This is a genomic window from Myroides guanonis (assembly GCF_900114085.1).
Taxonomy (GTDB): Bacteria; Bacteroidota; Bacteroidia; order Flavobacteriales; family Flavobacteriaceae; genus Flavobacterium; species Flavobacterium guanonis.
In genome coordinates this window covers 1-57,671 of record NZ_FORU01000015.1, presented here as the reverse complement: position 1 = coordinate 57,671, position 57,671 = coordinate 1, and the positions used below count along the sequence as shown (strand labels likewise).

The 57,671-nt window shown below is 33.4% G+C and carries 55 protein-coding genes, 1 rRNA gene and 1 riboswitch (1 of these 57 running past the window's edge); of the genes, 20 read left to right on the top strand and 36 right to left on the bottom strand.

What is annotated here, in order from left to right; genetic code table 11:
• Positions 1–42, bottom strand: partial view of a dihydropteroate synthase gene (folP, locus tag BM024_RS11765; protein ID WP_090680594.1) — the start only. It extends 789 nt beyond the left edge of the window; only the first 42 of its 831 coding nucleotides appear in the window; it begins with the start codon at positions 40–42; its stop codon lies beyond the left edge, outside the window.
• A gap of 104 nt (positions 43–146) precedes the next feature.
• On the opposite strand from folP, the gene BM024_RS11760 reads away from it, so the two are divergent.
• The 5 genes from BM024_RS11760 to tpiA all read left to right on the top strand — a co-directional run bounded on the left by BM024_RS11760 (position 147) and on the right by tpiA (position 4,271).
• Positions 147–695, top strand: coding sequence for a DUF1599 domain-containing protein (locus BM024_RS11760; RefSeq protein WP_090680589.1), 549 nt, complete (start codon positions 147–149; stop codon positions 693–695).
• A 7-nt stretch (positions 696–702) separates the two neighbouring features.
• Complete coding sequence (locus BM024_RS11755; RefSeq protein WP_090680586.1) at positions 703–1,803, top strand: BT_3928 family protein; 1,101 nt, start codon at positions 703–705, stop codon at positions 1,801–1,803.
• 5 nt (positions 1,804–1,808) lie between these two features.
• A complete protein-coding gene (locus tag BM024_RS11750) occupies positions 1,809–2,885 on the top strand; it encodes an ABC transporter permease (protein ID WP_090680583.1) in 1,077 nt (358 codons plus the stop codon).
• 133 nt (positions 2,886–3,018) lie between these two features.
• A complete protein-coding gene (locus BM024_RS11745; RefSeq protein ID WP_090680580.1) occupies positions 3,019–3,519 on the top strand; it encodes a TlpA family protein disulfide reductase in 501 nt (166 codons plus the stop codon).
• Positions 3,519–4,271 (top strand): triose-phosphate isomerase, encoded by a 753-nt coding sequence (gene tpiA, locus BM024_RS11740; RefSeq protein WP_090680577.1) that lies wholly within the window; start codon positions 3,519–3,521, stop codon positions 4,269–4,271. Before BM024_RS11745 ends, tpiA begins: the two co-directional genes overlap by 1 nt.
• A 75-nt stretch (positions 4,272–4,346) precedes the next feature.
• On the opposite strand, the gene BM024_RS11735 is transcribed toward tpiA, so the two are convergent.
• Together BM024_RS11735 and BM024_RS11730 are read right to left on the bottom strand one after the other, a co-directional pair.
• Positions 4,347–5,150, bottom strand: coding sequence for a lysophospholipid acyltransferase family protein (locus tag BM024_RS11735; protein ID WP_090680574.1), 804 nt, complete (start codon positions 5,148–5,150; stop codon positions 4,347–4,349).
• A 142-nt stretch (positions 5,151–5,292) separates the two neighbouring features.
• Complete coding sequence (locus BM024_RS11730) at positions 5,293–5,937, bottom strand: NUDIX hydrolase (RefSeq protein WP_090680570.1); 645 nt, start codon at positions 5,935–5,937, stop codon at positions 5,293–5,295.
• A gap of 56 nt (positions 5,938–5,993) precedes the next feature.
• Here BM024_RS11730 and BM024_RS11725 point away from each other — a divergent pair, with 56 nt between their 5' ends.
• Positions 5,994–6,437 (top strand): DUF4268 domain-containing protein, encoded by a 444-nt coding sequence (locus BM024_RS11725; protein ID WP_090680566.1) that lies wholly within the window; start codon positions 5,994–5,996, stop codon positions 6,435–6,437.
• Positions 6,438–6,479: 42 nt separating this feature from the next.
• On the top strand, positions 6,480–8,297 hold the full coding sequence (locus BM024_RS11720) for a BamA/TamA family outer membrane protein (RefSeq protein ID WP_090680562.1): 1,818 nt from the start codon (positions 6,480–6,482) through the stop codon (positions 8,295–8,297).
• Positions 8,298–8,389: 92 nt separating this feature from the next.
• Here BM024_RS11720 and BM024_RS11715 read toward each other — a convergent pair whose 3' ends face one another.
• A complete protein-coding gene (locus BM024_RS11715; RefSeq protein WP_090680559.1) occupies positions 8,390–9,556 on the bottom strand; it encodes a GlmU family protein in 1,167 nt (388 codons plus the stop codon).
• A gap of 182 nt (positions 9,557–9,738) precedes the next feature.
• Positions 9,739–9,936, top strand: a riboswitch (cobalamin riboswitch).
• A gap of 135 nt (positions 9,937–10,071) precedes the next feature.
• Here BM024_RS11715 and BM024_RS11710 point away from each other — a divergent pair.
• Entirely contained in the window at positions 10,072–11,067 is a 996-nt protein-coding gene (locus BM024_RS11710; RefSeq protein WP_090680556.1) for a PKD domain-containing protein, read from the top strand.
• Positions 11,068–11,082: 15 nt separating this feature from the next.
• The gene (locus BM024_RS11705; RefSeq protein ID WP_090680553.1) at positions 11,083–12,540 is read left to right on the top strand and encodes a DUF5074 domain-containing protein; all 1,458 of its coding nucleotides are present in this window, start codon (positions 11,083–11,085) and stop codon (positions 12,538–12,540) included.
• A 50-nt stretch (positions 12,541–12,590) separates the two neighbouring features.
• Here BM024_RS11705 and BM024_RS11700 read toward each other — a convergent pair whose 3' ends face one another.
• Positions 12,591–13,142, bottom strand: coding sequence for a GNAT family N-acetyltransferase (locus tag BM024_RS11700; protein ID WP_090680550.1), 552 nt, complete (start codon positions 13,140–13,142; stop codon positions 12,591–12,593).
• Between the two features lie 157 nt (positions 13,143–13,299).
• On the opposite strand from BM024_RS11700, the gene BM024_RS11695 reads away from it, so the two are divergent.
• Entirely contained in the window at positions 13,300–13,755 is a 456-nt protein-coding gene (locus BM024_RS11695) for a GNAT family N-acetyltransferase (protein WP_090680545.1), read from the top strand.
• Between the two features lie 336 nt (positions 13,756–14,091).
• On the opposite strand, the gene BM024_RS11690 is transcribed toward BM024_RS11695, so the two are convergent.
• Both BM024_RS11690 and merTP read right to left on the bottom strand, forming a co-directional pair.
• Positions 14,092–14,307 (bottom strand): GDCCVxC domain-containing (seleno)protein, encoded by a 216-nt coding sequence (locus BM024_RS11690; RefSeq protein ID WP_090680540.1) that lies wholly within the window; start codon positions 14,305–14,307, stop codon positions 14,092–14,094.
• 5 nt (positions 14,308–14,312) lie between these two features.
• The gene (merTP, locus tag BM024_RS11685; RefSeq protein WP_090680536.1) at positions 14,313–14,909 is read right to left on the bottom strand and encodes a mercuric transport protein MerTP; all 597 of its coding nucleotides are present in this window, start codon (positions 14,907–14,909) and stop codon (positions 14,313–14,315) included.
• A 251-nt stretch (positions 14,910–15,160) separates the two neighbouring features.
• Between merTP and BM024_RS11680 the strand changes: the two genes are divergently transcribed.
• Positions 15,161–16,153, top strand: coding sequence for a hypothetical protein (locus tag BM024_RS11680; RefSeq protein WP_143077768.1), 993 nt, complete (start codon positions 15,161–15,163; stop codon positions 16,151–16,153).
• Between the two features lie 62 nt (positions 16,154–16,215).
• Here the strand turns inward: BM024_RS11680 and BM024_RS11675 are convergent, their stop codons facing one another.
• From BM024_RS11675 to cphA, 18 genes are all read right to left on the bottom strand, one after another.
• Positions 16,216–18,651 (bottom strand): TonB-dependent receptor, encoded by a 2,436-nt coding sequence (locus tag BM024_RS11675; RefSeq protein ID WP_090680529.1) that lies wholly within the window; start codon positions 18,649–18,651, stop codon positions 16,216–16,218.
• A 29-nt stretch (positions 18,652–18,680) separates the two neighbouring features.
• The gene (locus BM024_RS11670; protein ID WP_090680723.1) at positions 18,681–19,682 is read right to left on the bottom strand and encodes an ABC transporter substrate-binding protein; all 1,002 of its coding nucleotides are present in this window, start codon (positions 19,680–19,682) and stop codon (positions 18,681–18,683) included.
• Between the two features lie 37 nt (positions 19,683–19,719).
• On the bottom strand, positions 19,720–20,607 hold the full coding sequence (locus tag BM024_RS11665; protein WP_090680525.1) for a helix-turn-helix domain-containing protein: 888 nt from the start codon (positions 20,605–20,607) through the stop codon (positions 19,720–19,722).
• 161 nt (positions 20,608–20,768) lie between these two features.
• Positions 20,769–21,605, bottom strand: coding sequence for an urease accessory protein UreD (locus tag BM024_RS11660; protein WP_090680520.1), 837 nt, complete (start codon positions 21,603–21,605; stop codon positions 20,769–20,771).
• Between the two features lie 3 nt (positions 21,606–21,608).
• Complete coding sequence (gene ureG, locus BM024_RS11655) at positions 21,609–22,247, bottom strand: urease accessory protein UreG (RefSeq protein WP_090680516.1); 639 nt, start codon at positions 22,245–22,247, stop codon at positions 21,609–21,611.
• Positions 22,248–22,258: 11 nt separating this feature from the next.
• The gene (locus BM024_RS11650) at positions 22,259–22,948 is read right to left on the bottom strand and encodes an urease accessory protein UreF (RefSeq protein ID WP_090680512.1); all 690 of its coding nucleotides are present in this window, start codon (positions 22,946–22,948) and stop codon (positions 22,259–22,261) included.
• A 6-nt stretch (positions 22,949–22,954) separates the two neighbouring features.
• Positions 22,955–23,449 (bottom strand): urease accessory protein UreE, encoded by a 495-nt coding sequence (locus tag BM024_RS11645; protein WP_090680509.1) that lies wholly within the window; start codon positions 23,447–23,449, stop codon positions 22,955–22,957.
• 67 nt (positions 23,450–23,516) lie between these two features.
• Positions 23,517–25,238: an urease subunit alpha gene (ureC, locus tag BM024_RS11640; RefSeq protein ID WP_090680505.1), complete on the bottom strand. Its 1,722-nt coding sequence runs from the start codon at positions 25,236–25,238 to the stop codon at positions 23,517–23,519.
• A gap of 2 nt (positions 25,239–25,240) precedes the next feature.
• Positions 25,241–25,609 (bottom strand): urease subunit beta, encoded by a 369-nt coding sequence (ureB, locus tag BM024_RS11635; protein ID WP_090680502.1) that lies wholly within the window; start codon positions 25,607–25,609, stop codon positions 25,241–25,243.
• A 14-nt stretch (positions 25,610–25,623) separates the two neighbouring features.
• Entirely contained in the window at positions 25,624–25,926 is a 303-nt protein-coding gene (gene ureA, locus BM024_RS11630) for an urease subunit gamma (protein ID WP_090680499.1), read from the bottom strand.
• A gap of 231 nt (positions 25,927–26,157) precedes the next feature.
• Positions 26,158–26,370: a hypothetical protein gene (locus tag BM024_RS11625; protein WP_143077767.1), complete on the bottom strand. Its 213-nt coding sequence runs from the start codon at positions 26,368–26,370 to the stop codon at positions 26,158–26,160.
• 119 nt (positions 26,371–26,489) lie between these two features.
• Positions 26,490–26,990: a GNAT family N-acetyltransferase gene (locus BM024_RS11620; protein WP_177190208.1), complete on the bottom strand. Its 501-nt coding sequence runs from the start codon at positions 26,988–26,990 to the stop codon at positions 26,490–26,492.
• Positions 26,983–27,765, bottom strand: coding sequence for an ABC transporter ATP-binding protein (locus BM024_RS11615; protein WP_090680490.1), 783 nt, complete (start codon positions 27,763–27,765; stop codon positions 26,983–26,985). Before BM024_RS11615 ends, BM024_RS11620 begins: the two co-directional genes overlap by 8 nt.
• Positions 27,762–28,763 carry a FecCD family ABC transporter permease gene (locus tag BM024_RS11610; protein ID WP_090680487.1) on the bottom strand — a complete coding sequence of 334 codons (1,002 nt, stop codon included), beginning with the start codon at positions 28,761–28,763 and terminating at the stop codon, positions 27,762–27,764. Before BM024_RS11610 ends, BM024_RS11615 begins: the two co-directional genes overlap by 4 nt.
• A gap of 68 nt (positions 28,764–28,831) precedes the next feature.
• Positions 28,832–29,293, bottom strand: coding sequence for an urease accessory protein UreE (locus BM024_RS11605; RefSeq protein ID WP_090680483.1), 462 nt, complete (start codon positions 29,291–29,293; stop codon positions 28,832–28,834).
• A 4-nt stretch (positions 29,294–29,297) separates the two neighbouring features.
• On the bottom strand, positions 29,298–30,008 hold the full coding sequence (hypB, locus tag BM024_RS11600) for a hydrogenase nickel incorporation protein HypB (protein ID WP_090680479.1): 711 nt from the start codon (positions 30,006–30,008) through the stop codon (positions 29,298–29,300).
• A gap of 12 nt (positions 30,009–30,020) precedes the next feature.
• Complete coding sequence (locus BM024_RS11595) at positions 30,021–30,365, bottom strand: hydrogenase maturation nickel metallochaperone HypA/HybF (RefSeq protein WP_090680476.1); 345 nt, start codon at positions 30,363–30,365, stop codon at positions 30,021–30,023.
• Between the two features lie 554 nt (positions 30,366–30,919).
• Complete coding sequence (gene cphA, locus BM024_RS11590; RefSeq protein WP_090680720.1) at positions 30,920–33,547, bottom strand: cyanophycin synthetase; 2,628 nt, start codon at positions 33,545–33,547, stop codon at positions 30,920–30,922.
• Between the two features lie 141 nt (positions 33,548–33,688).
• Between cphA and BM024_RS11585 the strand changes: the two genes are divergently transcribed.
• Both BM024_RS11585 and BM024_RS11580 read left to right on the top strand, forming a co-directional pair.
• Complete coding sequence (locus tag BM024_RS11585) at positions 33,689–34,579, top strand: cyanophycinase (protein ID WP_090680472.1); 891 nt, start codon at positions 33,689–33,691, stop codon at positions 34,577–34,579.
• A complete protein-coding gene (locus BM024_RS11580) occupies positions 34,576–35,415 on the top strand; it encodes an isoaspartyl peptidase/L-asparaginase (RefSeq protein WP_090680469.1) in 840 nt (279 codons plus the stop codon). Before BM024_RS11585 ends, BM024_RS11580 begins: the two co-directional genes overlap by 4 nt.
• 34 nt (positions 35,416–35,449) lie before the next feature.
• On the opposite strand, the gene BM024_RS11575 is transcribed toward BM024_RS11580, so the two are convergent.
• Positions 35,450–36,055 carry a hypothetical protein gene (locus BM024_RS11575; protein WP_090680466.1) on the bottom strand — a complete coding sequence of 202 codons (606 nt, stop codon included), beginning with the start codon at positions 36,053–36,055 and terminating at the stop codon, positions 35,450–35,452.
• A gap of 386 nt (positions 36,056–36,441) precedes the next feature.
• Between BM024_RS11575 and BM024_RS11570 the strand changes: the two genes are divergently transcribed.
• Positions 36,442–37,920, top strand: coding sequence for a catalase (locus BM024_RS11570; RefSeq protein ID WP_090680463.1), 1,479 nt, complete (start codon positions 36,442–36,444; stop codon positions 37,918–37,920).
• A 174-nt stretch (positions 37,921–38,094) separates the two neighbouring features.
• Here the strand turns inward: BM024_RS11570 and rho are convergent, their stop codons facing one another.
• A complete protein-coding gene (gene rho / locus BM024_RS11565) occupies positions 38,095–39,984 on the bottom strand; it encodes a transcription termination factor Rho (RefSeq protein ID WP_090680461.1) in 1,890 nt (629 codons plus the stop codon).
• Positions 39,985–40,172: 188 nt separating this feature from the next.
• Here rho and BM024_RS11560 point away from each other — a divergent pair, with 188 nt between their 5' ends.
• Positions 40,173–40,589, top strand: coding sequence for a DUF4293 domain-containing protein (locus BM024_RS11560; RefSeq protein ID WP_090680458.1), 417 nt, complete (start codon positions 40,173–40,175; stop codon positions 40,587–40,589).
• Between the two features lie 41 nt (positions 40,590–40,630).
• On the opposite strand, the gene BM024_RS11555 is transcribed toward BM024_RS11560, so the two are convergent.
• Together BM024_RS11555 and BM024_RS11550 are read right to left on the bottom strand one after the other, a co-directional pair.
• On the bottom strand, positions 40,631–41,140 hold the full coding sequence (locus tag BM024_RS11555; RefSeq protein WP_090680455.1) for a metallophosphoesterase family protein: 510 nt from the start codon (positions 41,138–41,140) through the stop codon (positions 40,631–40,633).
• 29 nt (positions 41,141–41,169) lie between these two features.
• Complete coding sequence (locus BM024_RS11550) at positions 41,170–42,438, bottom strand: M64 family metallopeptidase (RefSeq protein ID WP_090680452.1); 1,269 nt, start codon at positions 42,436–42,438, stop codon at positions 41,170–41,172.
• Between the two features lie 159 nt (positions 42,439–42,597).
• Between BM024_RS11550 and truA the strand changes: the two genes are divergently transcribed.
• The 3 genes from truA (at position 42,598) to lpdA (ending at position 46,726) form a co-directional block, all read left to right on the top strand.
• On the top strand, positions 42,598–43,332 hold the full coding sequence (gene truA / locus BM024_RS11545; protein WP_090680717.1) for a tRNA pseudouridine(38-40) synthase TruA: 735 nt from the start codon (positions 42,598–42,600) through the stop codon (positions 43,330–43,332).
• A complete protein-coding gene (locus BM024_RS11540) occupies positions 43,332–45,086 on the top strand; it encodes an ABC transporter ATP-binding protein (RefSeq protein WP_090680449.1) in 1,755 nt (584 codons plus the stop codon). Before truA ends, BM024_RS11540 begins: the two co-directional genes overlap by 1 nt.
• 248 nt (positions 45,087–45,334) lie before the next feature.
• Complete coding sequence (gene lpdA / locus BM024_RS11535) at positions 45,335–46,726, top strand: dihydrolipoyl dehydrogenase (protein ID WP_090680447.1); 1,392 nt, start codon at positions 45,335–45,337, stop codon at positions 46,724–46,726.
• A gap of 131 nt (positions 46,727–46,857) precedes the next feature.
• Here the strand turns inward: lpdA and purB are convergent, their stop codons facing one another.
• Entirely contained in the window at positions 46,858–48,198 is a 1,341-nt protein-coding gene (gene purB / locus BM024_RS11530; protein ID WP_090680443.1) for an adenylosuccinate lyase, read from the bottom strand.
• A gap of 123 nt (positions 48,199–48,321) precedes the next feature.
• Entirely contained in the window at positions 48,322–49,131 is an 810-nt protein-coding gene (locus tag BM024_RS11525; protein ID WP_090680440.1) for an alpha/beta hydrolase family protein, read from the bottom strand.
• Positions 49,132–49,273: 142 nt separating this feature from the next.
• On the opposite strand from BM024_RS11525, the gene pepT reads away from it, so the two are divergent.
• Together pepT and BM024_RS11515 are read left to right on the top strand one after the other, a co-directional pair.
• Positions 49,274–50,512: a peptidase T gene (gene pepT / locus BM024_RS11520; protein WP_090680437.1), complete on the top strand. Its 1,239-nt coding sequence runs from the start codon at positions 49,274–49,276 to the stop codon at positions 50,510–50,512.
• A gap of 114 nt (positions 50,513–50,626) precedes the next feature.
• Positions 50,627–51,088, top strand: a complete 462-nt coding sequence (locus BM024_RS11515; protein WP_090680435.1) for a hypothetical protein — start codon at positions 50,627–50,629, stop codon at positions 51,086–51,088.
• A gap of 100 nt (positions 51,089–51,188) precedes the next feature.
• On the opposite strand, the gene rpsA is transcribed toward BM024_RS11515, so the two are convergent.
• The 5 genes from rpsA to rrf all read right to left on the bottom strand — a co-directional run bounded on the left by rpsA (position 51,189) and on the right by rrf (position 57,549).
• Entirely contained in the window at positions 51,189–52,955 is a 1,767-nt protein-coding gene (gene rpsA / locus BM024_RS11510; RefSeq protein ID WP_090680432.1) for a 30S ribosomal protein S1, read from the bottom strand.
• Between the two features lie 262 nt (positions 52,956–53,217).
• Positions 53,218–54,234, bottom strand: a complete 1,017-nt coding sequence (locus BM024_RS11505) for an EamA family transporter (protein WP_090680429.1) — start codon at positions 54,232–54,234, stop codon at positions 53,218–53,220.
• A 2-nt stretch (positions 54,235–54,236) separates the two neighbouring features.
• Positions 54,237–54,710 (bottom strand): Lrp/AsnC family transcriptional regulator, encoded by a 474-nt coding sequence (locus tag BM024_RS11500; RefSeq protein WP_090680425.1) that lies wholly within the window; start codon positions 54,708–54,710, stop codon positions 54,237–54,239.
• A 213-nt stretch (positions 54,711–54,923) separates the two neighbouring features.
• A complete protein-coding gene (locus BM024_RS11495) occupies positions 54,924–56,564 on the bottom strand; it encodes a hypothetical protein (protein WP_090680423.1) in 1,641 nt (546 codons plus the stop codon).
• Positions 56,565–57,439: 875 nt separating this feature from the next.
• Positions 57,440–57,549 (bottom strand): 5S ribosomal RNA (gene rrf, locus BM024_RS11490).
• Between the last annotated feature and the right edge of the window lie 122 nt (positions 57,550–57,671).

Sequence of the window (57,671 nt, the reverse complement as noted above, 5' to 3'; positions counted from 1 at the left end):
CTCAACTAATTTTCCTTTGCAATTGATTGTAAACTCACTCATATTATTTTATTTAACCTATATTTCCATATTATTAATGGCTATAGTTTTAATAATTTGACTTTATTGTTATTTTTGAAGAAATTATTTCCACAAATATAAAAGAAATGAAGAGGACTTCCACTGAATTCGACCAAGTAATTGCAGTTTGTCGAGCGCTATTTGAAAAAAAAATGAAAGACTACGGTCCAGCATGGCGCATTCTAAGATTGCCTTCTTTGACAGACCAAATCTTTATTAAAGCGCAACGAATTAGAGGATTACAAGAGAACTCAGTTCGAAAAGTGGATGAAGATGAAACTTCTGAATTTATAGGTATCATCAACTATTGTGTTATGGCACTTATTCAGTTAGACAAGGGAGTTGTTAATCAACCTGATCTTAATTTAGAAGAGGCACTACAACTCTATGATGAGAAAGTAGCAATCACTAAATCTTTGATGGAAAATAAAAACCATGATTATGGTGAAGCTTGGCGAGATATGAGAGTAAACTCACTTACCGACCTAATTCTTCAAAAATTATTGAGAGTAAAACAAATCGAAGATAACCAGGGAAAAACTTTGGTTTCAGAAGGAATAGACGCTAATTATCAAGACATGCTAAATTATGCTGTATTCTCACTTATCCTTTTAGATTATCCAAACAACAAATAATATCAATATGAAAATTATTACAAATTTGTCAAGACTCATCGTTGGAGTCCTTTTTATAATTTCTGGTTTAGTTAAACTAAACGACCCAATAGGGTTCTCTTTTAAACTTGAAGAATACTTTTCAGAAGGAGTATTAAATATGCCAATCTTTGAGCCTCATGCACTTTCTATTGCTTTAATAGTAGTAATCGCAGAAGTTCTATTAGGTGTTGCGTTGCTAATAGGTTTCAAGAGAAAACTAACGCTTACCCTACTCTTCTTAATGATCGTTTTCTTTACGTTTCTAACTTTCTACTCCGCTTATTTTAATAAGGTGACAGATTGTGGTTGTTTTGGAGATGCAATTCCATTAACTCCATGGGGTTCTTTTTCAAAAGATGTTATTCTTTTAATTTTTATATCTATTCTGATTTTTAACCGCAAATTTATCAAGCCTCTTTTCAATAATAGTATTTCTGGAATAATATTACTTGTAACATTGGCTCTATGTAGCTTTATGGGATATTGGGTTTTAAATCACTTACCTATTAAAGATTTTAGAGCCTATAAATTAGGAACAAATATTACTAAAGATATGGAAATACCAGAAGGTGCTCCAAAATCTGAATATGAGATTACTTTTATTTACAATGTTGATGGTCAAGACAAACGCTTTTCAGATAAAGAATTAGCGAACTTACCTGCTAACGCAACGTTTGTAGGCAGAGAAGATCGTTTGATTTCTGAAGGTTTTCAACCAGCTATTCACGACTTTACAATTGAAAAAGACGGTGATAGTTATTTAGAAGAAATGATGGAAGAGCCTAAACTAATCATAATAACAACATATGACTTAAACAGATCAGATGCTGAAGGATTAGCTGTTATGAAAGATTTTTCAAACAAAGCTACTCAAAAAGGCTATAAAGTAATCGGACTTACTGCCTCAACACCAGACATCTATGAAGCTGTTGTTAAAAAATACGATCTGCCTTTTGATTACTATAGCTGTGATGGAACCACTATCAAAACCATAGAAAGAGCTAACCCTAGTATTGTTGTACTAGAAAAAGGTACTATAGTAGAAAAACGTCACTGGAAAGACCGTGACTTAGTTACTTTAAAATAACTAACTTGTTTTCGTACTTACTTAAAAAAACAATTTATGCCATAGTTACGCTCTTCGGAGTTGTAACTGTGGTTTTTTTGTTATTCAATATATTGCCTGGCGATCCTACTCGTATGATGTTAGATCAAAATGAAAACTCAGAGCAATTAGCGTTGTTGAAAAAGAAGTTTGGTTTTGACAAACCAATTGAGAAGCAATATTTATATTATTTGAATGATCTATCTCCTATCTCACTACACAGTCTTAAATCTGAAGACTTTACGTATTGCAGTGTTGGAAAATACAATGAATTCCCTATTTGGAAAAACCAAAACATTCAACTGGTTATAAAACCTCCATACCTAAGAGAAAGCTTTCAGAAAAACGGTAAAAAAGTTAGTACTATTATAAATGAAACATTGCCAAACACAGCTTTTCTTGCGGTTTTTGCAATACTAATTGCCTTGTTAGTAGGTGTCTTTTTAGGAATTATTGCAGCTCTTAATGTACACACATGGATTGATAAAACCATTACTGTTGTGAGTACATTCGGGATGAGTTTACCTTCTTTCTTTAGTGCTATACTATTTGCTTGGATATTTGGTTTTCTACTTCACGATTGGACTCAATTACCTATGAGTGGCAGTTTATTTGAAGTAGATGATTATGGAAACGGTAATTACCTAGCTCTTAAAAACAGTATATTACCAGCAATTGTTTTAGGTATTCGTCCGCTGGGGGTTGTGATTCAATTAATGAGAAATTCTTTATTAGAAATTCTAAATCAAGATTATATCCGAACAGCGAAAGCGAAAGGAATTTCTACCGCACAAGTATTGTATAAACACGCTATTAAAAACTCTTTAAATCCTGTTGTAACTGCACTATCAGGTTGGTTTGCTTCTATGTTAGCAGGAGCTGTTTTTGTAGAGTATATATTTGGATGGAATGGCTTAGGAAAAGAAATTGTTGACGCTTTAAATACTTTAGACCTTCCTGTGATTATGGGAGCGGTTTTAGTTATATCTACAATTTTTGTTATCATTACCGTTTTAGTAGACTTTGTTTACGCTTATTTGGACCCAAGAGTCAAACTTCATTAATACCTACTTTTAGTGTTTTTACAATACTAATTAACTATAAACTCCTTTTTAAATTCTTTCATTATTAGTAAATTTGTTAACAAGAATGCAATAGCATCTTCGAATTTTTTAATAATCTTAAAATTAAAGCTTTATGAAAAAAATAATTTTATTATTTGTTGCTCTAATAAGCTTAGCTGCTTGTCAAAAGAAATCTCCGAACAGTTTTAGTCCGGAAGCTTTAGGTGAAGAGTTAGTTGCTTTAGATGGAAGCAAAATAGCACTGAACCAGATACTAGACAAACATCGTGGCAGTGTTGTTTTAATTGATGTTTGGGCCGCATGGTGTCCAGATTGTATTAAAGGATTTCCAGATTTAAAGAAAATTCAAACTGATTTTCCAGAAGTAGATTACGTTTTTCTATCGGCTGATAAAACAGAACAAAGCTGGAAAGAGGCCATTGAAAAATATGATTTAGAAGGTGATCATTATTGGATTACAGACGGTATGAAAGGTAATTTTGGTAAATCTATTAATTTGGATTGGATACCAAGATATATTTTGATAGATAAAGAGAGTAATGTAGCAATGTATAAAGCTATTGACACAAATGATGAGGCTCTAATGAGCCTATTAAAAAAATTAAATAAATAATGAGACATTCTATTGTAGCGGGTAACTGGAAAATGCATAAAACAGTATCAGAAACACACGCTTTTCTTGATGATTTAATTGAAAAACTACCGACAGATAAAGAAGTAGAGGTGATTATTGCCCCTCCATTCACTAGCTTATTTTCGGCTGTTCACCACTTAGAACATACCAATATTGTTGTTGCTGCACAAAATATGCACCAAGCAGAAGGCGGTGCATTCACTGGAGAAATATCTGCACAAATGCTAAAAGGTGTAGGTGTTGAAACTGTAATCATAGGTCACTCTGAACGCAGACACTATTTTCATGAAACAGACGCTATATTAGCCGACAAAGTCAATACAGCTTTAAATCATAATATGCGTGTAATTTATTGCATTGGTGAAGAATTAAAAGACCGCCAAAACAAACAATATTTAAACGTTATATTTAACCAATTAAAAGACGGTTTATTTCACCTAAAGAAAGAAGCATGGACCAATATCGTTATTGCTTATGAACCTGTTTGGGCTATAGGTACAGGAGAAACTGCAAGTCCTGAACAAGTGCAAGAGATGCATGCATTTATTCGTCGTGAAATTGAGCGTGAATATGGCAATGAGACTGCAATTAACACCTCTATCCTTTATGGTGGAAGTGTTAAACCATCAAATGCTGAAGAGTTATTTTCACAAGAAGACGTAGACGGAGGTCTTATCGGAGGCGCAGCATTACAAGCAGAAGACTTTACAGCAATTATAGAAGCTATCTAATTTAAGAGAATATCATTATTTAATAATGATTCATTTTCAATAAATTATCAGGGAATGGTTAAGTGAAATATCTTATTACCATTCCCTTTTTTTATTCAACTTGCTTTCCTCTTCTAGCACTTCTTGCGGAATCACTTTCAAGAATGAAGGATGTTGCTCAATTGCATATTCGATTTTCTCTACAATATCTTCTATAGAATCATTGTCATAATCTATTTCTAAAGGCTCTTTAATCACCATAGATTGCAAAATACCTTTCTTTTTTATGTAGAGTCCCTTTTTATCAAAAGACCTTCTGAATCCATCTATAACAATTGGAACAACAATAGGCCTATGTTCTTTTATAATATATGCTGTCCCCTTTCTAACCGGTTTAAAAGATGTAGTTGTCCCTTGAGGAAACGTTATAACCCATCCGTCATCTAATGCCTTTTTTATATTAGCTGTATCGTTAGGATTAACCGCTTTCTTTTCTGTTATATCCTCACCTTTTGAACGCCAAGTTCTCTCTACATGTATTGCCCCAACATAAGACAATATCCTAGGAAGCAATCCTGCTTTCATAGTTTCAGATGCTGCAACATAATATAGATTAAGCTTGGGATTCCATATATAAAAAATATTCTTTATCGAGTCAATACGCCCTTTTAAACTTGCATTAAAAACATGAAACATGGCAACTACATCCGCAAAATAAGTTTGATGATTGGATATAAAAAGTACATTCGTTTCTGGTAAATTCTTTATTACTTCTGACCCTTCTATCTTCAATTCGTTAAAACCTCTGAATCGTCGATGTGTTAAAAAACCGAAAATTCTAATTAGCCATTTCTTGATTAATAGATTATGTCCAAAAGGCGTCTTTTTAAATAAATCCATAGTGTGTTTATCAGTGGATAAAATTACTGTTTTTTGATACAAGTAGATGTTTTCTTCTTCCTAAAAAACATTTTTCATATGCATCATGTAAGAACAATTCGCATTTAAAATTATTGAATACTTGATTTATTCTTTGATAACACTAACTATTACAAGTTAAAAACAAAGTCTCTTTTAACTCGCTCATCATCATTGCAGTTGCTCCCCATACTTTATAATTCCTGTAAACATATGCAGGAACCTCCAAATCCTTAGCATAACTGGTTGTTTTTAGAATTGTTTTTACCAGATCATCTTCAAACAAAGCCTCTATAGGGAATTCAATTATTTTTGCTACTTCCTTTGCATCTGGTTTAAATATTGGCTCTGTTTCTAAAACCCCCATAAATGGAGCGACCAAAAAATTACTAGGTGGAATATATATTTGAGTGAAAGACTTTATAATCTCAATTTTAGAGGCATCAACCCCTATTTCTTCTTCGGTCTCTCTAAGTGCTGTCTCCTCTAAGTTTTTATCTTGCTGTTCCCATTTTCCTCCAGGAAAAGCAATTTGAGAAGAATGAACACCTTGATATGCTGCACGCTCAATCAATACTAAAAATGTATTATTCCCCTTTGGATAGAACAACATCATAACTGCTGATTTTCTAGATTGTAGCTTTTGATCTTCTGTAATTTTTAAATATTTCAACCTTTCAAGAGGTGCCATTTTCATATGAGCCATCTCAGCTAATAGTGGTGCTTCTTTAATCTCAGGTATTTTGTGTAAAAATGAATCAAAAGTCATAAGTTTGATGTTCTAAAATAGATACCTTAAATTTACGAATATTATTTTATTTCTCTATGTTCTCTAAAGAAGAAGCCCTACAAATTAAAAAAGACTTTTGGATTTCATTTGCAAATGAATATCCTAAAAAATGGTTATTACACAAAACTAAAATCAAAGATGTTTCCTTTAAGTTTTATGCGGACAATAAAATTGCTCAAGTGCTCTTAGATATTGAACCGAAAGATGAAGAAAAGAGAACAATCTATTATGAAAAGATTGAATCGTTAAAAAACATTTTACTTGAAGAATACCTTCCAGAGGCTATTTTTGAACGTCATTTTTTCCTTGAAAACGGAAAAGAAATTAGCAGAATTTGGGTTCATCTCGATGGAGTAAGCATTAACAACAAAAAGTCTTGGCCTACTATTTTTGAATTTTTTGATGCTCAAATGAGTGCCTTTGAATTGTTTTTTTATGAATATGAAGATTATATCAGCGATTTGGAAATAAACACTTAATAATAAAAAAATATTTATATATTTCTACTTTAAAATTGATAGATGATTCGAGTTGTTTTTGTGTTGTTTTTAATCATCCACTGTAATGTTGTAGTATGGTCTCAAAACCAACATACACAGAACGATTCTATAAAAATTTATAACAATATTGAAGGTTTTTCTAAAAAAACTAAAACTGGAAGTTTTCTACATAGATTGGTATTTAGAAAACCATCCTCATCTAAAAGTACGGAACCTGTCGTTCAAGCAAACCGAAATTTTGAACAGGGACAGAACAAGGTAATTCGAAATATAAATATAACTACGCTTGACCCTTTCGGGTATTCAGAATCAGATACAACAAAAGTTCCTAAGAATAAGCTTGAGGATTTTGGAAATAAAATGAATCTAAAGACAAAGGAGTTTACAATTCGGAAATTCTTAATGTTCAAAAAAAATGATGTTTTTGACTCTTTAATCATTAAAGAGTCTGAACGTTTAATTCGTACCCAACGTTATGTAAGACGCGTATTAATTAAACCTATTCCTATTGAAAACAATCCAGATTCGATTGATGTATCTGTACGTGTTTTAGACTCTTGGAGTATATTTCCAACGGGGTCTCTAACTACCTCATCTGGACGATTGCAATTGACAGACAGGAACTTTGGTGGTTTTGGACATCAAGTTAGTGCACAGTACAAAACTAGGTTCAATGAGAACAAGAATGCTTATAATTTCAGTTATAACATTAACAACATTCAAAACACTTTTATTCGTTCAACATTGTTATATGACATTGACTACGAAAATAATTATATAAAAAGTATTGGATTTGATCGCCCCTTTTATTCTCCGTATACCAAATGGGCAGGAGGTGCTAGTATTTATCAACGTTTTTTAAGAGACTCTTTACCTGATAAAGACTACAATTATGAATTACAAAGTTTTAAGTATAATATAAAAGATTTTTGGGCTGGGTATTCTATGCCTCTATATACCAAATACAAAGACCAAACTGAAATTACGAATCTGCGTACATCTATTAGATATATGCAACAAAACTATACAGAAAAACCTCTTCATGACTTTGACACTCTTGGGTTTTATGGTAGTCAAAAACTACTATTAGCTTCTATAGGAATAAGTTCGGTTAACTATGTTCAAGACAAGTTTATTTATAACTATGATATAATCGAAGATATTCAAGTTGGTAAGATTTTTTCAATAACAGGGGGATGGAATCATCGTTTCGGTAAGGACCGAGCCTATTTGGGAGCCAAATTTGCCTTTGGAAAATATACAAAGCATGGTTATTTTTCTACTAATATTGAATGGGGAAGTTATTTTACTAAATCCGGTCCTGAACAAAGTGCTTTTTTAATTGAAGGTGTTTATTTTACAAAACTGTCCCATCTGGGCAATTGGAAGTTTCGTCACTTCTTTAATCCTGAATTGGTTATTGGATATAACCGATATCCACATACGGGTGATGAATTGTACATGGAGGCAAGCATACAAGGATTAAATGCTTCTAAGATAAAAGGTACTAGAAGATTTCATTTTGCTTACCAACTCCAATCTTATGCTCCATATGATTGGAATGGTTTTCGTTTCAATCCTTTTATAAATATTGAGGCTGGATTTATTGGAGACAATAAAAATCGTTTTCTAGATCCTAAGATGTATTCTAAACTTGGAATCGGTGTAGCGATTTATAATGACTATTTAGTATTCAACAGTATTCAACTTTCTATAGCATACTATCCTAGCGTTCCCGATAGAGGACAAAGTGTTATAAAAACAAATTCGCTAAGAAATCATTATTTCACTCTTCAAAGCTTCAGCTATAGCAGACCTGAAACTGTTCATTATAGATAAATACTATAAAATTAATATTTCAAAAAAAACGCTTAAAACTACCACTATTATGGGTGCTTTAAGCGTCTGATTTTATCTAGTAACAAAAAATCTTATACCTGATTTTCGTTCTCGAAAATATACTTAATAATATCTGCATCTTCTTCCGTTAGCTCTATATGTCGGCGAGACATCACTACCTCCATTGTCTCCAATGCTTTGTCTAATTGATAAACCGTATCTTCCGTTACTCCTCCCCATGTAAAACTAGGTAGAAATGTTTTTGGAAATCCACCACCAAATATACTACAACCAACACCTATAACAGTACCTGTATTAAACATAGTATTAATACCACATTTACTATGATCCCCCATCATCAATCCACAAAACTGTAATCCCGTATCTTCATAATCCTGAACTTCATAATTCCAAAGCTTTACGTTTCCATAGTTGTTTTTAAGGTTTGAATTATTTGTATCTGCACCCAAATTACACCACTCTCCTATTACTGCATTTCCCAGAAAACCATCATGTCCTTTATTTGAGTAACCAAACATCACAGCATTGTTTACTTCACCTCCAACTCTACAATGTGGACCAATAGTGGTTGCCCCATATATTTTAGTACCCATTTTAACTTGAGCTTCTTCTCCTAGAGCAAATGGACCTCGTATAACACTTCCTTCCATAATTTCTGCATTCTTTCCAATATAGATAGGTCCAGTAGAAGCATTTAACGTTACAAACTCTAACTTAGCACCTTCTTCAATAAATACATTTTCTGGATTTATGACTTGAACACTAGACGGTATTGGTTCTGAAATTGAATCTTCTGTTAGTAACTGAAAATCTGCTCTTAAAGCTTGATCATTCTTTTGAAACAGATCCCATTTGTGTTGAACTTGGATTATATCCTCTTCTAACTCAATCCATTCAAATTCATCAAAATCAACTTCTTCTTGTCCTCCTACAATATAAAATGCGACTACCTCTTCTTTAAAAAGTATCAGTTGATTTTCTCCAAGAGTCTTAATTTTATCTACAACCTCTTGATTGGGCAAAAAAGAAGCGTTTATCATAACGTTCTCTTCCATTTCTATCATAGGATACTTAGTTGCTAAATACTCTTCGGTAATAGTGGACGTAGTATAACCTAACAACATTTCCCATTTTTCTCGAATGGTCAAAATACCAATTCTCAAATCAGCAACGGGTCTAGTAAATGTAAATGGTAAAAGAGCTTCTCTTACAGCTCCATCAAATAATATATAGTTCATAGAAGTTGATATTTTAAACAACCAAAGTTAGGAATAAGTTGCGAATCAACAACTCATAACCTTACTTCAAGTTTAGAAAAATAATAACTATTTAACCCTTCTACCTACCTTATAAGAAGATTTAATTACGAGTGTCCATCTATAAAAAGAAAATGAAAAAGGGTGCTTTCAAATTAATTGTTATCTTCGCGGTGAATTTTGGTGTAAATATTTCGTTTGGAAATATTACTTAAAAGGGAATCAGGTGTAAATCCTGAACAGACCCGCTGCTGTAAGCTTCATTAAATTCTTTAAAACTACTATATCCACTGTTTATTAAAATGGGAAGGATTCTTAAAGAAGAAGTAAGTCAGAAGACCTGCCAGATTAAAATAATTTTAAAGCTTTCGGGACATAAGGCTGACGAATATTACAGACTAAAAGGAATATATACCTAGTTTATATATTCTTTACATTCTTCTAATTTTCCATTTTTTATCCCGTAAGCGATTGGCAAAAATCAATCTTAATGAACTATGGATAAGAAACTTTTAAAAATTGGATTGCTATCTCTAACCGGCTTATTTCTCTTTAGCTGTTCTGATGACAATGACACCATCCCCCCAAAGGATACAAAACTCAGCCCTTATATCTCAAAAGTATATGATTTTCTACCAGCTGTAGGACAATTTACAAATAGCTTACCTTCTTTCACTGCTAGCGATACTAAAGAAAGTATGTTGGCTAAAGTAGAAAAAGCTTTAATAGGTCCCAAAAACTCTATGGTCAGTTTAGGTGGATATGGTGGTTATATTGTTTTTGGTTTTGACCATACTGTTGAGAACAAAACTGGTTTTATGGATTTTCGTATTAAAGGAAATGCTTTCAAAGCAGCCTCTAATCCAAATAGTGATAATACAGAAGGTGGAAGTAGTGAACCTGGTATTGTATTAGTTTCTTATGACGAAAACAAAAATGGAATACCTGATGACACTTGGTATGAAATTGCGGGTAGCGCTTACAACTCATCTATTAAAGACTATGAAATAACCTACTACAAACCTAATTCTAACAAAGAACCAATATCTGGAAATCAAGAGTGGGAAAAAGATGTGGAATATATAAAATGGACAGATAACCAGGGTAATTCTGGTTTCAAAACAAAGAACATGTTTCACAACCAAAGTTATTTTCCTGAATGGATTAAAGAAGATAAGATTACGTTTAGAGGTACTAAACTTCCGAATAATGCCGTGAACGAAGGAACAGAATCGGAACCTTTTTGGGTGTCGTATGCTTTTGAATGGGGCTATGCGGATAATTTGCCAAATAACGAAAACCAATCGGCTATAGATATTGATTGGGCGGTAGACAAAAACGGAAACAAAGTACATCTTAAAGGAATCGACTTTGTAAAAGTGTATACTGGTGTAAATCAAGAAGCTGGATGGTTAGGTGAAATTTCTACAGAAATTACGGGAGCCGAAGACCTTCATTTATTAAACAATTCTATTCCAACTATTCAAAACTAATTCAAATAAAAACTAATGATACAAAACTTTTTTAAACGTTCACTGCCTATATTGGCTGTTCTAGCTTTAGCATCTTGTTCTTCAGATGACAACTCTTTACTTAGACCAGCAGGTCCTCAAGATCCAACTATCAATGACGACACTGTTATTATTGAGGATTCTAAAGCATCTTTAGCCGTTCCAGCGAAAGGATTCTATGTAATCAATGAAGACTGGTTTGGACACGACCTAGGAACAGTGAACTATTTTAAAAATGATGGTTCTGTTCTATACAGAGCTTATAGAGCCGCTAACCCAGGAGAGACACTTGGATTAACATCTCAATTTGCTACTATCTACGGTGAAAACACTTTCCTTATTTCTAAACAACAGAACAGATTAGTTGTAGCCGACGCAAAAACACTTAAAAAGAAAGCCTTACTTACAGATATTGGAGGAGATGGTCGTTCATTTGTTGGAATAACTTCTAAAAAAGGATATATAGCTACAAGTAATGGTGTTTCTATCTTCAACATTGAAACTATGTCCTTGGAAGGAAGCATTGCTGGAATCTCTGGTGAAACTGGGAACATGGTTCGTGTAGGAGATTATGTATTTACTATTACCAAATCTAAGGGGACCTATGTAATCGACACCAAAACTGATTCGGTTGAAAAATTAATTGATGGAAACGACTTTGCTATGATGGTACAAAGTAAAGACGGTAACATTTGGGTTGGAGCAAACAAAAAGCTTATAAAAATCGACCCTTACACCTTAGAAATCACCTTAGAAGTAGATATTACAGAAGCTCCAATTACTGCTACTTGGTATGCTTGGACTGCTGGAAGCCTTTCTGCTAGTACACAACAAAATGTATTGTATTGGGCAAAAGGGAATGGTGTTGTTAAATTTGATATTGATTCTCAATCCTTAAACACTGCATTTTATAACTTAGGTAAAGATAATCAAGATATGCAACTTGGATTTTACGGAGCTTCTTTAAAAGTTGACCCTTTAACAGATAAATTAGTACTACTAGTAAAACGCGATGGTTGGGGAGATAGCGGTAGTTATAACTGGGTTCATATTGTAAATAACAATGGTGGTTTAGAGAAGAACATTGTAGTAAATGGGGATAATGGATCAGGTGGAGAATGGGGAACGGATGACGACCGCTATTTCTGGTTCCCTGCTATGCCATTCTTCGAAGATGCTAACACACCAGAGATTTTATTGAATCAGGTTATACTTGCACCAGATCAGCGAATAGCAATTGCTTTAAATGACAAAGTAGTAGATGCAGATAATACATCAGTATCAATCATTAAATCACTTAAATCTAATGATTCGAAAGTAGCTACTTATGAAATAAAACAAGACTCATTAATTGTTACTGCTAAAGGAATTACAGGAAAAGAAAAACTGACGATTATTGCTAATTCAAATGGTAAATCAGTTGAAAAAGAAATCAGAATAGACGTTAGAAACTAATTTCTATTGTATTTTTTAATTATCCAAAGCCGCTCTAAATAGCGGCTTTGTTATTTTACACTCATAGACATTGTTAAGTTGTCAAAGTAGCTCCCGTCTTGCTTAAAAAAGTTTTTAAGAACACCATTTTCTTGAAAACCCATTTTGTGATAAAGATTCATTCCTAGAACATTCACAGTATATACTTGTAGCCAAATCAATTCCAAAATTGGATTCTGTTTCGCCCAATCAATGATTGAAGATAGCAACATGGTTCCTAAACCAATATTTTGCCACTCCTCTAGCATTCCCATACCGATTACAGCTGTGTGTGCCATAATCTCTCTGCGACTACCTGTTAAGTCAATATTCCCTATTATTAGATTGTCAAACTCTGCTACTAAAAGCAAAGAATTATCGTTGGTAATAAATGAACTAATCCAATCCTCCTCTTGTTTCATAGTAAGCGTTATCTCATGCTCATATTTAGGAATGTAATCACTTTGAGGTACATATTGTTTTATACAATTTAGAAGGTTTTCTGCGTCTAAAATTGTTGCTTGTCTTATTAAAACAATTTTTCCATTTTTCAATTCAACTTTCTTAGGTTTAAACTTATTCATTGTCTCTCTTATTAGTCATTATTCAAAAATAAATATTTTACAATTATATTGTCATTTACTAACTTAAGAAAAGTTTTATAGAAAAAAGTTTTCAAAACTGACATATAAAGTGAAGAGATTATCTTTGCGGTCTACAATAATTTTATTCAACGCTATAATGACTATAAGACCTTACCAATCTCAAGACATCCAACAGATTACTAAACTTTTTCACGATACTGTTCACCATGTAAATATCTATGATTATTCTCAAGAACAATTGGATGTTTGGGCACCTGAGGATATTGACCTAGATAGTTGGCATCATAGACTTTCTTCTCAATGTTGCTTAATAGCAATGATAGAGAATAATATAGTTGGATTTGGGAGTATTGACCCCTTGGGATGTTTAGATATGCTGTATGTGCACAAAGATTTTCAAAAACAAGGAATCGCTAGTAAACTGTGTGATGAATTAGAATCCTTTTACTCTTTATCATCTGTTTATACACATGCTTCTATAACAGCAAAAGCATTTTTTTTAAATAGAGGTTATAAAGTCATTAAGAAACAAGAGGTGGAAAGAAGAGGTATTACTCTTATAAACTATCAAATGGAAAAGTGTTTTATCTAATAGAAAGCTCATAACTAAAGCTTATATAAAAAAAAGCTCCCTCAGCAGAATTGGAAGCCTGACAGAGGGAGTAAAGCCAGTCAAATAACAGATTTGACTAACAGTGCAATATTAGGGATAAATATTTACTTCATACTATATTACAGCATTTATTATATTTCTTTTTCAAAGACTGATTAACAACACATTTACCGCCTTTAAAAAACACCTTGTCAGCATCTTACGAACAGGCAACACTCTATCAAATCATTAAAAAACTAAGAGAACTTTAAAAAATAAATACACTAAAATAAAAAAGCGACCTAAAAAACGTCGAGCAAAGCTCTTTTTACACTTTTAACAAGTCTTACAAGAGGCACCAGATTCTTGGATTGGTGGACATTTTATAGTTCCATAACTACAAAAAACACAACAATCTCCCTCTTTAGGTTTTAGTAATTTCTTACAACCTTCACATTCATATAAATATTGGCAAGCGTCGGTAGGCATTTGCTCGGTCTTAGAAAATCCACATTGAGGACATACGATGGTAGAGTATAGTTCTAACTTCATAAATACTAAAACTTATCTATTACTTGATAGCCCGTCTTTTCTATAGCTTTCTCAATTTCATTAATAGATGTTAAGGAATCATCGTATTCAACCACGGCATTCTTATTTTCATAAGAGGTTGTAACTTTCACCACACCCTGTAATTTGTTTACCTCGTGGTTCACGTGAGCTTCACAGCTAGAACAAGTCATCCCCAAAACTGTAAACTGACTTTTCTTTAAAGAGCTCACATCCAATACCTCTTTATTTGTATTTGTGTTGGAATAAAACGATGAAGAATAATAAGGAAAACCTAACATTATCAATGCAAACACACTGATAATTCCCAAAAAAGCTTTACTTCTTAAAAAACTTTCTTTTCGTGAATCCTCACAGTTACAATCAATCTCTTCCTTCGATTTAAATAACTTTTGGTACCATGCGAAAGCTAAGGTTCCTATCGTAAGAATTATAAAAAATGGTCTTGCTGGTTCTAGCCAAGTGAATGTACTTGCAAAACCACTTCCTCCTGCAATGAGTGCTAATAGAGGGGTTATACAGCATAGGGAAGCTAATAAAGCGGATAATAAACCTGCTCCTAGTAATTTTTTTTCTGATTTCATTTTTGATGTTGGTTATACTATTTAAGTAATTTAGAACCATATCCTCCAACAATTTAAAGTTACACTAATGTAACAAACTAATTATAAACTTCAAGCATTTTGATTAACATTTTTTATCAAAAAACCATTATTAACGACTTAATTCTATAAATGATGTAGCACAACCAGCTACTCTAAAATATTTCCAAACAAAATCTTAAATGTTTTAAAAAATACACTATATTGTCCCGCTAAAATGAAATACCTTACTCATGAAAAGACACCTCGTATTAGTATTGATTATACTCACGACACTGTTGACATCTTGTTCCACTGTACTGAATCATAAAACATATAAAGTCAATATTAGTTCAAATGCTCCAAACTCAAAAGTTAGAGTGTATGACAGTATCTATGACCTACCCTCAAAAGTAGAAGTAGAAAGGTCTAAAAAAGAATTAGAATTAGAACTGATTACAGAAACGGAAAATCTAAACTATAAGGTAAAACCTGTTTGGGATCCGAAGTTTGTGTTTGTGAATTTAAGCGGATTTATTTTAGCTCCTGTTAATTATGCAGTGGATTTAACTAATCCAAAAAGGTTCTACTACAGGAAGTCTATTTTTTTGGATACCAATGATACTATAAGAACCATAACCCCTGAAAGAATTACTAAGGGAATAGAAAATGGATTCAAAAGATACTTTAGCACTGAACTTTCACGACAAAAAGGAGATCTATATGTACACCTAGGTTTACCCTTCGTAAATGGTTTCAAATTTAAACCAGAACTTGAAGGTTCTGTAAACATTGTTGGAATGATGGGATTTACAGCCGGTTTAGACTATTATCATACCAATAAACAATTCCTAAGTCTAAGACTATCGGCTGTTGAAGATTATAACAATCCAGTTCCCATAACTGAAGATCCAAGTGAAACTCTCAATATGCCTTTAAGTTCCGTATTTGTAAGTCTTTCAAACAACCATCAATTCAACCGATTTTCTGTTGGCTATGGAGTTGCCTTTGCAAGAAATATGTGGGAATTTGTTTTTAAAGAAGAATATCAATTTATTATAATGGAAACTAAGAAAAGAGCCCATAGCGCTATTGGTCTTGTCATTCCCGTACACTTTACAGTGTTCGACAACTTTAATATTGGCGCTATTTATAGACCGACTTTTTACACTTTTGGTCACAGTACTAAATTTCAATATGAACATTTACTTAGTCTAGAATTTTCTTATAAATTTAAAATTCGATAACTAGTTAAATAACTTACACTTCCCTCTTTTAGCATAAGATCTAAAAGAAGGAAGTGTAACAATTAAAAACTATACCCTAAAGACACTTTTAAATTTCTAGGTGCCCCGGGAAATGCTCTGGTATAGTCAAAACCTCCGTAGTAATAGTATTTATCAAACACATTATCTAGATTTACTGCCACTTTTAATGCACCTATATGATAAAAAAGTGCTGCATTTAATTTGGTGTATTCTGGCCAATAATCCCAAAGTGCCACACCATTAGAGTCAACTCCAACACTAGCATCCATACGCCTTTCTCCGACATAATACACTCCTAATCCCGCACCCAATCCTTTTAGAACAGATTTAGAAAACACATATTTCAACCACAAATTAGCTAGATTTTTCGGTGCACCTGGTAACCCCAAACCGACCTCAGAGTTTATCAAAGAAGCTTTTACTTCCGTTTTATTAAAAGTATAACCTCCTAATATTTGTAGTTCCTGAGTAATCTGACCTCGTAAATCTAATTCCAATCCACTAGAAATAACTTTTCCAGACTGGCGATATATAGGTAAACCTTCATCTGTTAAAGCACCCGTTGTCAACAACATATCTCGACGCTCTATATGGAACAGAGCCACATCCATTTGCAACTGCTTTTTAAAAAAAGTAGTCTTAACCCCTGTTTCTATTTGATAACTCTTTTCTGACTTGAATTCAAAATCTGAACCGTAATCTCTATAATTCAAAATCATATTGGCACCTACGGGCACAAAACCTTGAGAGTAACTCGCAAAGTAATTCACATCATCATTAATCTCATATGTTACTCCTAAACGCGGTAAAAACACGTTTTGATTTGCTGTTTTTCTTTCCTTACTATCAGTTGTTTCAGATGTATAAAACTCTTGGCGAATTCCCGCTATCAACTTTAATCGATAGCCAATACTCATCTGATCTTGTACATAGATACCAGTTGTTTTATATGGACTCAAAAAAGGATATTGTCCTTGCGGTCTCCACACATAATTAGAAATATCTTGAATTTCATAAATGGGGTTATACAAATCAAATGTAAGTGGCACTATTTCTCCATCTACCTTTTTACTTCTCGCTTCTCTTAATTGATTGTCTTTACCGCCTCTGTATTGTGCATAATCTACTCCACCCACAATGTGATGGTCTATCTTATCTCCAAACAAATCCCATTTTAAATAAGCCACTGCGTTGTCCGTATAATCCCTACCATGACGGTCGAAAAAGCGCAAATTCATTATGGTGTTATTCGGAGCATCTGCAAAGGTATTAAGTGTTCTATGTTCGTTAACATCTTCCTTATAAATACTCTTCATATAACTAAGGTTGATACTCAATCCTGAATTAATTCTATGTTGAAAACGTGCTGAAAAAGAAGTAGTGCTCGATTTATAAAAATCTGAAGGTTGACTAAGCGTAAATGAACGAGGCAATGCAAAAAGATCATTACTTCGTATCCCCATTCCCCTATCTAGATAACCATCAAACTTATCAAAAACCAAATCAACATCCACTTGTGTTTTATCAGAAGGTCTAAAAGTAAAAGATGGCATGAAAGCATAACTCGTTTGTTCATTGATATCTCGAAACGTTTTAGAGTTTTCATAACCCGCATTCAATCGATATAATATTTTTTTGTCCTTATCTAAAGGTCCGCCCAAATCAATAGTCGTTCTATACGTATCAAAACTTCCTACAGAAAAATCAACATATCCTTTATGCTCTTCCAAGGGTCTTTTTGTTATCATGTTTACAGTTCCCCCTGGAACTACATCTCCAAACAAAGAAGCTCCTGGTCCTTTTAAAATCTGAATACTCTCAAGATTAATAGTCATTGGTGAACGGTAATAAGCATTTCCATAACCATAACCTGAACGCAAACCATTTACTAAACGCACTCCTGATTCATAACCACTTTTAAATCCTCGGATTATAAAATCGTCATAAGAAGAAGCCATTGTTACACCAGAAAGGTCTTCTACTACATCGTTTATATGAAATGCATTTTTATCTTGTATAAATTCTCTTGTAAGCAAGGTTACCGATTGTGGTAAATCTTTCAACCGACCATTAAACTTTCCGCCCAGAGCTAAAGAATTGGTCGTATATGAATTATCTCGGCGAACAGTTACCAAAACCTCATCTAACTCATATTGTTCCTCAACTAACTGTATTTTAAACCCATATTCTGAATTGTAGTTCAATTTTGTAAGAGTAACCGAATAAGACACATAGTTTTGAGACTCTATTGACAACTCAACAGGCAATTGTTGTTCCACATCGAATCGAAACTCTCCACGGGTATTAGTGATTGTGAAATCTTTATTATTAAGACTCACTGTTGCTCCAACAATAGACTGATTGTTATTCCCAAAGACACGTCCCCATATTGCAGATTCATTTTGCGCTATTAGAACAGGAGCACATAGAAAAAGAAGCCACAGTAAGGCTTTACTATAGAAACTCGTTGTATTCATAAATTAAGGTCTGTTTTGTTTATAGGAAACTAGAGATTATAAAGTAATTTTTTCGCTTCTTCTACTTCTTTATCAAATGTCTCTTTTGTATATAAATTAGGATATGCCCATTGTTTTACTTGCTTTGAAAAGAGCACTTGTTTTACCGTGTGAGGATCAAAAAGAAATATAGGTTTCATCTCAAAGACTTGCTTATTTACGACTGCGGGTAATTTGGAGAGTTCCTTAAGCGCATATACATCAGAAACTGGAGTATTCCAAAGTATCATCAAATCAGGGTTCCATTGATATAATAGTTCGACTCCAATATTGGGCGCCTCCATCTCTAAAGGACAAGCATTCTCTACCCCTGCTAAACGAATCGCTGCATCCATCAATGTACCTTTTCCTGAAGTAGAAAGCACTCTACCCCTTGACCAAACATAATAAGCTGTTTTCTTTTTTTCAGGGATTAGTTCGTTCATCTTTTTAATTTCTCCTCTCATATAACCCGTAATCATTTTAGCTCTTTCTGACTTGCCTAACAAATTTCCAAGTCCTTCAAACTCTTTTAACGTAGTATCAATATCGGAACCTATCATAGAAAATACTTTGATTCCCATTCCCTCCATTTGTTCAATCATTTGTAAGTCTTGTGAAAATGTCACTACCAAATCGGGTTGTAATGCCATCAAAGTCTCCATGTTCACAGATCTTCCATTAAAACTAGGAGTAGCTATTTCCTTTGCAGCAAAGGCAGGGCTTAGTGTCGAGAAAAAATCATAAGAATCTGGCGTTAAATAAACCTGAGAGGGTACCCCAACCAAACGATCTTGAGCTTCCAACATAAAAACAGCATCAACGAATGCTTCGAATAAAACAACAATGCGTTGCGCAGGTTGCTCCAAACTCACTTCAACTCCTCTAGCATCTGTTGCTATATAATTACGTTCAATAGAACTTGTTATAGGTTCTGTTGTCTTTTGCTTACAACTTTGAAATAGTACCAAGAGTACTGTCAATAATATAATCGGGTAATTTTTCTGTCTCATTATTTTCTTGTCTTGATACTTAGATATTGGTACTGGTTTACAATAAAAACTTATGCTTTCTATAGTCACTGGGCGAATAGCCTGTAACTTTTTTAAACAACCTTGTAAAGTAAGAAGGAGAGTTATACTTTAATTCAAAAGCTATTCCTGCAATATCTCGAGACTTGTCTTGCAATAATATCTGACTATGTAAGATGCTAATCTCATTTATCCACTGTTTAGGAGACTTACTAGTAGCCTCTTTTACGCATTTATTGAGGTAATTTTCTGAGATATGTAAAACATTGGCATAAAACAACACATTCTTGTGGTCTATGTGAAATTTTTGAACCAACTCTCTAAATTGAAAAGCAATATCCAATTGTCTGTTCATTGGAGTTTTTGTCTCAATGTCTGTACGAATGATTTTTAGAAGGAGTGTTTTTAGGAGCGTTATACAAATCTCTGTCACCCTATTTTCACTATGTGTTTCTTCCTCTAGAAGTTCAAGTATGCGTTGCACCCAAGAAGCATTTTCAGGTTCTAATACTACATAAGGATTCATAGTAAAAAACTTCACGTCATTACTCCCCAAAGATATGTCTGTCACTATCTCATTTTCATAGGTTACAAAAAAACCCTCTGCATCATCAGATAAAGAAAGTGTAGCTACTATATTCCCTTGTTTAATATTGATGACTTCACCTGCTGATAAGGTATATGCTCCGTTATCCACATGTTGTGTCATGCTTCCCTTGGTAATAAAAACCAAAAAATTAAAGGTCGTCCTATAGGGGATCACAGGCATAATGATTCCCTTTAAATAATTCTCAACTCTATAGACTTGTATCTTACTATTATTTGATAAGCTTTGCTCATCTACATTGGGTAGAAACAAGTTTTTGTATTGCGAATTGTTTAAAATCTGTATAGAAGGCTTTGTCATTAAAATATGCTTATGATAAAAAAAACAGTTCTACAAACCATACTAAACTACTTATTTAAAGCGAAAAAATCATTGCTTTTATTCAATTATTATTTTTCTGCTAAAAACAAAACAATCATCTCACTATAAACATCTTAACTATCTCTTGATTCTTAAACTCTCTATATTAAACTATTGGTTTCTTCTTTAGATTCAATTTGAACCGTATGCGATATCATAATCCCCTCCCAAACATCATTTTGAATAGCTTGGAACATCTCAAACAATATCTCAGCACCATTACCTAAAACGCGTATCATAAATCCATCCAGACTAAGTTTACTAATTCCAAATGCAATGTCTTTAATTATTGAATACTTTTCATGAAAACGTTCTATCCAATCCTCTATAGCATATCCCGCTGTATTCACATAAATCAGGGTTGCTTGATGTGTATACCCCTCTAATATTCCTAATTGATTAATTGGCATTATTTGAGGTTGTAGCAATACATTATCTTTTACAACTAGTTTTCCTTCAACATATATTTCTGTTAGATTTTGAAAATGATTGTATTCGAATAATTCGCCAGTCAATTTCCTTCCACAAGTGATAATATCACTCAATAGAAAATGACAGTTCTTCTCCATTTCTACCACATTATGACTAACAAAAGAAGACGCATTCTGAGGAACAACAGGATGAGGAACAAAAGAAAATACGGTGCCTTTATCCATTTTTATCTCAGTGGTTTGACGAGACCCCTCTCTCATTTGAAAAAGTCGTTGATACGCCTGCGTTTGCAATTGTAATTTTGTATGCTTTTGTAAGTTTATTTTTATTTGATGATCATCCTTGTCTAACAGTCCCGGAGAAGAACTCATAATCATCAAATAAGCAGCATTATCTCTTTTATATTGACCAACAGGAACTATTCGAAACGGTTGTGTAACATAAGCATCTTTAAGATAAGAGTTTCCCTTGCGTTGCGCTACAGTAATATTCAGTGAACATACCATAATCTATCGTAATAAATTTGGTTCTTCAACATCTTCTAGAAGTGCGTATTTCTTAATCCAACCAACAATTTCTTCTAAACCTTCACCTGTCTTTAGATTAGAAAACAAAAATGGTGCACCCTTTCTCATCGCTCTTGCATCACTTTCCATGACACCCAAATCAGCACCTACATAAGGGGCTAGATCCATCTTATTGATTAACAACAAATCAGAACGCGTAATAGCAGGCCCTCCTTTTCTAGGTATCTTTTCACCAGCTGCTACATCAATTACAAAAACCGTAATATCTGCTAAATCGGGACTGTATGTAGAAGATAAATTATCACCCCCACTTTCTATCAATACCAATTCTAAATTTGGAAATCGAAGATCTAATTCATCTACAGCTTCTAAATTCATACTAGCATCTTCTCGAATAGCTGTATGTGGACACCCTCCTGTTTCTACACCTATAATTCGATCCTCAGGTAAGAGACTGTTCTTGGCCATGAATTTAGCGTCTTCTTTAGTATAAATATCATTGGTTATAACAGCCAAATCATATTCGTTCATCAAACGACGACTCAATCGCTCTAGTAGTGCTGTTTTACCAGAACCCACTGGTCCACCAACTCCTATTTTTATATATTTTCTTTCTTCCATTTTCTAATTCTTTATGATAAATACAGTCTTGAATACAATCGTTCGTGTTGCATACAACGGATATCTATTCCAATATTACACATACCAACTAAATTGCGATCCAATTCTAAAGACTCCTTTACCAGTTTTTCCAAATCTTCGTGAAGTTCAAAGAGTATATCTTGTCCGTCTAACTGTCCTAATGGAACTAACTTCACTGCATTTGTCACCATTCCAATAGCTGCATTGTAATAAAACCCATGCATAGCTTCTTCTAATGGTACTTTCATAAGTGCAGCAAAAACTCCAAATAGAACGCAGTAATGGGTATTACATTCCCTTTCACGAATCCATTTCTTCCATTTTTCAATGATTGGGTTTTCTATATAGCGTGAAAAAATCTTAAACAATCTCAAACCTAACTTTTGACTAGATACTCGAACTTCCATTGGACTTTTTAAAGCTTCACATTCTTGATCTAATTTCAAAAGTTCATTTACATCCTCTGCCATAGTAGCATCATAAGCCAATTTCATTAATGCAGCATCATTGTATCTTAGATTGTACCAAAGATTATTTTTTACATATTCCGCGGCTGAAACTTTATTGTTTACCAATCCATTTTGCACATAGGTCTCCAGTCCATTTGATTGTGTATAACCTCCAATCGGCAAGGTGGGGTCTGATAAATGTAAGAGCTTTCCTATAAATGAATGTTGCATATCGTTTTACTTTATAATCAGTTTAAGTTTGGTTGTCTTAGAATGGATGGTTTTATGATGGTCAGGATTCACATTTGCTTCGAAAGGCTTTCTCAATGAGGCTATTCCCTTGATAGGAATAAAACCTAATGACTCTAGCCATTCAAATGTATTCTTCTCAAATGGTAATAATAAACTCCCATCTTCCCAGTACAATGGTAAATGCTTATTCCCAATTTCATAGGCAGCTTCTACCATTGCAAATACATTATCAGATTTTAAAATTATAACTTCACAGGGTAAAATATTTACTACAATACGTTTATTCTCATCTTCATAAAGTACATCATCTTGTCTTAATCGTTGTTCTTTTCCCAGAAATCGAATTGCTATTTCATCACCTTGTTCTGTATGTAAGCGTTGTAATCTTTTACTAACTTGATACCAAGCAATTGACAACTCATCGATTTCTTTATCGTTGTGTTCTTTTTCTAAAGTATATAATGCTTTACTTACAATCATAATCCACCTACTTACTAAGAATCAATCTCTTTTTAAAAATATTATTATCTAAATACTTTTAAAAAATCTAAAACAAGAAGTAACGTTGTCCCAAAGACACTTCATCTATTGGAGCACAAGTAATCACCTCTCCATCAACACTTACTTCATAGTTCTCTGGATTTACCTCTATAACTGGTGTTGCATTATTGTGAATCATATCTTTTTTAGAAATTGAACGACACCCTTCAACAGGAAGCAATTCTCTTTCAATACCGTATTCTTCTTTTATTCCTTTTTCTATGGAAATTTTAGATACAAAGTTAAAACAGGTTTTCAGTACAGCCTTTCCGTATCCTCCATACATTGTTCTAATTATAATAGGTTGTGGAGTTGGAATAGAAGCATTAGCGTCTCCCATTTTAGAAGCCACAATCATTCCTCCTTTTAATATCATTTCTGGTTTTGCTCCAAACAATGCTGGTTTCCAAATAACTAAATCCGCAATCTTGCCTTTTTCTATAGAACCTACATACTTAGAAACTCCGTGAGCAATAGCAGGATTGATAGTGTATTTTGCCACGTACCTCTTCGCTCTGAAATTGTCATTTCCTGTCCCTTCATCTTCTGGCAAAGCTCCTGTTTGCTTTTTCATCTTATCAGCAGTTTGCCAAGTTCGCAAAATAACTTCACCTACTCTTCCCATTGCTTGGGAATCGGAGCTCATAATACTGAAAACACCTCTATCTTGTAAGATATCCTCCGCAGCGATGGTCTCTGGTCGAATTCGTGAATCTGCAAATGCGACATCCTCTGGTATATCCTTACTCAAATGATGGCAAACCATTAGCATATCTAAATGCTCATCAATAGTGTTTTTTGTAAACGGACGTGTTGGATTTGTTGAAGCGGGTAATACATTCGGATACATCGCTGACTTAATAATATCAGGTGCATGTCCTCCTCCTGCTCCTTCCGTATGGAAAGTATGAATCACACGACCATTAATCGCTTGCATAGTATCTTCTAAAAAGCCTCCTTCATTCAATGTGTCACTATGAATGGCTACTTGAACATCATATTTATCTGCCACAGATAAAGCTCTATCAATAGTTGCTGGAGAAGCTCCCCAATCTTCATGAATTTTAACTCCTAAAACACCTGCTTCTATTTGCTCTATAATAGGCGCTTCTGTTCCAACATTTCCCTTTCCAAAGAAACCAAAGTTCATAGGTAAGTTTTCAACTGCTTGAAACATACGCATGATATTGTATTTACCAGGAGTAACCGTTGTTGCATTAGAACCATCAGCAGGTCCTGTTCCTCCACCAATCATAGTAGTCAATCCGCTATATAAGGCCGATTCGATTTGAGTAGGACTGATGTAGTGAATATGTGTATCTATACCTCCTGCTGTTACAATGAATCCTGCTCCTCCATGCACTTCTGTTGAAGCACCAATAATCATGTTGGGATCTACACCATCCATAGTGTCTGGATTTCCTGCTCTCCCTACTCCTACTATCTTTCCATCTTTTATTCCAAGATCCCCTTTCACAATCCCCCAGTGATCTATAACAATTACTCCAGTAATAACCATGTCCAACACTCCTTCATCACGAAGTTTTGTAGAAGACTGCATCATTCCATCGCGAATTGTTTTCCCTCCTCCAAATTTGGATTCATCTCCATAACTTGCAAAATCCTTTTCTATTTCAATGATGATATCTGTATCTCCTAAACGCAAGCGATCTCCAGTTGTTGGGCCAAATATCGCACTGTAGTTTAATCTATTTACTTCTAAACTCATGATTATTTGTTTTTAAAAAAGTTTTTCTCCACCAGCTTCATCGCAGCAGCCTTCGCTTCTTTCGATAAAGTCTCTCCATTCACTAAGTCATTATGACCATATATTTCTCTAGTTCCAGCATAAGGGACTAACTCCACTACTTTTACTTCTCCTGGTTCAAAACGCACTGCTGTACTTGCAATGATATTTAAACGCTTACCGAATGATTTCTCGCGGTCGAAACTCATCATTTTGTTTACTTCAAAAAAGTGATAGTGAGACCCAACTTGTATAGGTCTATCTCCCATATTCACAACTTCTATCTGGGTCACTTCTCTTCCCTCGTTGCAAATAATGTCTTCGTTTTTAATAAAATACTCTCCTGGAATCATCTCTAAACTCTAATTTATCGTATTGGATTTTGAACAGTTACCAACTTTGTCCCATCGGGAAAAGTGGCTTCAATTTGAACATCAGAAATCATTTCTGGAATTCCTTCCATAACGTCTTCTCTGGTCAATAGCGTAGCTCCAAATTGCATTAAGTCTGCTACAGTTCTTCCATCTCGCGCACCCTCCATCAATTCACTGCTGATATAGGCTATGGATTCTGGATAATTCAATTTTAAACCTCTAGCTTTTCTTTTTTTGGCCAACTCACCTGCTAAATGCAACAGGAGTTTTTCCGTTTCTCTAGGTAATAAGTGCATACCGTTAACTTTTAAAAATTAAATAATACCTTAGCAATCGATATCAAAAAACATCAATTATTCTATAAAATACCCTTAAAAATAAGTAATTTTTGACTACTACTCTCACACATTTGTCATAAATAAAAACTTAGACCAAATGGCAACCATAGTAAAATTCTGTTTTAACTGTCTGAAGAGACAATTTCACACCTCATCGGAACGTTCACTCGCAAACGCACTTCCGAATGGTTATACGGGTCGCATAAATTCCTTTACACGTTTCACTCCTCTCTGTTCCCAAAGAGATTGTCTCCATAAACCATTGAATAAAGAGCTTTTAGGACTACTCTTATTCAATTCAACCTTTTGAAAATCAATCCATAACTGTACCCAACCTACCTGAGTTTGTAGATTCTTTTGAGCTAATTGCAGCACACTAAAATACAGTTTTGATAATTTCATTTTTATTGGTGTATTCATCTCAGAATTACCATGCAAAAGTACCTCTATAGAACTACATTAACTAGTACAAATCAGGACTTTGCTAGTCCTAAAGCTACAAGATTTAAAGCATTATAGCTTTATATGCTTAAATCCATATGTAACGTAACAAACCCCGCTTCCACAGTCTGTTTAATAAGATGAAAAAGCTGTTTTTCCCAAAACACCTGAGCTCCAGGTAAAAAAGGATGAGTATGCAAATACATAATTTCAATCCCCTTATTTTTTGCTACTGTATAAAGCTCATTAAATAAAGTTGTGCCTAAGCCATGACGTCTATATTCAGTTTGTACAAAAAGTCGAGTAACCTCAACAATTTTTTGTTCACCATATTTTAAAACCTCAAAACGACGATCGTATTCTCGCATTCCAATAGTTCCAATCAAAGTACCTTCTTTTGTTCGAGCTATTAAAAACGAACTTTTCGGATCATCTATATAAAATTCCTTAAATCGCTCTAAATCTATAGGTAAAGGTTTATCATCCAACATAGGAAACAACGAACTTCTACATTGCAACACAAAAGAATAAATTTCTGCCAAGTCTTTTAATTGAAGTTTTTCAATTACTATATTAGTCATCTTTCGCATTAATTAAAGGCATAAAAACAGCTTTACCTTGATGAAACAATTGCCCTAAAGCTAATTTATAAGTTTGTTCTAATCGTTGCTTTAACTCAGTGGTATCTAAATTGGTTATCTCAGACAGTTTTGCATTCTCCATGAGATAAAATGAATCTCCGTACATCATAGCTAGATTAGGATCGTGCATTACACAAATTACCATAGTTCCCTTATTAGCTAAATCTCGAATGCAATCCATCACTTTTACTTGATAATTTAAATCCAAATGATTTGTTGGCTCGTCCAACAACAAAACATCTGGTTTCTGAACCAAAACCCTACAAAGCAAAACCAACTGTCGCTCTCCACCAGATAATGAAGTATAACTTTGGTCTTTCAGCTCCCATAAATCAAAGCTTTTAAGAGTCTCCTCTACAATCTCATAATCCTTTTTTGAAGGAGAAAAATTCGAGAATGCCGATCGCCCCGTAAGCACTATATCAATTACCTTATAAGGAAAAGTTGTCTGGTGAAATTGATTCATAAAACCAATTCTAACTTCCTGATTTTTCCCTAATTTAATTTCTTTTCTATTTAATCCTTCTATATGTACATTCCCAATATAACCACTCTCAAGACCTGCTATTATCTTGAAAAGAGTAGATTTGCCACTCCCATTTCTTCCCAGTATTACAGATAACTTACCGCTTGGAAATTGAGCATAGATTTCATCCAAAACTTGAAGTTTTCCATGATTGAACGAAACTTTATCTATTATTACACCTTTTCTCATGCATTCCAATTCATTATGTTTTTACGCATTAAATAGATAAAAACAGGTGCGCCGATTATCATTGTAAACACCCCCACAGGTATTTCAAATGGCATTACAGCCCGAGAAAAATTATCAATAACTAATAAAAATGTTCCTCCAATACTAAGATTAGCCCAAACATTTATATGATTACTCGGTCCAAATAACATTCTACTTATATGAGGTACTATTAAACCAAATAAACTAATTACTCCAACTGCCGCAACAGAAGAAGCTGTAATCATAGTAGCCACACTTATTAAAATCAGTTTTAACCACTTAGGATTCACTCCTACGGCTTTTGCTTCATCATCTCCTAAAGACAACAAATCAAGCTTCCACCTCAACATTATAATCACTCCCAATCCAATAACTATAGGAAAAAATGCGGTATGAAGTTTTGCCCATGATGCAGTATGAAGATTCCCCATAGTCCATTGAACAATAGCTTGTAGTTTATACGGATCGCTAAGATATTGCAACACCGTTAATAAGGCCGTAAATACACCAGAAACAATAATTCCAGATAACACCATTCCAATCAATGAAGCCTTTTGTCCTGCATACGAAACAGCATAAGTCATTGCAACAGCGCATACACCAAAAAAGAAAGCGGTAAAATTTAAAGATAAAACAGGAATTAACATTGCCAAAGCGGCTCCAAAAGCCGCACCTGATGATATTCCTAAGGTAAATGGATCAACTATAGGATTTCTAAAAATCGCCTGCAAGACCCCTCCTGAAGTCGCTAAAGCAGCCCCAACTAAAAAGGTTAAAAGAATTCTAGGTAAACGAACTTGCCAAAGAATCGTTTCAATAGGAACATCATGTAATAAGTCTGAACTTGAAAAATAGTTTATTATATATTGAGTAAGTTCCTGTATACTCAGATTTTCAGTTGCCCCTAATTGTAATGACCCAATAATTACTAGTATAGGAGTCAACCACAAAGCAATAATCCTTAATTTATTTTTCATCTATTTTAGATACGAAAAAATCCATTTTTAAAACACTCTAAACAGTTTACACTCATCACCCCTTCTTCTTAGGAATTCTTATTTAACAACTTATTTTCACTCAATAATTGTGTCTCTTCTAACACAATGAAGTTTTGGAATTTAGCTTTCAACTGATCAAACAAATTACCATCATAAGGAACCAATAAACAATTGCTCTCCGAATCAATAAACACAGGCAAATGACGGTTTCCAATATAATAACAAAAATCACTCAACATCTGTAAATCATCTGTACAAATCTTAATAGCTAGACATGGTTTAATTCTTATAACAGCTATACAACTACCGTTACTCCACAAACTATCCCCATCATTCCATTTCTGCCGTTGTTGTTTTTCCAGTTCTAGAAAAAAACCTTGCACAGAAGTCCTTCTGATTAACCTTTTATTTGTCTCAAACCATTCTAGTTCCAATATATCTGTACTACCACATACACTTTGCTCAACGCTTATTACAGCATCGATTTTTATGATTTCTAATGGATTCATTCTTTTATTCTGCCAAAGCTGCTTTTTCTTTTTTAAGTTTTACTTTTTCTTCTATCCATTCACACCAAACATCAATCCCTTCTCCATTTAAAGTACTTATAGTTTGAACTTCAATATTTGGATTAACTTCTCTTGCATCTTGAGTTACCGCATCCACCGAAAAAGGAACATAAGGAAGTAAATCAGACTTAGAAACTAGCATCAATTCACTGGTTAAAAACATTCTAGGATATTTTTTAGGTTTATCATCTCCTTCAGTTGTAGCCAATAAAGTCACCCTATAATCTTCTCCTAAATCAAATGCAGAAGGACATAGTAAATTCCCCACATTCTCTATAAACAACACATCTACTCCCTCTAAGTTTATATGATCCAGAGCTTGTAAAATCATTTGTGCTTCAATATGACACATACCTCCCGTTACAATCTGCAAAGCATTAACACCCGCCTCACGCATTCTAATAGCATCTCGTTCTGTTTCTGGATCTCCTACCAAAACAGCCATATTAAGTTTGCTAGCTAAACGCTTCCCTGTTTCTTGCATCAATGTAGTCTTTCCAGAACCTGGAGAAGAACACACATTTATTACACAAACGTCTTTCAATCGTTCGCGAATCGCTTTAGCAACAAAATCATTTGCTTTTAATAAGTGTAACGTTGTATTATCACATTCTAAAGAACCAACGCGGTTTCCTAAACTTTTGGGATTTGACATCTCTTTTAATTTTTAAGATTGTTTGAAAATAACTTTCGAAATGAATAACTCATTTCCTTGAACTATGTTTGTGGAAGGTGTTCCACAGGAACAAACAAAACGATGAAACTCGACTTTAAAATCCTTATCACAATTATCACAATGAGCAATAATATCATTGACCACCACCTCTAAATCCATATCATTATACACTTCATTGTCATGTATGAATGCATCAAAAGCATTTTGAATCAATATAGGCTGTACATTAGATAAGAGTCCAGCTGTAATCTGTACTTTTTGAATATCATTAATCTTTGTTTGATAATGCTCTTCCAAAGTGCTAAAAATATCCTTCACTATCGATAACTCGTGCATAGTCCAAATTTATTTTAATTTTAATAAAGTCTACTTAAACACTTCATAAGTATCTAAATAAACACTTAGATTCTCAAATTTATGGTTTTTCAATCATATTTCCCTGTCTTTATTACTCTTAAAAGCACAGAACACAATTATTTCCTTAAATATTCACTTATACTTTTCGGTTAAAAAACAACACAAATATTACATCCTACTTCTTTCTAAGAACAAAACCATAAGAATCTAATAACTAATTTATTAAAACTCATTTATAGCACAAAAGTACTACTATATTATCATAACAAATAGCACAAATCAGGAATTTGATATCCAAAAATAGGTCTTAAGCACTGCCTATCGAAAGGTAGTATAACATCAATTAAAAAACAGATAACAAAAACTCTCCCATTAACAAATTTATAGTCAAAACGCACATTAGGGTATTTTGCGAAAGACCGAATCCAAATCAACGGCAGCTTTAGTACTTAACACCGTTAAATTGGAATGGGTTTAAAAAATTTTAATCCCTTTATAACAAATCCTTTTCTCAAATAAGAGGTTTTGGCTAATTATGAAATACGAGATAAGCCTTGTTCTTTATCAAGATAGGACTGAACAATATCAATAGCATTAGAAACTACGTCGCAAAGAGCTACAATATAATTACCTTGTTCTGCAATAGAGATTGCATGTTCAATAGCTTCTAATTCTTTGGGGATTATTTCATAGGTTCTTTTTTGATTACACTCACCAATTCCCTTTAAAAGCAATCCTTCTATTTCCTTATCTGTTCTTCCTCTCAAATGTCTTTCCTGACGAATAATTATATGGTCAAACATTCTTGCAGCAATTCTACCACAAGCTATAATATCTTCATCTCTTCGGTCTCCAACTCCAGCTATGATACCTATTTTTTTGGTTGCTTCAACTTTTGCCAAATAATCTTCGATTGCTAAAAAACCTGGGGGATTATGAGCAAAATCAATCATTACATTAAAATTCTGAAATGCAAACACATTAAGTCTTCCAGGAGTATGCTTAGGTCCTGGTATAAAAGATCGAAGTGAATTTCTTATCCCCTCTAAATCGAAACCAAAAAGATATGTAGCCAAAGATGCTGCTAACACATTTTCAATCATGAATTTTGCATTACCATCCATAGTTAGTGGGATATTCTCTATTTTTTCTAATTCAATTACTTCTTCTCCCTTTAGTATTGTAATATATCCATTATCACACACCGCAACGACCTTATTATTATCAATTAATCTCCTAACAACTGCATTATCCTTATTCAACGCGAAATAAGCTGTATTGCAATTCAACTTTTTTTCTAAACTTAAACAATATGGATCTTCTCCATTTAAAATTGCCCAACCATCTTTTTTAACCGTCTCAACTACTACTGATTTTATTCGAGTTAAATCTTCTAATGTATTAACGTCCTTCAACCCCAAATGATCTTCTTTAATATTTGTTATTATTCCAATATCACATAAATCAAATGCTAAGCCCGATCTTATAATTCCACCTCTAGCCGTCTCCAACACTGCAAACTCTACTGAAGAATCTTTCAGAATATAGGAAGCACTAACAGGCCCTGTCGTATCTCCCTTTTCAACCATTCTATCTTGAATATAAATACCATCAGAAGTAGTAAACCCTGTTATATATCCTGCGTTTCTAACGATATGTGCTATTAATCGAGTAGTGGTTGTTTTTCCATTAGTGCCAGTGATTGCTATAATAGGAATTCGAGAAACTTTGTTTTTAGGATATAGCATATCAACAACAGACGCAGCTACATTCCTTGGCACTCCCTTAGATGGAGCCAGATGCATTCTAAATCCTGGAGCTGCGTTAACTTCTAATACTACACCTCCATTTACAACTAATGATTCATCAAGACTTGGTGCCATAATATCAATTCCACAAATATCTAGACCAATAACTCTAGAGATACGCTCTGCCATCCAAACATTATCAATATGCATATCCTTAGTAACATCTATGGATGTAGCTCCAGTACTCAAATTAGCAGTTGACTTTAAATAAATTATCTCTCCTTTATTAGGAACAGTATCAAGGTTCATATTACTTTTAGAAAGCAAAGCAAGTGTTAGACTATCTATTACAATTTTAGTTAAGACATTTTCATGCCCCATTCCTCTTCTAGGATCTTTATTCGTCTCTTCAATTAATTCGAGAATGGTTTTAACACCATTTCCAATTACATGAGCAGGAATTCGCTTTGCTGCGGCTACAACTTTATTACCCACAACTAGAATTCTAAAATCAAAACCAGATATATATTTTTCAACAATAACAGAATCGCAGTATTTCTTTGCAAAATTCAAAGCTATTTTAGCTTCTTGTATATTACTAACGTTTATCGTTGCTCCTTTTCCTTGATTTCCGTCCAAAGGTTTTACCACTATAGGAAAACCTATTTCTTTAATAATATCTCTCATGCCTTTCAAATCCACACACTTCCCTCCAGCTGCTACTGGAATAGAAGATTCTCTAAGCATTGTCTTTGTTTTCCCCTTATCACATGCAGTTGTTACAGCCAAATAACTAGTCGTATCTGTTATAGTTGCTTCAATTCTCCTTTGATTTATTCCATATCCTAACTGAACAAATGATTTATTATTTAATCGCATCCATGGAATATCTCTATCTACGGCTTCATCAACAATACTTTTGGTAGAAGGTCCCAACGCATTCTTTCTAAAAATAGTTCTTAGGTTTTCAATATCTAACTCTAATTCATAAGGAACTCCATCTATTAACGCTTGAGCAATATTCACTGCCGCACTTGCAGAATATACTCCAGCCTCTTCATTAATACAACTAAAAATAACATTATACGTACCGGATGAATTAGTTTCTCTTGTCCTTCCAAACCCTGTATTCATCCCTGCCAGTGTTTGAATTTCTAGTGCAATATGCTCAACAACATGTCCCATCCATGTCCCCATTCGAACTCTTTCAAAAAAACCTCCTACCTTCCCTTCCGAACATTCATGTTCATATAAAGACGGAAGCAGACTCTCAATTCGTTCCAAAAAACCATTAATTGTATTTGTAGGACGATCCTCCATCTCTACTAAATCTAACCGCATTTGAATAAGTTTTTTCCATTTAATACTCCAAACATTCGGTCCGTTTAAAACTTGTATACTCTCAATTACCATATCGATGTTTTTTACCATCAATTTACAAATAAAATAACGATTACCTTAATTTTTACCCGCATTTAATATATTATCATCAATAGCAACAGCCTTTTAAATTTTATTTATTACATTAGACTTAAATAGATAACTATAACTATTATGAGCATTAAAGGAAAGTTAATTATAGTAGGAGGAGGCATAAACACTGGTCATTTCGAAGGTGTCGATAACAGTATAATTAATCAACAAAAAGACTTTTTCTTCCAAAATGGCATCTTAAAGAAAGTGATCGACGAATCTAAAAATGGAAAGAATTCTAAAATAGAAATAGTTACAACAGCCTCCCAAATCCCACTTGAAGCTGCAAAAATATACAAAACTGCATTTGAAATGCTTGGAGCGGTTAATGCTAATCATTTATTTATTGAAACGCGGAGAGATGCCTTAGATTCTGATAAATTAAAAAGATTAACAGAAGCAGATGTAGTTCTTTTCACTGGAGGAGACCAATTGCGATTAACATCTACAATAGGTGGAACTATATTTCATCAAACATTATTAAACAAATACTATCACGAAGAGTTTTTATATGTAGGAACCTCTGCGGGAGCCGCAGCCGCAACTTCTAATATGATTTATGGTGGTTCAAGTTCAAATGCTCTTCTAAAAGGATCGGTTGAGATTAATAGTGGACTAGGACTTATAGATTCTATTATAGTAGACACACATTTTATTCACCGAGGAAGAATCGGAAGACTCTTTCAAGCAGTTGTAGGAAATCCAATGAAAATAGGTATAGGTTTAGGAGAAGATACTGGACTTGTTATCTTAAATAATAACAAAATGACAGCTATAGGATCTGGGAACATCATCCTAGTAGATGGCAGAGAAATAATGGACACAAGCCTTACACAAGTATCTATAGGTCAACCCATATCTATTAGCCATCTAATTTCTCATGTGATGACAAGAAATGATGTTTTTTACTTAGATGAAAACAAAATTGTTATCCAAGACTCTCAATATAAACAACAAAATTTTGAAGCATGAAAATAATTATTCACGGTGGATTTTTCTCAGAGTATTTTACTGATAAAGCTTCTAGAGTACAGAAGCAGAAAGCTCTAAAAACCATAGTAAAAAAAGGTTTCGATTTTTTGACAAATCATTCTGCTGTTGAAACAGTCGCCTATACAGTTTCATTACTAGAAAAAGACCCATTATTCAATGCAGGGACTGGATCTCAAATCCAATCCGATGGAATCATAAGAATGAGTGCAGCCATCATGGATGGTCAACTACTTAAAATGGCAGGTGTTGTAAATATAGAGGAAGTAGAACATCCTATTCTTATTGCTCAAAAGTTACTCGACTATGAAGATAAAACTCTTGGTGGATTAGAAGCAACCGCCTTTGCTAGAAAATTGGGATTCAAACAATTCAATCCAGAAACTAAACAAAGAAGAGAAGAATATGAAAACAAGAAACTTTCTTTACAGACAAGTACAGTTGGCTGTGTATGTTTAGATAAAAATGGGCATATAGCTGTAGCTACCTCAACCGGTGGTAAAGGATTCGAAACACCTGGAAGAATATCTGATTCTTCGACTGTGGCAGGAACCTATGCAAATACTTATTGTGGGATTAGTTTAACAGGTATAGGTGAAGACATAGTAAACAATGCAATGGCAGCAAAAATCGTTACTCGAGTAACCGATGGTATGAATATCCAACACGCCTTTGAAAAAAGCTTTAACGAACTTAAAGAACAGAACGGTTTTGCTGGAGCAATTGGGATTGATAAACATGGACATATTTATCATCAAGATAGTGAACCAACTATGGTTTATGCTAGCTATGATGGAGAATTATTCGATGTTTTTTAATAAACTCTACAATGATTTCTATTAGAAATCGTCATTATTGCCTTTTACCTGACTTCTTATATCCTGCATACCATAAATTTAATCCTGCATAAGCAATAACCCATTCAAAATTTGAAGGAAAGACCACAACATCTTGACGTCTTGTATTAAATAAAACATCCTCATCTACCTTTAACAGTTGATGTAATGAAACCTCAATCACAACAGCATACTTGAAATAATAGACATATACCTTTTGATCTACCAAACACATAGTTGTTATTAAATTTCTAAAAGTATCTTGTACATTTGAAGAACTAGAAATCTGAGAAACCTCTGGCTTATAATAAAAACCTTGAATAGATGGGTACTGATTATTAAATTCTGCCATTAATGAAGACGATTTTTCAAATTCAAATTGTGCTTCTAAAAAATTAAAACTTTTATACGGCGCTTTAGAGAATAATACTTTTAAATAAGAACTCCACTCAGGTACCACTCCAGTCAATTCTACGACTTTATAAGGAACTCTTTTTTTAGCTAAATGATTTAATAATTCTAGATAAGGGTCTATCTCACGAATAACAAACTCCTTAATACTAATTAATAATCGCATTACAAAACGGTGTGATTCAATTTCAATTCTAACTCGATTTCCCATAAGTTTTAATGTTTAAAAATCTCATAGACTTTATACTTAATTTTTCCAAACCTTCTAATTAATCTATCTTCTTAGTAGTAAAGTTAATTAGCATAGCTACCAATCACAATACCTATTTATAGGTATTTTTTTTAGCATTTTTCACACTATATCTTATTTATTATTAGTTTCTCATAATTCATGATCCTACCTTTCATTATTTAAAACAATATTATAATCATTAAAAAATTAAACCTTATTCATAGAACCCTTATACATAACAAAAACCAATCGATATTAATTAAATCGATAGCTAATTTCTATAAACGAATCAAATCAAACAATTTAATTAATTACTATATTGAGATATTCAATTGTAGATTCGCATTACAATAAAAAATATAAATATGAAAGACAATAACCTAACTACCGCTTCTGGGAGACCTTATGTAGACCATGAAGATTCTTTAACTGCTGGACCAAGAGGTCCAATACTCTTAGAAGATTACATTTTACACGAAAAAATGGCGCATTTTAATAGAGAGCGCATTCCTGAACGTGTTGTACATGCGAAAGGTTCAGGTGCACATGGTACATTTACAGTTACGAATGACATAAGCAAATACACTAAAGCAAAATTATTTAATGAAATTGGAAAACAAACTCCTGTATTCCTACGTTTTTCAACCGTTGGAGGTGAAAAAGGATCTGCAGATAGCGAGCGTGATCCTAGAGGTTTTGCCCTAAAATTTTATACAGAAGATGGCAATTGGGACTTAGTTGGTAACAATACACCAGTATTCTTCATTAAAGACCCTAAGAAATTTAGCGACTTTATTCATACCCAAAAAAGAGACCCTAGAACCAATATGAAATCACCAACTATGGTATGGGATTTTTGGTCATTAAATCCTGAAAGCTTACACCAAGTTATGATTCTGATGACGGATCGCGGTACTCCTAATGGTTATAGACATATGAATGGATATGGAAGTCACACATTCTCAATGATTAACTCCAACAATGAACGTCACTATGTGAAATTTCATTTTAAAACAGCACAAGGTATCCAAAATTTAACCGGAAAGCAGGCAGATGAAATGAGATCAAAAGACATGGACTTCGCTCAAAGAGATTTATACGAATCTATTGAAAACGGAAATTTCCCAAAATGGAATTTGAAGATTCAGGTAATGACTGAAGATCAATCTAAAACATATCACCTTAATCCTTTTGATCTTTCAAAAGTGTGGCCACATGGAGACTTCCCGTTAATAGATGTTGGTGTATTAGAATTAAATCAAAATCCTAATAACTATTTCCAAGACGTTGAACAAGCTGCTTTTGCACCAGCACATATAGTTGATGGAATTGGATTTTCTCCAGATAAAATGTTACAAGGTCGTTTATTATCATATCCTGATGCACAACGTTATAGATTAGGAACCAATTACGAGCAAATTCCCGTAAATCGTTGCCCATATGCTACAAATAACTACCAGAGAGATGGTCAAATGCGTATAGATGGTAATGGAGGAAGCAATCCGAACTATTATCCAAATAGCTTTGACAACATTCAAACAGACTCAAGCTATAAAGAACCTGCAAAACAGTTAGATAGTGTTTTAGCAGACCGTTTTGACAGAAATGCAGAAGGAGAAAATGATCACTATACGCAACCAGGGAATTTATTCCGATTGCTTTCACAGCAAGACAAAGAAAACACAATCAACAACATTGTAGGGGCTATGAATGGTATTGATGGACCAAAGCGTGAAGAAATCATCAACCGTCAACTTTGCCATTGGTTTAGAGCAGATGTTAACCTAGGAATGGCAATTGCTAAGGGATTAAACATTCAAATAGACCCAAGTCTTTTAAGATAACCCCCTTAACTATCAGTAATTTCATCTTTACTAAATTCTAACGTACAAAGGCTCGTTTTTTAAACGAACCTTTGTACGTTTCATTCTTTTTTAGTTTCCAAACACTCTAACAACAAAAAAGGCCGTTTCCTATAGGAAACGGCCTTCTTACTATTTATAAAGAAAACGACGATTTTAATCATTCATCGTTTTCAAAAACTCATCATTATTATTTGTTTTACGCATTCTATCAATAATAGAATTCATAGCTTCCACAGAATTCATGTCCGCAATATAATTTCTAATTGCCCACATACCTTGCAATACATTTGGCGATAATAACAAATCATCTCTACGTGTACTTGATGAAGTTAAGTCTATAGCAGGGAAAATACGTTTATTAGATATTTTTCTATCTAATTGTAGTTCCATATTACCAGTACCTTTAAATTCTTCAAAAATAACTTCATCCATTTTAGAACCAGTATCTGTTAAAGCAGTAGCAATAATACTTAGTGAACCACCATTCTCAATATTACGAGCAGCACCAAAGAAACGCTTCGGTTTTTGCAATGCATTGGCATCTACTCCTCCACTTAGTACTTTTCCAGAAGCTGGCTGTACTGTGTTATAAGCTCTTGCCAATCTTGTAATAGAATCCAAAAGAATTACAACATCATGTCCACATTCAACTAATCTCTTCGCTTTTTCTAAAACAATATTAGCAACTTTCACGTGACGTTCTGCAGGTTCATCAAATGTTGAAGCAATAACTTCTGCATTAACACTACGTTGCATATCAGTAACCTCTTCGGGTCTCTCATCAATTAATAAAACTAATAAATATACCTCAGGATGATTAGCTGCAATAGCATTCGCGATATCTTTTAATAACATCGTCTTTCCCGTTTTAGGCTGAGCAACTATCATTCCACGCTGCCCCTTACCTATTGGAGCAAACATATCCATGATACGTGTAGATATAGTACTTCTCTTTTCGTCTAATTTGAATTTTTCTTCAGGAAATAGAGGTGTTAGGTGCTCAAATGCAACACGATCACGAACTACTTGAGGATCAAAGCCGTTAATCTTTGAAACACGCACCAATGGAAAGAATTTTTCTCCTTCTTTTGGAGGTCTTACAACTCCTTTTACAGTATCACCCGTTTTTAAACCAAATAAGCGTATTTGTGATTGAGAAAGATAGATATCATCAGGAGATGATAAATAATTATAATCAGAAGAGCGCAAGAAACCATATCCATCAGGCATCATTTCTAGAACTCCTTCACTCTCTATAATTCCGTCGAACTCATAATCTGGTTCTCTAAAATTATTTTTTTTATTCTTGGAGTGATTATTAGAATTATTATTAGAATTACCATTGGTATTGCCATTATTATTGGCATTACCGTTGCTATTTGAATTAGCGTTAGTATTACCATTATTATTGGCATTACTGTTACTATTTGTATTTACGTTGTTGTTGTTGTTGTTGTTGTTGTTGTTGTTGTGCGGTTGGTTAGTGTGTACTTTCTTATGAGTTCCAACAGAAGTTTCTTTCTCTACAACCGCTTCTTTAGGAGTTTTAGCTTCTCCCTCTTTTTTGAAATCAGTTCTCGGTTCTTTTCGAATTCGCTGTCTCACTTGTTTAACAGGAGATTCTTCTTTTTCACCTTCAGTTTTGTCCAATTGAATCTGTTGATTCTCTTCTAACTTAACTTCATCCACCTTATCTTTAACAACTGTATTCGGTGATTTTTTTATTTTATTGTGAACTTCAACTCCCCCTTCAATATTCTTCGCTTTATTCGGTGATTCTTGGGATTGCACTTTTGTCTTCTTAGCTTGAGGTACTGATGCATCCTGTTTTTCGTTAGAAGATTTTTCCGCTTCCACAATGTTTTCTATTGTTACATCTTTAGCTGCTGACTTGATTAGCTCTGGGTTAGCTGCTTGATGATCTAGTATTTGATATATGAGTTCGTCTTTTTTTAATGTTCGGTAACGGTTTATTTTTGCATTTTTAGCAATTTCTTGAAGCTCAGGAAGCTTCATTTCCTTTAATTCAGAAATGTCAAACATAGAAATGTTTATTGATTAAAAATAGATTGAAATAAGTTTGTTGTTTAAAACAGATTGGAATAAGTTATGAAAGTCGTATAATGAAGAACTTACGACTTATACCTGCAATATTACGAATTAATTTCAATAAACAATAGGTTTTTTAAAAAAAGAAACACTATTTTTGTGTTCTTCAAATGTAAAAAAACATGATTCAACGAATTCAAACGGTATATATATTTTTGGTTCTCGTTTTTTCGGGTATACTCCCTTTTGTTTTTCCATTATGGAAAAATGGTAATGGAGATGCTTATTATTTTATGGAGAATCCCTTTTATACAGGTTTATTTGCGCTTTCTGCTACATTGAGTGCGGTTAGTATATTGGGATACAAAAAAAGACAAAATCAGTTTGTATTGAACAGACTTAATATGATATCAAACGTTATATTACTAGGATTATTTGTTTTTCGACTGCTAAGTGTATCTGGAGAAGCTACTCAACTGGTTTCTGAGAAAGGTATTGGGATGTTCCTCCCTATTGTTTCTATCGTTTCATTAGTTCTTGCTAATAGAGCCATCAAGAAGGATGAGGATCTTGTAAAATCTGTAGATCGATTAAGATAAACCTAACATCTTAGTTTATTAGTGCGCTAAAAAACCGAACCCTAGGGTTCGGTTTTTTTATTTTTTGGAAACTCTATCACTTCCATATTTTTTATTTCTGCATCATCAATTACAAATCGCAACATTGTTCTCACTTGATGAAACCCTGAAATACCAGCTGCCCCAGGATTTAGATGTAACACCCCTAAAGTAGCATCAAACTGAACTTTTAAAATATGGGAATGCCCGCATATATATACTTTTGGCTTATGTTTCAATAACTCTTGTTTTACTCGAGCCACATATCTTCCTGGATATCCTCCTATATGAGTCATAAAAACAGTTACCCCTTCACACTGAAAATACAAATCCTCAGAAAATTCACCACGCGCTTCAATTCCATCTATATTGCCATAAACAGCTCGCAAGGGTTTAAGTTTTTTAATTGTATCTGTCACTTCTATAGAACCGATATCACCAGCATGCCATACTTCATCTGCTTGATTTACATATTTTAAAATACGCTCATCAATACAGTTATGAGTATCCGAAATCAATAATATTTTTCTCACTTAATATTTTTAATAATTACAATTTACAACTAGCTTCCCGTATAAAACAAAATCAAATCCGTAATCGCATCCTGACAAATAGAACAAAACTTATCGTATTCATTAGTTCGCATTCTACATTCTAAACTTGCCTTATAGATTTTATTCCCTTTTAATCCTTCATATACACCTATCGGGTATTTGTCATTCAAACTTTGAGGCGTAGGAATTGGTGTTCCATTTTCTAACTTGTCTTTCCATTTAGATTCAAAGTCTACTAATGTGGTGATATTTTGCTCCCATGGTTCTTTTTTTGTAGAAATTAAATCACTCAATACATCATATTCATAAAAATACTCATCCGCTAATCCTGCAAAACTATGACCAAACTCATGTACAACCACAGGTTTAAACTTAGGATTCCCTGTAGTAGTCAAGGTATATGCGTTATAGATACCGCCTCCACCATACACTTCTGTATTTGCTAATATCACAATATGTTCATAAGGTATTCCTGCCAACAAATCATGCAATTGTTTTAAACTATTAGTCGTAAGATATCGTTCCGAATAGAAAGTATCAAAATTAGAAGAAACCGCTGTGTTTTTCCAATCATTAACTCTGGGTACACTTACGCCACTATCTTCAGATATACTTTCTACTGCGTAGAATGTAAATCGATCTGCAAACTCACCGAAAGGTTCATGTTTAAAAATTTCATTCATAGCTGTTTTTGCGTAATTATAAAACAGGCCCATTTCTTCTTTTTTAAATCCCTCAGCAACAAAAACTACTTCAATAGCCTTTTTTGGCTCCTTTGCTTTGTGCAATACAGTATGAGGTGTTATTTTATCAATACCTTTTGTATGTATCAATATATCATCTGGACTAACACTATGTTTTAACTTTACTTCTTCATTTCCACTTGTGTTAAAAAAAACAATTTCAACTACTATATCTTTTTTAGGAAATGGAACTAAAGCAATATTCTCAAAACTTCTAGATATAGTCTTTGCCTCGTCTGTAGACAACCATTCTTGAAAAAGAGTACTAAAACCTTGTGTATAAATTAACTCACCAGAGTCTTTATCATATATACGGACTTGGGCATTTCCCTCCAAAATATTTTCAGATAAATGATGTGTTCTACCTGCCCATTGTGGTAGCGAATTTAGTTCATCTAAAAACACAAACTGTTCATTAGAATTACCCCCAAATACATAATCCAATCGAAGAGTTTTATCCTTAAAATAAGTATCAAAATCTTGAGCCATTACTAAAGAAGGTAAAAGAAACACTAACAATAATTTTCTAAACATAATTATTCATTTGACATTAAAATGTAAAAGTAAAGAAATGATTTCAATCTGCTTAGTCCCATCCATCATAGCTAAAGTGTAAAAGTATTTATCACAATGAAAATCAAGCTCTCGCCATTTTCTATTATATTTGCTATCTATAAAAGCAAAGAAATAGTTTTGAGATATTTTTTAGAATTCGCATATAACGGAACGCATTACCACGGCTGGCAAATACAACCAAATGCAAAAACGGTACAAGAAACCCTTACTACTGCTTTATCACTATTGTTGAAAAACCCTATAGAATTAGTTGGAGCAGGTCGTACTGACGCAGGTGTACATGCCAAGAAAATGTTTGCTCATTTTGATTATATCGAAACTTTCGAAACCGAAGAACTACTAAAAAAGCTTAATTCTTTTTTACCAAAAGATATTGCAGTACACAATATACATCCAGTTGCCACTGATGCTCATGCACGTTTTGACGCATTGACAAGAACCTATGAATATCATATCACACTAGAAAAAGATGTTTTCTCAGATGAAACAAGATGGTATCAACACAGACCCTTAAATCTGGATCTAATGAACGAAGCTTGTAAAATTCTTTTTGAATACGAAGATTTTGAATGTTTTTCAAAGACTAATAGTGATGTTTTTACCTTTAATTGCACTATATTCAACGCTGTTTGGGAGCAAAAAGAATCTCATGTAGTTTTTACTATCACTGCTAACCGTTTTCTCAGAAATATGGTGCGCGCGATTGTTGGAACGATGGTTAATATTGGAATGCAAAAAACATCCTTATCTGAATTCCGAACAATAATAGAAAGTAAAAACAGAAGTAAAGCAGGTTTTTCAGTCCCTGGAAAAGGTTTATTTTTAACCCAAGTTACCTACCCCTATATATAATGAAAGCAATAAAATCTATATCACTACAAAAAATACTAGACTACTCAAAACCATATAAAAAACGTTTCAACTGGGTAGTTGTTTGGGCTATAGCACTTTCTATATTTGCTGCTTTACGTCCATATATGCTAAAACAAACAGTAGACGATTACGTACAAACAAAAGATACCTATGGATTACTAGTTTTTGTAGGACTCATGGGGATAGTTTTAATTCTAGAAGTCGTGTCGCAATTCTATTTTGTGTATTGGGCGAACTGGCTAGGTCAAGACATTGTTAAAGATATGCGAGAGCAGCTTTTTAATAAAATAACCAATTTCAAAATGCGTTATTTCGACAAAGAACCAGTTGGAAAACTTGTTACACGATCAGTATCTGACATTGAATCTATTGCAAGTATATTCAGTCAAGGACTGTTTATGATAGTCAGCGATTTATTAAAGATGATTGTAGTATTAGGCATCATGTTCTATATGAATTGGAAACTGAGCTGTATAGTTCTAATCGCAATGCCAATACTTGTTTATGCTACTCGTATTTTTCAATTAAAAATGAAAAGTGCATTTCAGGAAGTGAGAACACAGATATCAAACCTGAATACCTTTGTACAAGAGCGTTTAACTGGTATGAAAATCGTACAATTGTTCAACAGAGAAGATATTGAATATGAAAAATTCAAAGAGATAAACAATAAACACAATACTGCTTGGTTGCGCAATATTATGTACAACTCTATCTTTTTCCCCATTGCAGATATAGTTTCCTCTTTAACGTTAGGTTTTATTATCTGGTATGGAGGAATTTCTATCGTGAATGGTGACAACCTAACAACCTTTGGAGATTTATTTGCCTACACTATGCTTATTTCAATGCTATTCAATCCACTCAGACAAATAGCTGATAAGTTCAATGTCATGCAAATGGGAATCATCGCCGCAGAACGTGTCTTTGAAGTATTAGAAACCAATGAGGAAATTGAGGATAAAGGCACCCTTATAGCACCAAGATTCCAAGGAAATATTCGATTGGAAGACGTCTACTTCAGCTACATACCTGGTACACAAGTTTTAAAAGGCATTAACTTAGATATTAAGCGCGGAGAAACTATTGCTTTAGTAGGTTCCTCAGGAGCTGGTAAGTCTACTATTATCAATCTACTAAGTCGTTTTTATGATATAGATAATGGTAGAATTTATATAGACGGGACTAATATCAATGAATTTACTTTAAGAAGTTTGCGAAAACAAATTGCTGTAGTACTTCAAGATGTCTTTTTATTTAGCGACTCTATTTTAAACAATATTACTCTTAATAATCCTGGAATATCAAGAGAAGAAGTTGTAAAAGCAGCTAAGAAAATAGGAATACATGAATTCATACAGAGCTTACCTGGCGGATATGACTACAACGTTAAAGAACGTGGTGTTATGTTATCTTCTGGACAACGACAATTAATCTCTTTCCTCCGCGCCTATGTGAGTGACCCAAGCATTCTTATCTTAGATGAAGCAACATCTTCTATTGATAGTTATTCTGAAGAACTTATTCAAAGAGCTACTAATTATCTAACTCAAGATCGCACCTCAATAGTCATTGCACATCGTTTAGCAACCATAGTGAGTGCAGACCAAATAATAGTTATGGACCAAGGACAGATCGTGGAAAAAGGTACTCATGATGATTTATTGCAAATCGAAGGTGGATATTATCGAAACCTATACGACTCTCAATATCAAAGTGGTATTATAGCATAGTGAAATTTTGATTTTTTCAAATCATTTTGCACCCTATGATTACGAATATCTTAATAAAACTAACAGTTAATTATAATTATTAGATAGAAATACTTCAAGAGGAACTTTTCATTATGAAAGTTTCAATAACAGAAATAAATCATTATTTTCGTAACTTGATTGGTTATATAGAAAGACTCATAAATAACACACTAACCTTTGCCAGTTATGGTTATTCTTGAGAGTATTAAAAATATAAAAACAAAGACATGAAATTCGATATTATTGTATTAGGAAGTGGCCCAGGAGGGTATGTAACAGCAATTAGAGCATCTCAATTAGGCTTTAAAGTTGCAGTTGTTGAAAAAGAAAACTTAGGAGGTATTTGCTTAAATTGGGGATGTATTCCAACAAAAGCACTTTTGAAATCTGCGCAAGTTTTTGATTATCTTAAACACGCTTCAGATTATGGTTTAACCATCGACGGAACTGTTGACAAAGACTTCAATGCTGTAATTGACCGCTCAAGAGGAGTTGCGAACGATATGAGCAAAGGTGTTCAGTTCTTAATGAAGAAAAATAAAATTGAAGTAATTGATGGATTTGGTAAAATAAAACCAGGTAAAAAAGTTGACGTTACTGATAAAGATGGAAAAGTAACAGAAATTTCTGCAGACCATATTATCATTGCAACAGGTGCTCGTTCAAGAGAATTGCCTAATTTACCACAAGATGGTAAAAAAGTAATTGGATACCGCCAAGCACTTACTTTAGCAGAACAACCAAAGAAAATGATTGTTGTAGGTTCAGGAGCTATTGGAGTTGAATTTGCACACTTCTACAATTCTATGGGAACAGATGTAACCATTGTTGAGTTCATGCCAAATATCGTTCCAGTAGAAGATGAAGATATTTCTAAACAGTTTGAGCGTTCTTTGAAAAAGTCAGGTATTAATATCATGACAAATTCATCAGTTGAAAGTGTTGACACATCTGGTACAGGAGTTAAAGCAACTGTAAAAACAGCAAAAGGAGAAGAAATTCTTGAAGCAGACATCTTATTATCAGCTGTTGGAATTAAATCAAATATTGAAAACATTGGATTAGAAGAGGTTGGAATCGCTACTGATAGAGATAAAATCTTAGTAAATGATTTTTACCAAACTAATATCCCAGGATATTATGCTATTGGAGACGTAGTCCCTGGACAAGCTTTGGCACACGTTGCTTCTGCGGAAGGAATTTTATGTGTTGAAAAAATTGCCGGTCTACATGTAGAAGCATTAGATTATGGAAACATTCCTGGATGTACTTATGCTACACCAGAAATAGCATCAGTTGGAATGACTGAGAAGAAAGCTAAAGAAGCTGGTTATGAAATTAAAGTTGGGAAATTCCCTTTCTCAGCTTCAGGAAAAGCAAAAGCATCTGGAACACCAGATGGTTTCGTAAAAGTAATCTTCGATGCTAAATATGGTGAATGGTTAGGATGTCATATGATTGGAGCAGGTGTTACAGATATGATTGCAGAAGCAGTTATTGCACGAAAATTAGAAACTACTGGATATGAAGTATTGAAAGCAGTTCACCCTCACCCAACAATGAGTGAAGCAGTTATGGAGGCAGTAGCAGCTGCTTATGACGAGGTTATTCACCTATAGTCAATCTCATTAACGAATAAATACAAAAAAGGGAATTCTTTAATTAGAGTTCCCTTTTTTATTTTACTTTTCATAAAATGAAAAAAGCGCTACATAATTATATAGCGCTTTTTATATAGTATTTTAAAGCTTTAGACTCCTAAGTAGGTACTAGGTGTAATTTGTTTCAATTCTGCCTTAATAGCGTCAGAAACTTGTAAAGCCTCTATAAACCTGTGCATAGATTCTTTGTTGATAACACTATTAGTTCTTGTCAAATCCTTTAATGCTTCATACGGATTAGGATATCCTTCTCTTCTCAAAATGGTCTGAATTGCTTCTGCTACTACTGCCCAGTTATTCTCTAAATCCTCTGCAAACTTTGATTCATTTAAAAGCAACTTGTTTAATCCTTTAAGAGTTGAATCAAAAGCGATTAGAGTATGTCCCATTGGTACGCCAATATTTCTTAACACCGTACTATCCGTTAAATCACGTTGTAATCTAGAAATTGGTAATTTTGCTGAAAGGTGCTCAAAAATAGCATTAGCCATTCCCAAATTACCCTCTGAATTTTCAAAATCAATTGGATTTACTTTATGCGGCATAGCTGAAGAACCGATTTCTCCTTCTTTTATTTTTTGCTTAAAATATTCCATTGAAATATAGGTCCATAAATCACGATTTAAGTCAATTATTATGGTATTGATACGTTTTAAGGCATCAAAAAACGCAGCAAAATGATCGTAATGCTCTATTTGAGTAGTTGGAAATGAATGTTTCAAGCCAAGTGACAACTCAACGAAATCTGAACCAAATTGTCTCCAGTCACGATCTGGATATGCAACACAATGTGCATTGAAATTACCAGTAGCTCCACCAAACTTAGCAGCAAAGGGAACATTATTTAATAATCTCAACTGCTCTTCCAATCGTTCGACAAATACCAAAAACTCTTTTCCTAAGCGAGTTGGTGATGCGGGTTGTCCATGTGTGCGTGCAAGCATTGGAACATCTTTCCACTCAATACTTAATTCTTTTAATTTGTTGACAATATTAATAAAAGCAGGCATATAAACTTCGTGAAAAGCTTCTTTCGTTGAAAGAGGAATAGCTGTGTTATTAATATCCTGAGAAGTAAGACCAAAATGAATAAATTCTTTAAACTTACTCAAATTCAATCTATCAAATGCATCCTTAATGAAGTACTCAACCGCTTTCACATCGTGGTTGGTTACTTTTTCTGTCTCTTTAATTTTAAGAGCATCTTCATGCGAGAAATTCTGATATATCTTTCTTAATTCAGGAAAAACAGATTCAGATACACCACTTAATTGAGGAATTTCATACTCACATAAAGCGATGAAATATTCCACCTCTACCAAAACTCGATATTTTATTAAAGCTTCTTCTGAATAAAAAGCAGCTAAAGATTGAGTTTTACTTCTATATCGTCCGTCTATAGGAGAAATTGCATTCAAATTTGTTAACATAGTTGTATGTGTTGTTCAGATACAAATATAAACTTTTTGAAACCAATATAAAAAGACAGTCTCCAATAAGGTTTCGTTATTTTTTTAATAAACTATACAATTAAATAGTCAAATCTAAAAAGCTTATAAAGCTTTAATGAAATTAGTGATTGCTTTAATATACTTCTCTCCGTGATAAGTTCCTGAAAGCGCTTGAAATCCTTGGAGATGCCCTCCTTTAAATAAAACTATTTCACTCTTAGGATTAAGAAATGTCACACGTTGACTTTCCTCTACAGTTGTCAAACCGTCACGTTCTCCAGCAAATAGAAGGACTGGAATACTTAACTTGCTCAGTTCTTCCGAATAATGAGAACTAGATTTAGGAAGCAAGTAAACTTCATCTTTATACTCTTTGAGTTTTTCCACAATTGAATTTGGATCTGACACAAACCCCTCACTAACCATAAAACTAAACAAATTTGACTCTGCAGTTAAAGTTCCCATAATAGACCCCATTGACAATGTCCATAATCCAATTCTAGAGCTTTTAAAACGATTTGAAGCAAACTCTAAGGCAGACTTCAAATCAATTGCAAACTCATCGTAATAGAGCTGTTTTTCATCCATTAAAAAATCTTGACTCTCACCAAACCCCCGATAATCAAAGAGTAATATTGTAAAGCCATTTTTCACAAGTTCATCTACTTGTCTCAACAAATAAGACATATTTCCAGCATCTCCATAAGCTACAACTAGTACAGTGTTATTTGAAGTTTCTTTACTCGGCAAACATAGCCAAGAATTCAATAAGTAACCATCTTCTGTTTCTAGCTTATGTTGCTCATATTTAAAATTGAAATTAGCAGGATGTTCCACATATTCTTTAACCGGATTTAAAGCAAAGCAAAATGTTGTCAAGAATAAAAAAATAAAACTCAGATATCTATTCATAGCATTCAATATTAGATTACTCAAAGATAAAATATAAACAAGTCAACCTATACAAACTACTCGAAAATCAATGAATAATCACGACTCTATCCATGGGGTCTACAATAAATTTGTATTTTTGTTCTTATTAAATATGAACATCATGCAAAAAATTATTGATCGATTTATCAGCTATGTTACAGTTGACACAGAATCAGATCCAAATTCAGACACTTGTCCAAGTACAGAAAAACAATGGAATCTTGCCAACCAACTTGTAGAAGAGTTAAAACAAATTGGCATGGAAGATGTAACCATAGATGAGCACGCTTATATTATGGCTACGCTACCAAGTAACGTTGATTATGAAGTACCTACTATAGGTTTCATTTCTCACTTTGATACTTCACCTGATTTTACCGGTGCCAATATAAAACCGCAAATAGTTCCTAATTATGATGGTGGTGACATTATTTTAAATAAAGAACAAAATATAATATTATCTCCTGGTTATTTCAAAGATCTGTTGCAATATAAAGGTCAAACTTTAATTACAACAGATGGTACTACACTTTTAGGTGCAGATGATAAAGCTGGAATTACAGAGATTGTAACAGCAATGGAATACTTGATTAACCATCCAGAAATTAAGCATGGTAAAATTAGAGTAGGTTTCACTCCTGATGAAGAAATAGGAAGAGGTGCACATCTATTTGATGTAGAAAAGTTTGGAGCTGATTGGGCTTATACAATGGACGGAAGTCAAGTAGGAGAACTTGAATATGAAAACTTTAATGCAGCAGGAGCGAAATTAGTTTTCTCTGGAAAAAGTGTTCACCCAGGATATGCTAAAGGAAAAATGATAAATTCTATTCTACTAGCTAATAAATTCATTGCAAAACTACCTAAAGACGAAGTACCACAAAAAACATCTGGATACGAAGGTTTCTTTCACGTTCATACTGTAAGCGGCTCTATAGAAGAATCTAAAGTAGAATTAATCATTCGCGACCATAATCTGAAAAAATTCAAAGAGAGAAAGAAATTAATTGAAAAATTAGTTGAAAAACTGAATAAAAAATACAAAAAGAAATTTGGAGGTCCGATTGTAGAATGCACTATCGATGACCAATATTTTAATATGAAAGAAAAGGTTGAACCAGAAATTCATATCGTTGATATTGCAGAAAAAGCGATGAAAGATTTAGGCATTAAACCTTTGATTAAACCAATACGTGGCGGAACAGATGGTTCACAACTATCATATATGGGATTACCATGTCCAAACATTTTTGCAGGTGGTCATAACTTTCATGGAAAATATGAATATGTTCCAGTAGAAAGCATGCAAAAAGCAGTTAACGTAATTGTCAAAATAGCTGAATTAACAGCAATAAAATAACAACAAATTAACTCTATCAAAAAGACTAACTCAAACGTTAGTCTTTTTTTTTAAACATTATTCAAAAGATATCTATTTTTTTTGTAGCTTTATTACAATAAAACAGATTCTACTATGAATAATCATTCCTTAAACACCATTACGATTGGAAGTCAGACTTACAGTCGCACTGACCTAACAGATTATTTGCGAACTAATCGAGTTCAAGAACTAATTGAGAAATTGGTAAGCGAAACCCAGCTTACGGCAGATGAAGTAAGAACACAAATAAGTATTCTAGAAAAAACTTCGATTGCATCTAATGACGAAATAGCTAGTATTGAATACAAGGACAATATTTACACTTTCAAATACACCAATACAAAAGGAGAACAGTATATAGTAGGTCCAAAAGATAAGTACTGGGAAAGAGTACAAGAATTATTACGAGACGACCTATTGTACAAAAAGTTTAAAAAAGAATACGATGTATATAGGAATAGCAGAATAAAAAGAAGAAGAAACAACATCATACTACTTGTTGTTATTGCGGTTGCTTTACTATTACTATGGGCATTTTTCTTAGGGGTATTCTAGTTTAAAAACTAAATATAGTACTTCTTTTGAAATGGATTAAAATAGAAAAGCCACAATCTTTCGATTGTGGCCTGACTTAATATTTAAAAATTTCTAAGGATTATTTTTCTCCTTTTTCCATTCTTTCTTTCAATTCAGCTAAAGCATCAATATCTCCAAGAGTTGTTCTTTCCGCTTGAGAAGACGACGACGTCGATGTCTCAGCAGCTTTTACATTTTTCTCTTCTTCTTGACGGAAAATAGCAGTATGAGAAGCAACTACTCTTTTGAATTCTTTGTTAAATTCAATAACTTTAAATTCAGCAGATTCGCCTTTTTTCAATTTTTTACCATCTTCTTTCTCTAAATGACGAGTAGGAATAAAAGCAACGATATCGTCACCGAATTCTACAGTAGCTCCTTTGTCAACTATCTCAGAGATTTCTCCTGTATGAATAGTACCAACAGCAAAAGCTTCTTCGTATTTATCCCATGGATTAGCAGTAGTTTGTTTGTGCCCTAAAGAAAGTTTACGTCCTTCAACGTCTAACTCAAGAACAACTACGTCTAATTTATCTCCAACATTTACAAATTCAGATGGATGTTTGATTTTCTTAGTCCAAGAAAGATCAGAGATGTAAATCAACCCGTCAATTCCTTCTTCTAATTCAACAAAAACACCAAAATTAGTAAAGTTACGAACAACACCTACATGTTTAGAACCTACTGGATATTTTGAAGTAATGTCAGTCCAAGGGTCTGGAGTCAATTGTTTGATACCTAATGACATCTTACGTTCTTCTCTATCTAAAGTTAAAATAACTGCATCTACTACATCACCTACTTTAACGAAATCTTGTGCAGATCTCAAGTGAGTAGACCATGACATTTCAGAAACGTGGATTAAACCTTCAACACCTTCAGCAACCTCGATGAAAGCACCGTAGTCAGCTAAAACAACTACTTTACCTTTTACTTTATCTCCAACACTTAAGTTAGTATCTAAAGCATCCCAAGGATGAGCGAATAATTGTTTCAAACCTAATTGAATTCTTGTTTTCTCATCATCAAAGTCTAAGATTACAACATTCAATTTTTGGTCTAATTCCAATACTTCACTTGGGTGGTTAATTCTTGACCAAGAAAGGTCAGTAATATGAATTAATCCATCAACACCTCCAAGGTCAATAAATACACCGTAAGAAGTAATGTTTTTAACAACACCTTCTAGTACTTGACCTTTTTGTAATTGACCGATAATTTCTTTTTTCTGAATCTCAATATCTGCTTCAATAAGAGCTTTGTGAGAAACTACTACGTTTTTGAATTCATGGTTGATTTTCACAACTTTAAATTCCATAGTTTTGTTTACATACTGATCGTAATCACGGATAGGTTTAACGTCAATCTGTGAACCTGGTAAGAAAGCTTCAATTCCGAAAACGTCAACAATCATACCACCTTTAGTTCTACATTTCACGAAACCATTAACGATTTCTCCTGTATCATGAGCAGCAATAACTCTGTCCCAAGCTTTGATAGTACGAGCTTTTCTGTGAGAAAGAACTAATTGTCCGTATTTATCTTCTCTTACGTCAATTAAAACCTCTACTTTATCTCCAACTTTTAAGTTTGGATTGTAACGGAATTCGTTTAAAGAAATAACACCTTCAGATTTTGCATTGATATCTACAATCGCATCTCTGTCAGTGATTCTAACAACTACCCCATCAACTACCTCTTCGTCGTTTGTAGAAATAAATGTTTTGTCTACTAAATTTTCAAACTCTTTTAATTGGCTCTCGTCAACAGTATCAATACCATTTTCGTAATTTTCCCAATCAAATCCTTTCAAAAATTCGTCTTGTGTTTGTATTTGTTCAGACATCGCTGATAATAAATTTGTATTCTGCTTCTCTATTGGTTCCTAAGTCAGTAATAAATTATACAGAAGTAATTAAAAATAGATATAAATCTTTTGGAGAACCATACTAACCCAAAAGCCGTGCAAAAATAATACATTTCAATGAAATAGAAAAATATTATTTACTAATTTTCAATCCAATTACCTTAAAACAAGTATTTTAAAGAAAAAATGGTAATAAACACAAGGTCTATTACCATTTCATCGATTTATAATTGAAAAATAATTAATTGCTTAAATGAAGTTTTTTTAATTTTTTTAAAGGCTTCTTAAATGATTCAAAATATTTAAAATAGCGGTGTCCCTTATACAAATCCCAATTCATCAACAAAACACTTATTAAGATCACTACCAAACCCCAAATCTGTAAACTAGTAATAATATCATCTGTAAAAAAATAACTCAAAATCACTGCAACAATTGGATTCACATATGCATAAGTACTAACCTCAGTTGCTGGTCGAACTTGCAATAACCATATATAACTACTAAATGCTAACACAGACCCAAACGTTATCAAATATCCCATAGAAAACCAGCCCGAAAAAGAAACATCTGCTACATCTAATTGTGCATACTCTCCATTAAACAAAGCAACTAAAGTAAACATTACTCCAGCTGTAATCATCTGCCATGCAGTCTTTACCATTACATGTAAGTCTTCTGAAGACTCATCTTTTTTATCAGTACTATACTTTGAATAAAGAGATCCAACCGTCCAAGCAATTGAACCAAAGACCAATAATGCCATACAAAATATATTCAACCATTTTTGTGATTCGTCACCCGCTATAGTAATTTGCTCAGCAAATAACATAATAACTCCAATGAAACCAAATAACAGTCCAATAACTATAGGTAAACTAGAAAAATTACGTTTCCATTGAGGCTTATCCAATACAACAAACCAAATTGCCGCCGCCGCCGCCATAATAGCAGCAATACCACTTGAAACATGTTGTTCCGCCCATATCAAACTTGCCATATCAACAAATAACAATAAGAAACCTACGAAACAAGCCTGCTTAACAACTTTCTTATTAAACAAAACATAGCCTTTCATTTTACAATAAGTCATCAACAAAATACTGGCACTCAAAAATCGAAGAGAACCAAGGACGAAAGGAGTAAAATCACTTAATGCTTTATGAATAAAGAAAAAAGTAGACCCCCACACTAAATACACTACAGCATATGCAAAGATAACCATGCTTTTATTTGCCGCTTGAATTGAATTTGCCATAACTAATCTAAACTAACTGGAACTATAATTTTATTATCTTCTTTAACTGTCTGCAATACTATAATGGTTCTGGTTGAAATCACACCATCTATTTTCGAAAGAGAATTTCTCATTAAATGTACCAAAGCCAAAGAGTCCTGTGTTCTAACTTTTATTAAATATCCATCATCTCCAGCAATATCATGCACTTCTAATACCTCAGGAATCTCCGCTAATAATCTTCCGGTACGCTCGTCTCCAATAATTTCATCAACTTTAATAAAAATAAAAGACAGCATCTTTTGATTTAATGCTATAGGATTAATTTTCGCATAATATGCTAATAAAACCTCTTTTTGCTCCAACTTCTTCACTCGTTCCAGTACAGCCGAAGGTGCCATACCAAGTTCACGGGCTAACTCAGCATTATTAATGCGGGCATTATCCTGCATCATTCGAAGAATTTTTAAGTCTATTTCGTCTAACTTGTATTCCATATCTCAGTTTCAGCGCGCAAAATTACTAAATCAGAATATAATTCGGAAATATATACGAATAAAAGAATATAATTCAGTTGTTAAATATTTGCAAAGAAAATAATTCTAAAAACCACATGATTGTTTTAAAAATCAATCAACAAGATTTGATTAATCAAAAAAAAAAAAGGATTGTATAAATACAATCCTTTTACAACACAATACTTAATTATTTTAATTTAAAGCTAATAGCAGAGTTTCATTAAAAGAATGCCTACCTACAATCTCGCTATTCAATTGCAATAACAAATGTTCTTTAGAATAATTAGCTACTACAAATTCAACAGCTCCATCATGAACCTCTTCTCCATACAAACTGTACTTACCAATAAATAACAATCTCTTTAATAATTCTTCTTTATTAAAAGAAAACAACTCGTTTAGATAAGGAAAGAACACATGGAAACGAATGTGATAATCAATATAAGTTAACATCTCTGAATAGTCCTTTTCAGCATCCAATAAAGCAAAAACAAAATCTTCACTTCTTTTTCTCTTATGAAACTCAGATTGCAAATGTTTAAATAAATATTGTCGAAACTTCTTAAATGATGAAATATCATCATTATTCAATATATACATGTACTCTTCAACAGATCTATTATACAAAAAAAGTAACTTCTTGTACTTAACAACTTTCTCCAAATCATTAATACTTAAATACCAATCTTGAAGTATCTGATAATAAGCAAAATTGTATTTTTCTTCACGATTACTATTTATAATTGTTAAAGCATACTCTTCCATTAAATCACCATCGACATCCTTAAGAATATTCAGCAATTTCATATTAAACTCATTTTCAAATCTTATAGGAACGAAGTAATTCTTATACTCCTTAATCAAAGAATCACTTACTAGAACATCTAGAAAGAAACTTTTAACCTCCATAGACACACTGTCAAAAGATATTCCTAAACGTTCCATCTCCTTAATCGTTTCACTTACAAAAAAAACATTCTGCTCAACTGTACAACTTGAAAACACATACTTTAATAATTCGAAATCACATCTAGAATATGTTTCATTATTCAACTTAAATACATTATCCCATATTTTTCTAAACATATTTTTTAAAGCACTAACATCCTTTATCTGTACAATAGACAATGCAACATGCTCTATAAAAGCATCTAACACCCTTAACATTCTAACACTTGTATAAGTCACTCTGCTCTCAAAATCACTTATACACTCATACACAGCATTAGTTAAATCAATAACAGTTTCTTGATGACTATGAATTAAAATAAACTCCTTAACTCCTTCTAAAGATTGATTTACTAAGTCAGCTACTTTCTTCACTTCACGAGCATCAAGTTTTTTACGCTTTCCTACTACAGACTTAATAGCCTCATTAATAAGTAATTTAACATCCTCTGGAATATAATGAACTTCTTGTTTTCCGAATTGCAATAGAAACTGCAATTCCAAATCCTTGTTCACTTTAAACAATGATTGCATCCAAGATGCAATAGCATCTTTATCCAAATTCATAATTAATATTTCCGACTCACTAAGCTTCCTAGTTCTTTTTTTCTTTTCGACTTTTAATGTTGATTTATTCGCACTTTTTAAACTTTTCAATACAGCAAGTTTATGCAAACAATACTCCTCATCAACACCACAATCACACAAGTGTTTAATTAACTTATTTTCAAACACTTCGAGCCGTACATCAAAAGTTGAATCCCCCTCATCTACATAAGAAACAAATACTCCTTTCTTTTCTTCATCCAACTCTCGCACTAAGACACTCTCAATTTTTTTCAAAGTTGCCTTTGGTATACCTTTCAATATATCAGTAACTTTCATAATTTTTATAAAATATTAGCACTAATATCAGCGCTATAGAATAGTGTGTAATTTACGAACAAATGCAGTAATAACAGTTTGATTTATCAAGAAGTAGATATCTCAATTCGCAAATCTACAAAAGAACTAAAAGTTAGTATCCATGGTTCTCTTTTAGTCCAGCAAACTAAAAAACATTGAATAAGAAGGTAATTTAGGACATGTAAAATCAAAATCGTTGATTCGTTTATTTGTAAATATGCTTGTTCGAAGATATGCAAAGAGGCAAAGAAGGAAAATTTGGTGATTCGTAAATGCGCTAATTCGAGGATATGCAAAGAAGCAAAAAAACAAAATTTAGTGATTCGTAAATACGTTAATTTGATAATGTGCAAACAGGCTAAGGATCTAAGTGAAAAAGATAAGCATCCAATTAAAACACTTTTAATTACCTCTATAATCCAAAAAAGTCCTCACTTTTCAAGAGAACTTCAAACAAGATAGCGCACATTTGATGATTCGCTAATTTGGTGATTCGTAAATACGCTAATTCGGGAATACACAAATACGTTAAGAAGCAAAGAGCAAAGAAACAGGGTTGAGCATTTAGTTCTAGTCTTGTATACTAGATTAGTTATGGAGTCAGCAAACCAGTGTAAAACTAAAAGACTAAGTAACAAATGACTACAAAACAAAAAAGTCCTCGCTTTTCAGGAGAACTTCTAAAAAAAGGCAGCGCATCGAGCTTGCGACACGCTGCACCAAAAAAAAAAACCCCGATTCGATAGAATCAGGGTTTTAAAAAAAAAGGCAGCGAACCGAGCCCAAAGGGCGAACACGCTGCACCTATATGCAAAAAAAAATCCCCAACTTAAAAAAGTTGAGGATTTTATAAAAAAAGGCAGCGACATACTCTCCCACATAAATGCAGTACCATCTGCGCTAGCGGGCTTAACTTCTCTGTTCGAAATGGGAAGAGGTGAACCCCGCCGCAATAACCACCTTAAATCGGTTGTTACTGTTACAGTAACTAATATCTTAACATAGTTGAAACATAAACAAACAAACTATTTTTTTCTTGAATAATATAATTAGAAAGTCTCCCGCTCCCTTGACTTGCAAGGGAGC

What these genes read in the sequence shown, in the direction of transcription:
- ureB (WP_090680502.1), bottom strand. Translation starts at nt 25,609, where the DNA reads ATGATTCCAGGAGAGTATTTTATTAAAAACGAAGACATTATTTGCAAC.
- BM024_RS11695 (WP_090680545.1), top strand. Translation starts at nt 13,300, where the DNA reads ATGACTATAAGACCTTACCAATCTCAAGACATCCAACAGATTACTAAA.
- BM024_RS11580 (WP_090680469.1), top strand. Translation starts at nt 34,576, where the DNA reads ATGAAAATAATTATTCACGGTGGATTTTTCTCAGAGTATTTTACTGAT.
- BM024_RS11615 (WP_090680490.1), bottom strand. Translation starts at nt 27,765, where the DNA reads ATGAGAAAAGGTGTAATAATAGATAAAGTTTCGTTCAATCATGGAAAA.
- BM024_RS11700 (WP_090680550.1), bottom strand. Translation starts at nt 13,142, where the DNA reads ATGAATAAGTTTAAACCTAAGAAAGTTGAATTGAAAAATGGAAAAATT.
- BM024_RS11720 (WP_090680562.1), top strand. Translation starts at nt 6,480, where the DNA reads ATGATTCGAGTTGTTTTTGTGTTGTTTTTAATCATCCACTGTAATGTT.
- BM024_RS11755 (WP_090680586.1), top strand. Translation starts at nt 703, where the DNA reads ATGAAAATTATTACAAATTTGTCAAGACTCATCGTTGGAGTCCTTTTT.
- BM024_RS11625 (WP_143077767.1), bottom strand. Translation starts at nt 26,370, where the DNA reads ATGAAATTATCAAAACTGTATTTTAGTGTGCTGCAATTAGCTCAAAAG.
- BM024_RS11660 (WP_090680520.1), bottom strand. Translation starts at nt 21,605, where the DNA reads ATGGTATGTTCACTGAATATTACTGTAGCGCAACGCAAGGGAAACTCT.
- BM024_RS11725 (WP_090680566.1), top strand. Translation starts at nt 5,994, where the DNA reads ATGTTCTCTAAAGAAGAAGCCCTACAAATTAAAAAAGACTTTTGGATT.
- BM024_RS11760 (WP_090680589.1), top strand. Translation starts at nt 147, where the DNA reads ATGAAGAGGACTTCCACTGAATTCGACCAAGTAATTGCAGTTTGTCGA.
- BM024_RS11560 (WP_090680458.1), top strand. Translation starts at nt 40,173, where the DNA reads ATGATTCAACGAATTCAAACGGTATATATATTTTTGGTTCTCGTTTTT.
- BM024_RS11515 (WP_090680435.1), top strand. Translation starts at nt 50,627, where the DNA reads ATGAATAATCATTCCTTAAACACCATTACGATTGGAAGTCAGACTTAC.
- merTP (WP_090680536.1), bottom strand. Translation starts at nt 14,909, where the DNA reads ATGAAATCAGAAAAAAAATTACTAGGAGCAGGTTTATTATCCGCTTTA.
- BM024_RS11680 (WP_143077768.1), top strand. Translation starts at nt 15,161, where the DNA reads ATGAAAAGACACCTCGTATTAGTATTGATTATACTCACGACACTGTTG.
- BM024_RS11505 (WP_090680429.1), bottom strand. Translation starts at nt 54,234, where the DNA reads ATGGCAAATTCAATTCAAGCGGCAAATAAAAGCATGGTTATCTTTGCA.
- cphA (WP_090680720.1), bottom strand. Translation starts at nt 33,547, where the DNA reads ATGGTAATTGAGAGTATACAAGTTTTAAACGGACCGAATGTTTGGAGT.
- BM024_RS11730 (WP_090680570.1), bottom strand. Translation starts at nt 5,937, where the DNA reads ATGACTTTTGATTCATTTTTACACAAAATACCTGAGATTAAAGAAGCA.
- tpiA (WP_090680577.1), top strand. Translation starts at nt 3,519, where the DNA reads ATGAGACATTCTATTGTAGCGGGTAACTGGAAAATGCATAAAACAGTA.
- ureC (WP_090680505.1), bottom strand. Translation starts at nt 25,238, where the DNA reads ATGAGTTTAGAAGTAAATAGATTAAACTACAGTGCGATATTTGGCCCA.
- ureA (WP_090680499.1), bottom strand. Translation starts at nt 25,926, where the DNA reads ATGCACTTATTACCTAGAGAAACGGAAAAACTCCTGTTGCATTTAGCA.
- BM024_RS11575 (WP_090680466.1), bottom strand. Translation starts at nt 36,055, where the DNA reads ATGGGAAATCGAGTTAGAATTGAAATTGAATCACACCGTTTTGTAATG.
- BM024_RS11570 (WP_090680463.1), top strand. Translation starts at nt 36,442, where the DNA reads ATGAAAGACAATAACCTAACTACCGCTTCTGGGAGACCTTATGTAGAC.
- BM024_RS11525 (WP_090680440.1), bottom strand. Translation starts at nt 49,131, where the DNA reads ATGAATAGATATCTGAGTTTTATTTTTTTATTCTTGACAACATTTTGC.
- BM024_RS11670 (WP_090680723.1), bottom strand. Translation starts at nt 19,682, where the DNA reads ATGAGACAGAAAAATTACCCGATTATATTATTGACAGTACTCTTGGTA.
- BM024_RS11620 (WP_177190208.1), bottom strand. Translation starts at nt 26,990, where the DNA reads ATGACTAATATAGTAATTGAAAAACTTCAATTAAAAGACTTGGCAGAA.
- BM024_RS11650 (WP_090680512.1), bottom strand. Translation starts at nt 22,948, where the DNA reads ATGCAACATTCATTTATAGGAAAGCTCTTACATTTATCAGACCCCACC.
- BM024_RS11745 (WP_090680580.1), top strand. Translation starts at nt 3,019, where the DNA reads ATGAAAAAAATAATTTTATTATTTGTTGCTCTAATAAGCTTAGCTGCT.
- lpdA (WP_090680447.1), top strand. Translation starts at nt 45,335, where the DNA reads ATGAAATTCGATATTATTGTATTAGGAAGTGGCCCAGGAGGGTATGTA.
- BM024_RS11540 (WP_090680449.1), top strand. Translation starts at nt 43,332, where the DNA reads ATGAAAGCAATAAAATCTATATCACTACAAAAAATACTAGACTACTCA.
- BM024_RS11665 (WP_090680525.1), bottom strand. Translation starts at nt 20,607, where the DNA reads ATGACAAAGCCTTCTATACAGATTTTAAACAATTCGCAATACAAAAAC.
- BM024_RS11495 (WP_090680423.1), bottom strand. Translation starts at nt 56,564, where the DNA reads ATGAAAGTTACTGATATATTGAAAGGTATACCAAAGGCAACTTTGAAA.
- BM024_RS11585 (WP_090680472.1), top strand. Translation starts at nt 33,689, where the DNA reads ATGAGCATTAAAGGAAAGTTAATTATAGTAGGAGGAGGCATAAACACT.
- BM024_RS11645 (WP_090680509.1), bottom strand. Translation starts at nt 23,449, where the DNA reads ATGATTGTAAGTAAAGCATTATATACTTTAGAAAAAGAACACAACGAT.
- hypB (WP_090680479.1), bottom strand. Translation starts at nt 30,008, where the DNA reads ATGTCAAATCCCAAAAGTTTAGGAAACCGCGTTGGTTCTTTAGAATGT.
- BM024_RS11500 (WP_090680425.1), bottom strand. Translation starts at nt 54,710, where the DNA reads ATGGAATACAAGTTAGACGAAATAGACTTAAAAATTCTTCGAATGATG.
- BM024_RS11675 (WP_090680529.1), bottom strand. Translation starts at nt 18,651, where the DNA reads ATGAATACAACGAGTTTCTATAGTAAAGCCTTACTGTGGCTTCTTTTT.
- BM024_RS11550 (WP_090680452.1), bottom strand. Translation starts at nt 42,438, where the DNA reads ATGTTTAGAAAATTATTGTTAGTGTTTCTTTTACCTTCTTTAGTAATG.
- BM024_RS11715 (WP_090680559.1), bottom strand. Translation starts at nt 9,556, where the DNA reads ATGAACTATATATTATTTGATGGAGCTGTAAGAGAAGCTCTTTTACCA.
- purB (WP_090680443.1), bottom strand. Translation starts at nt 48,198, where the DNA reads ATGTTAACAAATTTGAATGCAATTTCTCCTATAGACGGACGATATAGA.
- ureG (WP_090680516.1), bottom strand. Translation starts at nt 22,247, where the DNA reads ATGGAAGAAAGAAAATATATAAAAATAGGAGTTGGTGGACCAGTGGGT.
- BM024_RS11595 (WP_090680476.1), bottom strand. Translation starts at nt 30,365, where the DNA reads ATGCACGAGTTATCGATAGTGAAGGATATTTTTAGCACTTTGGAAGAG.
- BM024_RS11610 (WP_090680487.1), bottom strand. Translation starts at nt 28,763, where the DNA reads ATGAAAAATAAATTAAGGATTATTGCTTTGTGGTTGACTCCTATACTA.
- rpsA (WP_090680432.1), bottom strand. Translation starts at nt 52,955, where the DNA reads ATGTCTGAACAAATACAAACACAAGACGAATTTTTGAAAGGATTTGAT.
- pepT (WP_090680437.1), top strand. Translation starts at nt 49,274, where the DNA reads ATGCAAAAAATTATTGATCGATTTATCAGCTATGTTACAGTTGACACA.
- BM024_RS11705 (WP_090680553.1), top strand. Translation starts at nt 11,083, where the DNA reads ATGATACAAAACTTTTTTAAACGTTCACTGCCTATATTGGCTGTTCTA.
- BM024_RS11690 (WP_090680540.1), bottom strand. Translation starts at nt 14,307, where the DNA reads ATGAAGTTAGAACTATACTCTACCATCGTATGTCCTCAATGTGGATTT.
- rho (WP_090680461.1), bottom strand. Translation starts at nt 39,984, where the DNA reads ATGTTTGACATTTCTGAATTAAAGGAAATGAAGCTTCCTGAGCTTCAA.
- BM024_RS11605 (WP_090680483.1), bottom strand. Translation starts at nt 29,293, where the DNA reads ATGAATCCATTAGAAATCATAAAAATCGATGCTGTAATAAGCGTTGAG.
- BM024_RS11710 (WP_090680556.1), top strand. Translation starts at nt 10,072, where the DNA reads ATGGATAAGAAACTTTTAAAAATTGGATTGCTATCTCTAACCGGCTTA.
- BM024_RS11735 (WP_090680574.1), bottom strand. Translation starts at nt 5,150, where the DNA reads ATGGATTTATTTAAAAAGACGCCTTTTGGACATAATCTATTAATCAAG.